38 protein-coding genes and 2 pseudogenes (1 of these 40 cut by a window edge) are annotated in these 54,513 nt (G+C 61.5%); 17 read left to right on the top strand and 23 right to left on the bottom strand.

Annotated features, from left to right (window positions below; translation table 11 throughout):
* Window positions 1–333 precede the first annotated feature (333 nt).
* Window positions 334–1,332 (top strand): annotated as a pseudogene (gene ilvA / locus ACIPQ1_RS07540) (threonine ammonia-lyase, biosynthetic); the annotation flags it as partial.
* Between the two features lie 567 nt (window positions 1,333–1,899).
* A complete protein-coding gene (locus ACIPQ1_RS07535; protein WP_053119524.1) occupies window positions 1,900–2,181 on the top strand; it encodes a DUF1652 domain-containing protein in 282 nt (93 codons plus the stop codon).
* 84 nt (window positions 2,182–2,265) lie between these two features.
* On the opposite strand, the gene ACIPQ1_RS07530 is transcribed toward ACIPQ1_RS07535, so the two are convergent.
* From ACIPQ1_RS07530 to ACIPQ1_RS07485, 10 genes and pseudogenes are all read right to left on the bottom strand, one after another.
* Window positions 2,266–3,204 carry a carbohydrate kinase family protein gene (locus ACIPQ1_RS07530; RefSeq protein WP_250963576.1) on the bottom strand — a complete coding sequence of 313 codons (939 nt, stop codon included), beginning with the start codon at window positions 3,202–3,204 and terminating at the stop codon, window positions 2,266–2,268.
* A 12-nt stretch (window positions 3,205–3,216) separates the two neighbouring features.
* The gene (gene xylB, locus ACIPQ1_RS07525) at window positions 3,217–4,704 is read right to left on the bottom strand and encodes a xylulokinase (RefSeq protein ID WP_411384769.1); all 1,488 of its coding nucleotides are present in this window, start codon (window positions 4,702–4,704) and stop codon (window positions 3,217–3,219) included.
* A 112-nt stretch (window positions 4,705–4,816) separates the two neighbouring features.
* Window positions 4,817–6,298 (bottom strand): mannitol dehydrogenase family protein, encoded by a 1,482-nt coding sequence (locus tag ACIPQ1_RS07520; RefSeq protein WP_446533874.1) that lies wholly within the window; start codon window positions 6,296–6,298, stop codon window positions 4,817–4,819.
* Between the two features lie 15 nt (window positions 6,299–6,313).
* Window positions 6,314–7,417, bottom strand: a complete 1,104-nt coding sequence (locus ACIPQ1_RS07515) for an ABC transporter ATP-binding protein (RefSeq protein ID WP_411384767.1) — start codon at window positions 7,415–7,417, stop codon at window positions 6,314–6,316.
* Window positions 7,418–7,456: 39 nt separating this feature from the next.
* Complete coding sequence (locus ACIPQ1_RS07510; RefSeq protein WP_030142681.1) at window positions 7,457–8,287, bottom strand: carbohydrate ABC transporter permease; 831 nt, start codon at window positions 8,285–8,287, stop codon at window positions 7,457–7,459.
* 10 nt (window positions 8,288–8,297) lie between these two features.
* Window positions 8,298–9,229: pseudogene (locus ACIPQ1_RS07505) on the bottom strand (carbohydrate ABC transporter permease).
* Window positions 9,230–9,384: 155 nt separating this feature from the next.
* The gene (locus ACIPQ1_RS07500; RefSeq protein ID WP_411384765.1) at window positions 9,385–10,695 is read right to left on the bottom strand and encodes an ABC transporter substrate-binding protein; all 1,311 of its coding nucleotides are present in this window, start codon (window positions 10,693–10,695) and stop codon (window positions 9,385–9,387) included.
* A gap of 297 nt (window positions 10,696–10,992) precedes the next feature.
* Window positions 10,993–11,898, bottom strand: coding sequence for an AraC family transcriptional regulator (locus ACIPQ1_RS07495; RefSeq protein WP_186709372.1), 906 nt, complete (start codon window positions 11,896–11,898; stop codon window positions 10,993–10,995).
* A 70-nt stretch (window positions 11,899–11,968) separates the two neighbouring features.
* Window positions 11,969–13,261, bottom strand: a complete 1,293-nt coding sequence (locus tag ACIPQ1_RS07490) for a glycosyltransferase (protein WP_446533873.1) — start codon at window positions 13,259–13,261, stop codon at window positions 11,969–11,971.
* 77 nt (window positions 13,262–13,338) lie between these two features.
* Window positions 13,339–13,710, bottom strand: a complete 372-nt coding sequence (locus ACIPQ1_RS07485; RefSeq protein WP_446533872.1) for a response regulator — start codon at window positions 13,708–13,710, stop codon at window positions 13,339–13,341.
* Window positions 13,711–13,971: 261 nt separating this feature from the next.
* Here ACIPQ1_RS07485 and ACIPQ1_RS07480 point away from each other — a divergent pair, with 261 nt between their 5' ends.
* The 5 genes from ACIPQ1_RS07480 to ACIPQ1_RS07460 are packed head-to-tail and all read left to right on the top strand — an operon-like array spanning window position 13,972 to window position 20,509.
* Entirely contained in the window at window positions 13,972–17,454 is a 3,483-nt protein-coding gene (locus tag ACIPQ1_RS07480) for a response regulator (RefSeq protein ID WP_250963583.1), read from the top strand.
* Window positions 17,454–18,269, top strand: a complete 816-nt coding sequence (locus tag ACIPQ1_RS07475) for a CheR family methyltransferase (RefSeq protein ID WP_186709366.1) — start codon at window positions 17,454–17,456, stop codon at window positions 18,267–18,269. The genes ACIPQ1_RS07480 and ACIPQ1_RS07475 overlap by 1 nt, the downstream gene beginning before the upstream one ends.
* A complete protein-coding gene (locus ACIPQ1_RS07470; protein ID WP_250963584.1) occupies window positions 18,266–18,853 on the top strand; it encodes a chemotaxis protein CheB in 588 nt (195 codons plus the stop codon). Before ACIPQ1_RS07475 ends, ACIPQ1_RS07470 begins: the two co-directional genes overlap by 4 nt.
* 5 nt (window positions 18,854–18,858) lie before the next feature.
* Window positions 18,859–20,139: a hybrid sensor histidine kinase/response regulator gene (locus ACIPQ1_RS07465; RefSeq protein WP_411384762.1), complete on the top strand. Its 1,281-nt coding sequence runs from the start codon at window positions 18,859–18,861 to the stop codon at window positions 20,137–20,139.
* Window positions 20,132–20,509, top strand: a complete 378-nt coding sequence (locus ACIPQ1_RS07460; protein ID WP_250963586.1) for a response regulator — start codon at window positions 20,132–20,134, stop codon at window positions 20,507–20,509. Before ACIPQ1_RS07465 ends, ACIPQ1_RS07460 begins: the two co-directional genes overlap by 8 nt.
* Before the next feature lie 198 nt (window positions 20,510–20,707).
* Here ACIPQ1_RS07460 and ACIPQ1_RS07455 read toward each other — a convergent pair whose 3' ends face one another.
* The 7 genes from ACIPQ1_RS07455 to ACIPQ1_RS07425 all read right to left on the bottom strand — a co-directional run bounded on the left by ACIPQ1_RS07455 (window position 20,708) and on the right by ACIPQ1_RS07425 (window position 32,961).
* Window positions 20,708–22,378 (bottom strand): response regulator, encoded by a 1,671-nt coding sequence (locus ACIPQ1_RS07455; RefSeq protein WP_446533871.1) that lies wholly within the window; start codon window positions 22,376–22,378, stop codon window positions 20,708–20,710.
* On the bottom strand, window positions 22,375–23,877 hold the full coding sequence (locus ACIPQ1_RS07450; RefSeq protein ID WP_411384760.1) for an ATPase domain-containing protein: 1,503 nt from the start codon (window positions 23,875–23,877) through the stop codon (window positions 22,375–22,377). The genes ACIPQ1_RS07455 and ACIPQ1_RS07450 overlap by 4 nt, the downstream gene beginning before the upstream one ends.
* A gap of 334 nt (window positions 23,878–24,211) precedes the next feature.
* Complete coding sequence (locus ACIPQ1_RS07445) at window positions 24,212–25,270, bottom strand: tetratricopeptide repeat protein (RefSeq protein WP_446533870.1); 1,059 nt, start codon at window positions 25,268–25,270, stop codon at window positions 24,212–24,214.
* Between the two features lie 299 nt (window positions 25,271–25,569).
* A complete protein-coding gene (locus tag ACIPQ1_RS07440) occupies window positions 25,570–26,994 on the bottom strand; it encodes an efflux transporter outer membrane subunit (RefSeq protein ID WP_411384759.1) in 1,425 nt (474 codons plus the stop codon).
* Window positions 26,991–30,170, bottom strand: a complete 3,180-nt coding sequence (locus ACIPQ1_RS07435; RefSeq protein ID WP_411384758.1) for an efflux RND transporter permease subunit — start codon at window positions 30,168–30,170, stop codon at window positions 26,991–26,993. The genes ACIPQ1_RS07440 and ACIPQ1_RS07435 overlap by 4 nt, the downstream gene beginning before the upstream one ends.
* Window positions 30,171–30,185: 15 nt before the next feature.
* Window positions 30,186–31,439: a multidrug efflux RND transporter periplasmic adaptor subunit MexE gene (mexE, locus tag ACIPQ1_RS07430; RefSeq protein WP_186709350.1), complete on the bottom strand. Its 1,254-nt coding sequence runs from the start codon at window positions 31,437–31,439 to the stop codon at window positions 30,186–30,188.
* 757 nt (window positions 31,440–32,196) lie between these two features.
* The gene (locus ACIPQ1_RS07425) at window positions 32,197–32,961 is read right to left on the bottom strand and encodes a substrate-binding periplasmic protein (RefSeq protein WP_250966003.1); all 765 of its coding nucleotides are present in this window, start codon (window positions 32,959–32,961) and stop codon (window positions 32,197–32,199) included.
* Window positions 32,962–33,236: 275 nt separating this feature from the next.
* Between ACIPQ1_RS07425 and ACIPQ1_RS07420 the strand changes: the two genes are divergently transcribed.
* The gene (locus tag ACIPQ1_RS07420; RefSeq protein WP_250966002.1) at window positions 33,237–33,857 is read left to right on the top strand and encodes a TetR/AcrR family transcriptional regulator; all 621 of its coding nucleotides are present in this window, start codon (window positions 33,237–33,239) and stop codon (window positions 33,855–33,857) included.
* 115 nt (window positions 33,858–33,972) lie between these two features.
* On the opposite strand, the gene ACIPQ1_RS07415 is transcribed toward ACIPQ1_RS07420, so the two are convergent.
* Complete coding sequence (locus ACIPQ1_RS07415; protein ID WP_446533869.1) at window positions 33,973–35,433, bottom strand: efflux transporter outer membrane subunit; 1,461 nt, start codon at window positions 35,431–35,433, stop codon at window positions 33,973–33,975.
* A 212-nt stretch (window positions 35,434–35,645) separates the two neighbouring features.
* Between ACIPQ1_RS07415 and ACIPQ1_RS07410 the strand changes: the two genes are divergently transcribed.
* From ACIPQ1_RS07410 to ACIPQ1_RS07370, 9 genes are all read left to right on the top strand, one after another.
* A complete protein-coding gene (locus ACIPQ1_RS07410) occupies window positions 35,646–36,755 on the top strand; it encodes an efflux RND transporter periplasmic adaptor subunit (protein ID WP_446533868.1) in 1,110 nt (369 codons plus the stop codon).
* On the top strand, window positions 36,752–39,832 hold the full coding sequence (locus tag ACIPQ1_RS07405; protein WP_446533867.1) for an efflux RND transporter permease subunit: 3,081 nt from the start codon (window positions 36,752–36,754) through the stop codon (window positions 39,830–39,832). The genes ACIPQ1_RS07410 and ACIPQ1_RS07405 overlap by 4 nt, the downstream gene beginning before the upstream one ends.
* A 46-nt stretch (window positions 39,833–39,878) precedes the next feature.
* Complete coding sequence (gene fabF, locus ACIPQ1_RS07400; protein WP_446533866.1) at window positions 39,879–41,165, top strand: beta-ketoacyl-ACP synthase II; 1,287 nt, start codon at window positions 39,879–39,881, stop codon at window positions 41,163–41,165.
* 139 nt (window positions 41,166–41,304) lie between these two features.
* A complete protein-coding gene (locus ACIPQ1_RS07395; protein ID WP_446533920.1) occupies window positions 41,305–41,430 on the top strand; it encodes a hypothetical protein in 126 nt (41 codons plus the stop codon).
* A gap of 523 nt (window positions 41,431–41,953) precedes the next feature.
* Window positions 41,954–43,669, top strand: coding sequence for a type I secretion system permease/ATPase (locus ACIPQ1_RS07390; protein ID WP_446533865.1), 1,716 nt, complete (start codon window positions 41,954–41,956; stop codon window positions 43,667–43,669).
* Between the two features lie 19 nt (window positions 43,670–43,688).
* A complete protein-coding gene (locus ACIPQ1_RS07385; protein WP_446533864.1) occupies window positions 43,689–44,999 on the top strand; it encodes an HlyD family type I secretion periplasmic adaptor subunit in 1,311 nt (436 codons plus the stop codon).
* A gap of 1 nt (window position 45,000) precedes the next feature.
* On the top strand, window positions 45,001–46,308 hold the full coding sequence (locus ACIPQ1_RS07380; protein WP_446533863.1) for a TolC family protein: 1,308 nt from the start codon (window positions 45,001–45,003) through the stop codon (window positions 46,306–46,308).
* A gap of 122 nt (window positions 46,309–46,430) precedes the next feature.
* On the top strand, window positions 46,431–50,183 hold the full coding sequence (locus ACIPQ1_RS07375) for a M10 family metallopeptidase C-terminal domain-containing protein (protein ID WP_446533862.1): 3,753 nt from the start codon (window positions 46,431–46,433) through the stop codon (window positions 50,181–50,183).
* A 216-nt stretch (window positions 50,184–50,399) separates the two neighbouring features.
* On the top strand, window positions 50,400–51,233 hold the full coding sequence (locus tag ACIPQ1_RS07370) for an oxidoreductase (RefSeq protein WP_411387517.1): 834 nt from the start codon (window positions 50,400–50,402) through the stop codon (window positions 51,231–51,233).
* Window positions 51,234–51,252: 19 nt separating this feature from the next.
* Here ACIPQ1_RS07370 and ACIPQ1_RS07365 read toward each other — a convergent pair whose 3' ends face one another.
* The 5 genes from ACIPQ1_RS07365 to ACIPQ1_RS07345 all read right to left on the bottom strand — a co-directional run.
* On the bottom strand, window positions 51,253–52,077 hold the full coding sequence (locus ACIPQ1_RS07365) for a DUF4198 domain-containing protein (protein WP_411384748.1): 825 nt from the start codon (window positions 52,075–52,077) through the stop codon (window positions 51,253–51,255).
* An 8-nt stretch (window positions 52,078–52,085) separates the two neighbouring features.
* Entirely contained in the window at window positions 52,086–52,376 is a 291-nt protein-coding gene (locus ACIPQ1_RS07360) for a hypothetical protein (RefSeq protein WP_446533861.1), read from the bottom strand.
* A 55-nt stretch (window positions 52,377–52,431) separates the two neighbouring features.
* On the bottom strand, window positions 52,432–53,319 hold the full coding sequence (locus tag ACIPQ1_RS07355) for a metal ABC transporter solute-binding protein, Zn/Mn family (RefSeq protein ID WP_446533860.1): 888 nt from the start codon (window positions 53,317–53,319) through the stop codon (window positions 52,432–52,434).
* A gap of 95 nt (window positions 53,320–53,414) precedes the next feature.
* Window positions 53,415–54,320, bottom strand: a complete 906-nt coding sequence (locus tag ACIPQ1_RS07350) for a metal ABC transporter permease (protein ID WP_446533859.1) — start codon at window positions 54,318–54,320, stop codon at window positions 53,415–53,417.
* Window positions 54,317–54,513 carry the 3' portion of a metal ABC transporter ATP-binding protein gene (locus ACIPQ1_RS07345; protein ID WP_411384745.1) on the bottom strand. 484 nt of this gene lie beyond the right edge of the window, so 197 of the gene's 681 nt are visible here — the last part of the coding sequence; its start codon lies off the right edge, out of view — the gene reads right to left on this strand; it ends in the stop codon at window positions 54,317–54,319. The genes ACIPQ1_RS07350 and ACIPQ1_RS07345 overlap by 4 nt, the downstream gene beginning before the upstream one ends.

Below are 54,513 nucleotides of genomic sequence, written 5' to 3'. Positions count from 1 at the left end.
GGGCTGTTGCTTCCTCGCGATTGCTTTGGTTAAGGCGTCTTTGAGCCTGACTGACGCGCCGCTATCGCGAGCAAGCTCGCTCCCACAGTAATGCTGTTCACTTGAGGCCCTCATCACAAGAGCCAATACTGGATAGCATTTGATCTTTGCCATTGACTTGCCGCCAACGCACCGCTAATTTCCAGGCATGAATTCAACCGTACTGCGTAGCCAGCCAAGCATTATTACCGCCATTCCTTATTTGGCGGGCTAGCTGACGGCTACACCGAACCCGCCCTGGAGGCGGGTTTTTTCTTTCTGTCTCCTGGGCTCCGACCGAACCAGGAGATCGCCATGACCACAGTCCACACCGAGCAAGCCCTGCTTGAGCACTACGTCAAGAAAATCCTCGCCGCGCCGGTCTACGAACTGGCGGTGCGCACGCCGCTGCAAGCGGCACCTGCGCTGTCCGAGGCCCTGGGCAACCGGATCCTGCTCAAGCGCGAAGACCTGCAACCGACCTTTTCCTTCAAGATCCGCGGCGCCTATAACAAGCTCGTGCACCTGACCGCGGAGCAGCGGGCCCGTGGCGTCATCACTGCCTCTGCCGGCAATCATGCCCAGGGCGTCGCGCTGGCGGCACGGGAACTGGGTATTTCGGCCAGCATCGTCATGCCCGTGAGCACCCCGCAGTTGAAAGTGCTGGGGGTGCGCAACCGCGGCGCCGAGGCGCTGCTGCACGGTGACAGTTTTCCGTTTGCCTTGGCCCATGCGCTGGACCTGGCCGAGCAGACCGGGCGGGAGTTCGTCTCGCCTTTCGATGACCCGGATGTGATTGCCGGGCAGGGCACCGTCGCCATGGAGATCCTGCGTCAGCATCCGGGCCGGCTGGACGCGATTTTCGTCCCGGTCGGTGGCGGGGGGTTGATCGCGGGCATCGCCGCCTACGTCAAATACCTGCGCCCGGACGTTCGCATCATCGGTGTCGAGTCGCAGCACTCTGCCTGTCTCCAGGCTGCGCTGGCCGCTGGGGAGCGGGTCACCTTGCCCGAGGTGGGAACCTTTGCCGACGGCGTGGCCGTGGCCCAGATCGGCGCCCATGGCCTGGATATCTGCCGATTCTGTGTCGATGAGGTGATGACGGTGACCAACGACCAACTGTGCGCTGCGATCAAGGACATCTATGACGACACCCGTTCCATCACCGAACCCTCAGGCGCGTTGGCGGTGGCCGGGATCAAGCAATACGTGGCGCGCACGGGGGTGCGAGGCGAGACCCTGGTGGCGATCGATTCCGGCGCCAACATCAACTTCGACAGTTTGCGCCATGTAGCGGAGCGGGCCGCGTTAGGCGCAACGGACAGTGCCGCATGACCCACCGCTATCGCGAGCAAGCTCGCTCCCACAAGGATTTGTGGTGGGGTCATAAACTTCAGCTACACCGCCGACCCCTTGTGGGAGCCGAGCTTGCTCGCGATGACGGCAGTCTATTCAACATCAATGTAAGCTGATCCACTGAGAGCACGAGCAAACCCGCTCGCGTCGAACAATTTTTGAACAAGGCGACGGGCGCCCGCCCAGGTGCCTGCAATTGAGGCTACTCTAGCTTTCGACATGCTCGCCACGATTGCACTTTGCATGGAAAACCCGCCGTTTCCTTGCATTTTGCACGAGAGGTCCGATTGGTCTCGACGCTAAGCGATTGATTTATATCAGTGCGCTGTCTCGTCAATAAGGGCATATTTTTTGCGGGATAGTCTTGGAGTTCGATCAGGGAGTTCGCTTTCACGAGCTCAATAATAGAAACGCCAAAAAGAACGAACGGCACGGTATTCATAGTCCCAGTCCGCAGGGAAGTAAACGGACGAACATACCGCCGTCGTGAACATAAATTGGCCGCCTCAACAGGAGAGAGTCGCCATGTTTTTATCTGCCCTCGAAATGCGAAACATCATTGAAAGCAGCTTGCTGCCCAAGCGCTCGCAATGCACGTTGTCACCTGAGCTGACGATGACGATCAAGATCTTCGATGACCACAAGACCGATCACGTGGCCTTGGTCAAAACCGACATCGATGCCAGGAAACTCACCGGCTGCCGGGCCATCAACGACCTGATCGCCGAGTTGCGTACCGAGCTTGACCACAACCCTGCCGCTGGCAATCATTTTCATCAGCAACACCAGCGAATGACCGGGCGCTGAGTACGGCCTTGTCCTTGTCAGTCTGACGCTCGGGTCCGGCGATGTCCGAACCCGGCGTACAGTTCTCCAGCGGTCCTGCGCACCTCAGCCCAGTTGCTGTCGGTAAGGCAGGTCCGGACCGGTTTTGCCGCACGTCAGGGCGGCGGCTCGAATAGCGAACTCCAGCATTGCGCTGATCTGCTCCCGGGTCAGGGTGCGCACGCCTTCGACCGAATCCAATTGCTGTTCGGTCAGCCACGCAATCAGCGCGGCCTGGAAGGTGTCGCCCGCACCCACGGTGTCGGCTATTTTCACCGGGCACGCCGGCAGCGACCATGTACCGTGTTGGCGACTGAAGACCGTAGCCCCCTGGCCGCCACGGGTCAGGAAGACCATTTGGCAACGGTGCCCCAGCCAACCTTTGATGATCGCCTGGGGCTCGATGCCTGGATAGAGCAGGTCCAGATCTTCGTCACTGACCTTGATCAGGTCGGCGTATTGCACCAGTGTCGCGATTCGCGAGCGCCACAGCTCAATGTCTGGCTGCGGGTTGAGCCGCACGTTCGGGTCGAGGCTGATCAGGCGTTGGCCACTTTCCCGTTGCACCAAGGCCAGGAGCGTGTCCGCAATGGGCTGCACCACCAGCGAGAACGAGCCGACATGCAAGCCACGCACCTCAGGGCCGAGGTCCGGTAGATCGGCCAGGCTCAGTTGTCGGTCGGCACAGCCTTCGCCACGAAAGCTGTAGTGGGGCGAGCCGTTGGCGCCTACGGCGACCATCGCCAGGGTGGTCGGGGCGTCGAAGTCCATCAGGTATCGAGCGCTGACACCTTCGTTGAGCAGCACCTGCTGCAGGCGCCGTCCCAGGTAATCGGTGGACAGGCCGGCAAAGAGTGCCGATTCAATGCCCAGGCGGCGCAATCCCACCGCCACGTTGAACGGCGAGCCGCCGGCAATCGCCTTGTAGTTCACCTGCGAGGCAGGGCCGTCCGCCTCGGTCCCACTGAAAAAATCAAACAGCGCTTCACCACACACCAGATACATAGTTGCCCGCTCTCAAAGGGTTGCGACGTGTTGTCGATAACGTTCATAAGCCTGCTGGGACGCCGCGACATGGGCGGCGACTGGCCGGGTTTCGCTGGCCGGGTCGAGCTTGACGCAGCGCTCGCACAGTTCAGCCAGGCCGTCTGGTTGGCCTGAATGGCACCACGCTGCCTGGATCGCCGCACCCAACGCCGCTGCTTCGCTTTGTTCGGTACAAATGACGGTGGTGTCCATGATGTCGGCGACGACCTGCCGCCACACTGGGCTCTTCGAACCGCCGCCGATCAGCCGAATGCTCTGGGCCTTAAGCCCGTTGGCCCGCAACAGGTCCAAGCCATAGCGCAAACCGAAGGTCGTGCCTTCGACCACGGCGCGGCACAGGTTGGCCCGGGTCAGGTTGGTGGTGGTCAGGCCCAGCAGGCTACCCGTGGCATGGGGCAGGGCAGGCACCCGCTCGCCGTTGAGGAACGGCAGCATCGACACACCTTCTGCGCCAATCGGGGCCTGGACCACCAAGGCGTTGAAGGCGTCGATGTCCAGGTCCAGCAGCTCGCGGATCGCTCCGGTGGCGTTGGTCAGGTTCATGGTGCAGATCAGCGGCAGCCAGCCACCACTGGAAGAACAGAACGTCGCCACTGACGGTTGCGGGCTGACCGTGGGCTCTGCGGCATAGGCGTAGACCGTGCCGGAGGAACCGAGGCTCATGGTGATCACGCCGGGCTGGATATTGCCGGTGCCGATGGCGCCCATCATGTTGTCGCCACCGCCACTGGCCACCACTGCGTCGGGGTTGATGCCCAGGTGCTGGGCAATGGCCGGCAGGATGCGTCCCACCGGCTGATGGGCCTCGATCAGCTCCGGCAGCGCCGCTTGCAAGCGTCCGCTGGGGTCGATGTGTTGCAGCAACGGCACGTCCCATTGGCGGGTGCGCACGTTGAAGTAGCCGGTCCCCGAGGCATCGCCGTATTCGCTGCAATGGCGACCGGTGAGCCAGAAATTGAGGAAGTCGTGGGGCAGCAGGACGCTGGCGATGCGTTCGAACAACTGGGGATGTTGCTCCCGGGTCCAGAGCAGTTTGGAAACCGTGTAGCCCGGCGCGATCACCACGCCGAGGCGTTCGAGGCTGCCGTCTTCGCCGCCCAGGTGGGTCAGGAGCCGATCGTTTTCCGGCGTCGTCTCGGTGTCGCACCACAGCTTGGCCGGGCGCAGGACCTGGCCCTGGTCGTCAAGCAGCACCAGACCGTGTTGCTGGCCGGACACGCCGATGCCGAGGATCGCCTGGCCATCGACCCCGGCGGCGGCCAAGGCCTGGTGCGTCGCCTGGGTGAATGCATCGAGCCATTGCTGGGTGTCTTGTTCGCGGCGACCGTTGGCCCCGCTGATCATGCTGTGGGCAGCGGCGCCCTGGCCGAGCACCTGGCCGCTGAGCGCATCCAGGATCAGCGCCTTGGTGCCTTGGGTGCCGCAGTCGATGCCCAGGAACAGTTGTTGGTTTGCCATGGAAATCCTCGGTCGTCAGAACCAGCAGGTAATAGCAGTTTGGTCAGCAACCACACGATCTGTGGCGAGGGAGCTTGCTCCCTCGCCACAAAAAGCGGTTCGCGGTCGAGGGCTAGTTCGCCTCGGCCAGCACCCGCTCAAGTGTTCGTGTGACCCCGTGCTCGCGCAAGCTGTTGCAGCACCATTGGAATGCTGCCACGAATTCCGGAGAGCGGGGGATCGCGGTGCCAAAGATTTCCTCCACCTCCAGCACCCGCTGGGTCACCAGCGCATCGTCGGCCACCAAGGCCTGGCAGAACGCCGCCCGTGGGTCCGGGATCGAGTACGTCACGCCGTTCTCGTCCACACCCTTCAGGTACACCGCCCAGGCCGCGACGACCAGCGCCGCACGGCGAGTTTCGCCGCCGTCGGCGATCAAGCGGTTGATGGTCGGGACGGTGAATTTTGGAAACTTCGACGAGCCGTCCGAACAGACCCGTTCCAACTGGTCGGCAATCGCCTGGTTGGAAAAACGCTCCACCAGGGTGTTCTTGTAGTCGTTCAGGTCGATGCCCGGTACTGGCGCCAGTTGCGGCGTCACGTCCAGGTCCATGTAGGCGCGCATGTAACGCACGAACAGCGGATCGTTCATGGTTTCGTGGACGAAGCGATAGCCCTTGAGAAAGCCCAGGTAGGTCAGCGCCAGGTGACTGCCGTTGAGCAGCTTGATTTTCATCTCTTCATAGGGGGAAACGTCATCGGTGAACTGCACGCCGACCTTTTCCCAGGCCGGACGGCCGCTCACGAATTTGTCTTCCAGCACCCATTGCACAAACGGTTCGCAGACCACCGGCCAGGCGTCGTCGATGCCGTGTTCGTCATGCAGCTGCAAGCGATGGGCGCCGCTGGTCATCGGGGTAATACGATCGACCATGGCGTTGGGAAAGCTCACGTTCCCGTCGATCCATTGGCCCAGTTCCGGGTCGCGCAGCGCGGCAAACGCCAGCAGCGCCTTGCGCGTGACGGCACCGTTGTGGGGCAGGTTATCGCAGGACATCAGCGTGAACGCTGGCGTCCCCGCGGCGCGGCGCTTGGCCAGGGCGGCACAGAGGAAGCCGAAGACAGTCTTCGGTGCCTCGGGGTGGGCGAGGTCGTGCTGGATCTGCGGCAGGTGGGCCATGAACTCGCCATTGCTGTCGTCGATGCAATAGCCACCTTCGGTGATGGTCAGCGAGACGATGCGGATCTGCGGCTCGGCCAGTTTGTCGATCAGCGCCTGGGCGCCGTCTTCGGCCAGCAACATGTCATTGATCGCGCCGATCACGCGGACTTCGGTGTCATCGGTGTCGCCCAGTTCGTACAGGGTGAACAGGTAGTCCTGGCTGGCCAGGTCATCCCGGGCACGCCGATCCTCGGCCCGCAGGCCCACGCCACAGATGGCCCAGTCCAGGTCAGCGCCGGTGTTCATCAGCGCATCGGTGTAGTACGCCTGGTGCGCTCGGTGGAAACCACCGACGCCGATGTGGGCGATGCCCTGGCGGATATCGCTCAAGGGGTAGGCCGGCAGGGCGACTTCGGGGTTGAGGTTGTGCAGGTTTTGTCGGTTGAGTTTCATCGCAAGTCTCGGCAATCAGGCGGCGGCGCGCAGCGCGCGGTTCACCGCGACGCCCTCGGCATCGAATAAATGGCAGTGTTCAGCGTCCAGGTGCAGGCTCAACTGCTCGCCGAAACGGCTCGCCAGGTCGCCGCGGACGCGCATGGTCAAGGCTTCGCCGGAGGCCGTGACGACGTGGCAGAAGGTGTCGCTGCCCAGCCGCTCGCTGACGTCTGCGGTGACTTGCAACGTGCAATCGCCCGGTTGCGCCAGGTTCAGGTGTTCCGGGCGAATCCCGAGGGTTACCGCAGCGCCGACGCTCAGGTTGGCGCCACTGCGCGGCAGATTGATGCGTGTACCGGCGTCCAGCAGTACTTCACAACCCTGGCCGTCCAGGGCGGTAACCTTGCCTTTGAGGAAGCCCATTTTCGGGGTGCCGAGGAACCCGGCGACAAACAGGTTGGCCGGCTGGTGATACAGCTCCAGCGGCGAGCCGACCTGCTCGATGCGCCCGCCGTTGAGCACCACCACCTTGTCAGCCAGGGTCATGGCTTCGACCTGGTCGTGGGTCACGTAGATCATGGTCGCCTGCAACTCTTTGTGCAGGCGCGCCAGTTCCAGGCGCATCTGCACCCGCAGGGCCGCGTCGAGGTTGGACAGCGGTTCGTCGAACAGGAAGATTTTCGGGTTGCGCACGATGGCCCGGCCGATCGCCACGCGCTGGCGCTGGCCGCCGGACAATTGCTTGGGCTTGCGCTCGAGCATCGGCCCCAATTCCAGGATTCGCGCCGCTTCATTGACCTTCTTTTCGACGTCGGCTTTGGGCACGCCGGCCAGGTCGAGGGCGAAGGACATGTTTTTGCGCACGCTCATGTGGGGGTACAGGGCGTAGGTCTGGAACACCATCGCCAGGTCGCGCTTGGCCGGGCTGACTTCAGTAATATCCCGGCCATCCAGTTCGATGGTGCCGTCGCTGACCTCTTCCAGGCCGGCGATCAGTCGCAGCAGCGTGGACTTGCCGCAGCCCGACGGGCCGACGAAAACCACGAACTCGCGGTCGTTCACCTCAAGGTCGATGCCCTTGATGATGGAGAAGCCTTCGAAACCCTTTTGCAGATTCTTGATTTTCAGGTTGGCCATGATGATGGGCCTCCACTTCTGATTATTGTGTAGGGCGCGTTACTTCACCGCGCCGAAGGACAAACCACGCACCAGCTGTTTCTGGCTGATCCAGCCAAAAATCAGGATCGGCGCGCAGGCCAGGGTCGAGACGGCCGACAATTTGGCCCAGAACAAACCTTCCGGGCTGGAATAGGAGGCGATCAGCGCTGTCAGCGGGGCGGCCTTGGAGGAGGTGAGGTTCAGCGACCAGAACGCCTCGTTCCAGCACAGGATCAGCGACAGCAACACGGTGGACGCCAGGCCGCCCTTGGCGATCGGCAGCAGCACGCGGACCATTTCCTGCCAGAGCGTGGCGCCATCCAAACGTGCCGCTTCGAGGATGTCGCGAGGGATGTCCTTGAAGTAGGTGTAAATCATCCAGACCACGATAGGCAGGTTGATCAAGGTGTAGATAATGATCAGCGCGATCCGCGTATCCAGAAGGCCAAATTGCTTGGCCAGCAGGTAGATCGGCATCAGCACACCCACCGGTGGCAGCATTTTGGTGGAGAGCATCCACAGCAGCGTGCCTTTGGTGCGCTGGGTTTCATAGAACGCCATGGAGTAGGCCGCCGGCACCGCGATCAGCAGGCACAGGGCGGTGGCGCTGAAGGAAATCACCACCGAGTTCCAGGCGAAGCTGAAGTAATTGCTGCGCTCGTTGATGTGCAGGTAATTCTCCAGGGTCGGCGCGAAGATGAACTGCGGCGGCGTGGCGAACGCGTCGATTTCGGTCTTGAAGCTGGTCAGCACCATCCAGAAGATCGGAAAGAAGATCACGATCGCGATGGCCCAGGCCAGCGTGCCCAGCAACAGACTCTGCAGGCGACGGGATTGTTGAAGAGTCATGGCGACGGCCTCAATGCTTGTCGGTGAGGTTTTTGCCGATCATCCGAACCAGGATGATGGCGGCGATGTTGGCAATGACCACGGCAATCAGGCCACCGGCCGACGCCATGCCGACGTCGAACTGCACCAGCGCCTGGTTGTAGATCAGGTACGCCAGGTTGGTGGAGGCGTAGCCGGGGCCACCGTTGGTGGTGGTGAAGATCTCGGCGAACACCGACAACAGGAAAATTGTCTCGATCATCAGCACCACGGCAATCGGCCGGGCCAGGTGCGGCAGGGTCAGGTGCCAGAAAATCGCGATGGGGCCGGCACCGTCCAGGCGGGCAGCTTCTTTCTGTTCCTGGTCCAGCGACTGCATGGCCGTCATCAGGATCAGGATCGCGAAGGGCAGCCATTGCCAGCTGACGATGATAATGATCGACAACAGCGGGTAATGGGCCAGCCAATCCACCGGCTGGGCGCCGAACAGCTTCCAGACCGAGGCGAGGATGCCCGACACGGGGTGGAAGATCAGGTTTTTCCAGATCAGCGCACCGACCGTGGGCATGATGAAGAACGGCGAGATCAGCAGCACACGGACGATGCCGCGACCGAAAAACTCACTGGCCTCCAGCAGCGCGCTGATCAATACCCCGAGGACAATGCTGATCAACAGCACGCTGCCCACCAGCAGCAGGGTATTGGTGGCGCCGGGCATGAACCCCGAGTCGGTCAGGAAATAGGTGAAGTTCTCCAGCCCGACGAATTCGTTTTCGCCGGGGTAGAGCAGGTTGTAGCGGATCATCGAGAAGTAGACGGTCATGCCCAGCGGCACGATCATCCACAGCAGCAACAAGGCCACCGAAGGGCTGACCAGGAACCAGCCGGGGTTGGCCAGGCGGATCTTGCGCACCGGCGGCGGAGCGATCTCGATGGGGGCTTTGGCGGTTGTAGTTGAGCTATTCATGGCATTGAACCGATTTTTGCGGGGCCTACAGAAATCCCCTATGGGAGCGGGCTTGCTCGCGAATAGGGAGGCACATCCAACATCAATGTGACTGACAGATCGCTTTCGCGAGCAAGCCCGCTCCCACAAAAGGGCAGAGCGGCGACGTGGGTTACTTGGGATACCCAGCGCGTTTCATCTCGCGTTCGGTGGTGGACTGCGCGGCGGTCAACGCCTGGTCCACGGTCTGCTGGCCGGTCAGCGCGCCCGAGAAGAACTTGCCCACCTGGGTGCCGATGGCCTGGAATTCGGGGATGGTCACCAACTGAATGCCGATGTAGGGCACAGGCTTGAGGGTAGGGGCTTTCGGGTCGGCGACTTTCAACGATTCCAGCGTCACTTTGGCAAACGGCGCGGCCTTCATGTATTCGTCGCTGTAGGTCGAAGTGCGGGTGCCCGGTGGTACGTTGGCAATGCCGTCGGTCTTGGCGACCAATTGGTTGTACTCCTTGGACGTTGCCCAAGTGGTAAAGACCTTGGCCGCGTCCTTGGCTTTGGAGCTGGTCGGGATGGCCAGGGACCAGGAGTACATCCACGAGGTGCCTTTGTCGGTTTTTTCGTGGGGGGCGAAGGTGAATCCGACGTGATCGGCCACCTTGCTCTGGGTCTTGTCGGTCACGAACGAGCCGGCGACGCTGGCGTCCACCCAGATGGCGCACTTGCCGCTGTTGAACAGCGCCAGGTTTTCGTTGAAACCGTTACTGGAAGCTCCCGGCGGGCCGGATTTCTTCATGTTGTCGACGTAGAAGTTCAGGGCATCCTTCCACTCCGGCCCGTTGAACTGCGGCTGCCACTTCTCATCGAACCAGCGCGCGCCAAAGCCGTTGGCGAGGGTCGTGACCAGCGCCATGTTCTCGCCCCACCCGGCCTTGCCCCGTAGGCACAGGCCATATTGCTCCTTGGATTTGTCGGTGAGCTTTTGCGCGAACTCACCGATCTGGGTCCAGGTTGGGTGTTCGGGCATGGTCAGCCCTGCGTTCTTGAACAGGTCCGTGCGGTAATAGGTGATCGAGCTTTCGGCGTAGAACGGCAGGGCGTACAGCGAGCCCTTGACCGACAAGCCATCGCGCACGGACGGGAAGACGTCATCGAGATCGTAGGAGGCCGGCAGGTCTTTCATCGGTTCCAGCCAACCCTTGGCACCCCAGAGTGCGGCTTCGTACATGCCAATGGTCAGCACGTCGAACTGTCCGCCTTGGGTGGCGATGTCGGTAGTCAGGCGTTGGCGCAGCACGTTTTCTTCAAGCACCACCCAATTGAGCTTGATGTCCGGATGCTCGGCCTCGAACGTTTTCGAGAGCTTTTGCATGCGGATCATGTCGCTGTTGTTGACGGTGGCAATGGTGAGGGTCTCTGCGCCGAAGCTGACGCTGCTGAGGGTCATGCAGGTGGAGACAAGCAGAACTTTTACCGAAGGTTTCATCGCGCACTCCTTTTCCGCGCCCGAAGGCTGCAGAAGGACAGTTATTGTTTTTGTGTCTTCCGGATGAAGGGAAGAATGTGCGCTGATTACAGCCTTCTATGGACGGCGTGACAAATCATCCGTCGCACTTTGACTGATACTTTTTTGCACTGAAGAGGGAGTGAGGCGAGCAAGGAGCTTGTGGCGAGGGAGCTTGCTCCCGCTGGGGCGCGCAGCGGCCCTGTCTTTTGGGGCTGCTGCGCAGCCCAGCGGGAGCAAGCTCCCTCGCCACAGAGGCGGTGTGTCAGGGCAAAAAGGTCAGCCCTGATTCTGCTCGGTCAACCGCTGCACCGCCAGCCGCCGGTAGTGGGACGGGGTCATGCCCTTGAGCTGCTGGAAGCGCCGGTTGAAGTTGGAGATGTTGTTGAAGCCCGATTCAAAGCACACGTCCGTCACCGGTTTGTCGCCGTCGGCCAGCAGCTCGCAGGATTTGCTGATGCGCAGGCGATTGACGAATTCGATGAAGCAGCGGCCAGTGGCCTGTTTGAACACCCGGCTGAAATAGGTGGGCTTCATGCCCAGGTGCTCGGCGACTTCTTCCAGGGGCAGTTCCCGGGCGTAATGGGCAAAGATGTAGTCCACCGCACGGTTGGTGCGGTCGATGCTGTGCTCGTCCGCCGTTTGCGGGGCGTTCGTGCCGGACAGCAGTTGGTAGTCATCCGTGGCGGCCAGCAGCTCCATCAGGATGAAAAAGTGCCCCAGGCGGCTCATGCCCTGGGAGTCGGCGATGCGCTGCATCAGGGTCATGGCCTGGCGGATGGTGCGCTTGCAACGGAACTCGATGCCGTATTGGGCGCGTTCGAGCAACGGCGCGACCGTCTTGAGCTCGGCGAATACCTGATGGCCGCTTTCGAACAACTCGTCGGTGAAGTTCACCAGCATGTCGCGCTTGGGCACCACTTCGTCCTCGGCCACCTGGCTGATCCAGTTGTGGGGCAGGTTGGGGCCGGTGAGAAACAACGATTGGGGGTAGAAGTTGCCGATGTAGTCGCCAATGAACACCTTGCCGGAACTGGCGACGATCAGGTGCAGCTCGTATTCCTTGTGGAAATGCCAACGCACCAGCGGGCAGGGGAAACCATGCTGGCGGTAGATGATGGACAGCCCGTTATGGTCGTCCATCAACTCGTAGGAGGGGTCGGTGACTCTGGCTGTTCGGGTCATGGGCCTGGCGCTTTTATTATTATCGCCGCTGAATAATGCCCCCTTCGCCAGACAGGTGCCACCCTGGTGTCTAACCGTTGCGGTTTTTTTCTTCGATCCACTGGGACATGTATTGGGTGCTTTTGTGCTGGTGGTGACGCAGCATGCCGCCGGTGAAATTGTCCCGGCGTCGTTGCGCCAGGTTCGCCCGGCAAGCGTTGAGGCTGTCGATCAGCGCTGGCCCATGGACCTGTCGCCGATAGCGGCTCGCCAACAGCGACAGGCCTGCGTCCCGAGCCTGAGCCCAGCGCTCCGGGTCGCTGTACAAGTGCACGGCCTCGCGGGCGATGGCTTCGGCACTCTGGGCAATCGCCCCGGGCCAGGGCAGGTCGCCGTGCATGGCTTCGGCCCCCACGGGCGTGGTGACGTTGGGGGTGCCGCAGAGCATGGCGTCGATCAGCTTGCCTTTGATACCCGCGCCGAAACGTAATGGTGCCAGGCAGATGCGTGCGGCCGACATGACCTGCAAGGCGTCTTCGGCCCAGTTCATGATGTGAAAGCCTTGGGCCGGGTTGTGCAGCGCGGCGGCCTTCGGCGGGGTATAGGCGCCGTACAGGTGCAGTTGCGCGCCGGGGAGGCGTTGGCGGATCAGCGGCCAGATGGCGTTTTTCATCCAGAGCACGGCGTCCCAGTTCGGCGCGTGGCGGAAGTTGCCGATGCTGAGGAAATGCGCCCGCTCCTCGAACGGCACAAACGGTTGGCTGGGCAGTTCCAGCATCAACGGGCACCAATGCAGCAGGTTGCGGGGCAGCTTGAAGTGCTCCACCAACAGTTCGATCTCAACCTCGGACACCATCAGGTTGAGGTCGCAGCGGTACAGGGCGGCGATTTCCCGCTTGGCCAGGTCGGTATCGGCCATTCGTTGGAATTCCTCGTCCAGGGCCGGGGCGAAGAGGTCGCTGAAATTTTCGCTCGCGTCATCGCGCTTCAGGCGCTCCTTCAGGCGCTGATGCCGGGCGTGGCGCAGGCTTTGCAGATCGGAGGTCTCCAGCACCCGCAGGGCACCGGGGCAGTGCTTCTCGACCCGCCAGCCGAACTGTTCTTCCATCATGAACTGGTCGAACAGCACGATGTCGGGCGCAAGTTCCTGAATGAACGCGTCGAAGCTGCTGTTATTGAGTTCGATGGGCACTTCGCGGATGCCCAGCGCGACCAGGTCGGCACGCTGCTCGCCGGGGCCGGCCGGGCTGCTGAAGGTGATGTCCCAGCCTTCGCCAAGGAAGGTGTCGAGGATCTGCATGACGTGCCCACTGGCAGCCGATGAGCGAGGCTCGGGCCAGACATAGCCGATAACCAGGACCTTGGTGGCGGTGGGGTGGTGCATGAGCGGGGAGTTCCTTGGTACAGATCAGGCGCCATCGGCGCGCGGGGCGCCGATAGTGACCAAGAATGCGTTCCGGCTCAAGAAAGAATGCGTTTGACCTTGTCCCGCAGTTGATCGATGGAGAAGGGCTTGCCAATTACCGACATGCCTTCAGGTACATCGATGCTTTCGGCATAGCCGCTGGCGAACAGCACCGGCAGTTGCGGCCGAACGAGTCGAGCCTGCTTGGCCAATTCCCGTCCGTCCATTACCGGCAGGCCGACGTCGGTCATCATCAGGGCGATGTCCTGTTGGTCGTCGTTCAAAAACACCAGCGCCTGCTCGCAACCGTCCGCCTCCAGCACCTGATATTCCAGCTCCTCCAGCACATCGACGATCAACATCCGCACGATGTCGTCATCTTCGACTACCAGGATGGTGGGCTGGGTGGCGGCATTGGCGGTGGACATAGATACATTCTCGAAAGATGGAAACGGGAGGGAGTATGAAAAGAAACGGCCTCATTCATGAGTAAGTGCCAAGGCAGCACAAGTTCCCTGGGTTGTACAAGAAAGGATCTATAGTACAAGAGCTGACAAGGATAGTCGCTTCCTTGCTACAAGGCAGGCCGTCGCGGGATCTGCGCCTTTGACTCGTCAGAAAATGTGGATCCAAGCGCGGTTTTTCGGGCAAACTCCACGGTTTTCAACTGTCCACCAAGGCCCTTTTCCATGACTCCTTCGTCTTCGGTTGACGAACAAAGTTTTCGCAAACTCCTGAGCCGCAATATCAGCCTGCCGCTGGGCATGGGCGCGCTCAGCGCGGTGTTTTTCATCATCCTGATCACGTACCTGCTGTCGGTGATCCAATGGGTCGGCCACACCGACAGGGTGATCAATAACGCCAACGAAGCGCTCAAGCTGAGCGTGGACCTGGAAACCGGCATGCGCGGCTACCTGTTGAGTGGCGACGAGCATTTCCTCGACCCCTACGAAGTGGCCAAGCCACGGATCGCCGTGGCGCTGGACACTTTGCTGGAATTGACAGCCGACAACCCCGTCCAGGTCGACCGCCTGCACAAGATCCAGGCACTCCAGACCGAGTGGTCCAATTACGCCCAGGGCATGATCGACCTGCAGCGCAGCAGCGGCGATTACCGGGGCGCGGTGAAGGCCGGGCGCGGTAAGCGTCTGACTGACGAAATTCGTCAGTCCTTCGAAGAGGTCGTCGAGACCGAGCAGCAGTTGCGTGCGGCGCGTAACCTGGATGTGCGCACCACGACCGTCTGGAGCATTGCCCTTTACCTGTTGTTTGTCGCGGCGGTCAGCGGATTGCTGGCCTACGTCGGTCGCCGGGACCTGTTGAACCTGTCCGAGAGCTACAGCGCCAGCCTGAAAGTCCAGCAGCGCAGCGCTTTACACCTGGAGAAGCAAGCCTGGCTGCGTAATGGCCAGACGCAACTGGCCGAGCAAGTCCTGGGACAACTGTCGCTGAACCTGCTGGGTCGCAACATCCTGCAGTTCTGCGCGAAATACCTGGACGTCGCTGTCGCGGCACTTTATGTGCGGGAAGAGAACGGTGTCCTCCGGCGCGTCGCCGCCTACGGCCTGTCCCGGGAGGATGAAGAACAGCAGCAGGTGATCGTCGCCGGTGAAGGCATCGCGGGCCAGGCCGTGCAGCAGGGGCGCCTCATCCGCCTGGACGACGTGCCGCACGACTACCTGAAAGTCAGCTCCGGCTTGGGACAGGGCCTGCCCAACAGTGTGTTGGTGGTGCCGACAAGTGACGATGACCGGATCAACGGTGTCGTCGAACTGGGGTTCCTGCGGCCGTTGACCGAGCGAGACGTCGAGCTGCTGGAGCTGATCGCCGGCAATATCGGCACCTCCATCGAGGCCGCCCGTTATCGTCAACGCTTGCAGGAAGTGCTGGCCGAAACCCAGCAGTTGAACGAGGAACTGCAAGTCCAGCAGGAAGAACTCAAGACCGCCAATGAAGAGCTGGAAGAACAGTCGCGCATCCTCAAGGAATCCCAGGCCCACCTGGAAGCCCAGCAACAGGAGCTGGAGCAGACCAATGAGCAATTGGCCGAGCAACGCGACGCCATGGACCAGAAGAACAGCGAGCTGAACCTGGCCCAGATCCAATTGCAGGAGCGCGCCGAAGAGCTGCAGCGTTCGAGCAAGTATAAATCCGAATTCCTGGCCAACATGTCCCACGAGCTGCGCACGCCGCTCAACAGCTCGCTGATCCTGTCCAAGCTGCTGGCGGAGAATCCGCAACAAAACCTCAGCGAAGAGCAGGTCAAGTTTGCCGAGTCGATCTACTCCGCCGGCAACGACCTGCTGAACCTGATCAACGACATTCTCGACATCTCCAAGGTCGAGGCCGGAAAACTGGAAGTGCGCCCGGAAAACACCAGCGTGCAGCGTCTGGTGGATGGGTTGCGGGATATGTTCGAGCCGTTGGCGGCTGACAAGGGCCTGAGTTTCGAGGTGCACGTGCAGCCTGATGCGCCGGCGATGCTCTACACCGACCGCCAGCGCTTGGAACAGGTGATCAAGAACCTGCTGTCCAACGCTGTGAAGTTCACCGAGCAAGGCGCTGTCAGCCTGTCCGTGGCCGGTCAGCCGGGCTCGGGCATTGCATTCATGGTGCGCGACTCTGGAATCGGGATCGCCGCCGACCAGCAGCAAAGCATCTTCGAAGCGTTCCGCCAGGCCGATGGCACCACCAATCGTCGCTACGGCGGCACGGGCCTGGGCTTGTCGATTTCCCGGGACCTGGCCACGCTGCTGGGCGGCTCGATCTCGGTTTCCAGCGAGCCGGGGCAGGGCAGCGTCTTTACCCTGGTATTGCCGGAACGTTACGTCGAGCCCGGGGACACGCCGCTGGAGCCGATGACCTTCACCCCGACGGCCACCGCGCCAGCGCCCGTTGCACCCAAGGCCGCACCCGCGCCGCTGATCGCCGAGGTGGACACGCCGATTGCCCGATTCGCCGACGACCGCGACAAGGCACCATTCGAAACCCGCTGCATCCTGGTGATCGAGGACGAGCCCAAGTTTGCCCGGATCCTGTTCGACCTGGCCCATGAACTCGGTTACCAGTGCCTGGTGGCCCACGGTGCCGACGAAGGCTTCGACCTGGCGTTGCAACTGGCCCCCGACGCGATCCTGCTGGACATGCGCCTGCCGGACCATTCCGGGCTGACGGTGCTGCAGCGGCTCAAGGAGCAGGCCCAAACCCGGCACATCCCGGTGCACGTGATTTCCGTCGAAGACCGGGTCGAAGCCGCCATGCACATGGGCGCCATCGGTTATGCCGTCAAGCCGACCACCCGCGAAGAACTCAAGGACGTGTTCGCCCGCCTGGAGGCCAAGCTGACCCAGAAGGTCAAGCGGGTGCTGCTGGTGGAGGACGATGACCTGCAACGCGACAGCATCACTCGCCTGATCGGCGACGATGACATCGAGATCACCGCCGTTGGCCTGGCCCAGCAAGCCCTGGACCTGCTACGGACCAATGTCTACGACTGCATGATCATCGACCTCAAGTTGCCGGACATGCTCGGCAACGACCTGCTCAAGCGCATGTCCAGCGAAGACATCTGTTCGTTCCCGCCGGTGATCGTCTACACCGGGCGCAACCTGACCCGGGACGAAGAAGCCGAACTGCGCAAGTATTCCCGCTCGATCATCATCAAGGGCGCCCGTTCGCCAGAGCGCTTGCTGGACGAAGTGACACTCTTTCTGCACAAAGTCGAATCCCGGTTGTCCCATGAACGGCAGCGGATGCTCAAGACCGCCCGCAGCCGCGACAAGGTGTTCGAAGGCCGCAAGGTGCTGCTGGTGGATGACGATGTGCGCAACATCTTTGCCCTGACCAGCGCGCTGGAGGCGAAAGGAGCGATCGTGGTCATCGGCCGCAATGGTTTGGAGGCGATCGATCGCCTGAATGAGTTCGACGACATCGACCTGGTGCTGATGGATGTGATGATGCCGGAAATGGATGGTTTCGAAGCCACCGCGCTGATCCGCAAGGACCCGCGCTGGCGCAAGCTGCCCATCATCGCCGTGACGGCCAAGGCCATGAAGGATGATCAGGAGCGCTGCCTGGCGGCGGGTTCCAACGACTACCTGGCCAAGCCGATCGATCTGGATCGTCTGTTCTCGCTGATTCGCGTGTGGTTGCCGAATATGGAAAGAATTTAGTGGACCGTGACACTGACATTGAATTGCGTTTGTTGATCGAAGCGATCTACCTCAAGTACAGCTACGATTTTCGCGATTATTCCGGCGCTTCCATCAAGCGCCGGGTCCACCATGCGCTGAGCCAGTTCGAATGCAAGACCATTTCAGCCTTGCAGGAGCGCGTATTGCATGACCCGGGCGCCTTCATGCAGTTGTTGCAACTGCTGACGATCCCTGTCAGCGAGATGTTTCGCGACCCCTCGCATTTCCTGGCGATCCGCGAGGAAATCGTGCCGCTGCTCAGGACCTACCCTTCGATCAAGATCTGGATCGCCGGTTGCAGCACGGGGGAGGAGGTCTACTCCATGGCGATCCTGCTGCGCGAAGAAGGCCTGCTGGACCGCACGTTCATCTACGCCACCGACATCAACCCGCGCTCGCTGGAAAAAGCCAAGCAGGGCATTTTCTCCCTGGACAGCGTGCGCACTTATACCCAGAACTACCAGAACGCCGGAGGACGGCGGTCATTTGCCGATTACTACACCGCCGCCTACGATTATGCGATGTTCGACAAAACCCTGTGCGAGAACGTGACCTTTGCCGATCACAGCCTGGCGACTGACAGCGTTTTCTCAGAAACTCAATTAATTTCATGCCGCAATGTATTGATATATTTCAATAAAAAATTGCAAGATCGTGCGTTTGGACTGTTCCATGAGTCCCTCTGTCACCGTGGTTTCCTGGTGTTGGGCAGTAAGGAAACATTGGATTTTTCGGCTTACGGCCATCGATTCGAGCCGTTGGTCAAACAGGAACGGATCTATCGCAAGTTATGAACCAGACGAAGGACAGATCCAGGCCACCCATCGAAGCCATTGTCGTCGGCGCTTCGGCCGGCGGTGTCGAAGCATTGCTCAGGGTGTTCGGACACCTGCGCAAAGGTTTTGCCGTGCCCGTCCTGGTGGTGTTGCATTTGCCGGATGAGCGTGACAGCCAGTTGGCCTCTGTGTTTGGCCATCGTCTGGCGGTGCCGGTAGAAGAAGCCCGGGACAAGCAGGACATCGCCCCGGGCACCTTGTATGTCGCCACGCCCGGCTATCACTTGTCGGTCGAGGCCGACCGCAGCCTGTCGTTGAGCCTGGAGGCCCCCGTACACCATTCGCGACCGTCCATCGATGTGCTGTTCGAATCGGCCGCCGATGTCTACGGCGAGACGTTGCTGGCCGTGGTGCTGACCGGTGCCAACGACGATGGCGCCCGCGGCCTGGCGAGGGTCAAGGCCCTGGGCGGGATCACGGTGGTCCAGGATCCCGTGGAAGCCCAGGTCTCGACCATGCCTGAAGCGGCGCTGGCCCTGCACGAGCCCGACCATATCCTTACTTTGCAAGGCATCGGCCAGTTGCTGGCCGGGCTGGAATGAACCACATGCCAAGAGATATTCAAGCCAAACTGCTGATCGTCGACGATCTGCCTGAGAATCTGTTGGCCCTGGAAGCGTTGATCAGGGGAGACGACCGCGAGGTCTTCAAGGCCCTGTCGGCGGACGAAGCGCTGTCCCTGCTGCTGCAACACGACTTCGCCCTGGCCATCATCGATGTGCAGATGCCGGAGATGAACGGTTTCGGGCTGGCCGAGCTGATGCGCGGCACGGAAAAAACCCGCAGCATCCCGATCATTTTCGTCAGCGCCGCCGGGCGTGAGCGCAACTATGCCTTCACCGGTTATGAAAACGGCGCGGTGGACTTCCTGCACAAGCCGCTGGACACCCAGGCCGTCAAGAGCAAGGTCAATGTGTTCGTCGAGCTGTATCGCCAACGAAAGGCCATGAAGGAACAAGTCGTGGCCCTGGAACAGAGTCGTCGCGAGCAGGAGATCCTGTTGCAGCAGCTCGAGGCCACCCGTGGCGAGCTGGAACAGGCGGTGCGCATGCGAGACGACTTCATGTCCATCGTCGCCCACGAGGTGCGCACGCCCCTCAATGGCCTCATCCTCGAGACCCAACTGCGCAAGATGCACCTGGCCCGGGACAATGCCGCCGCCTTCAGCCTGGACAAGGTGCGCGCGATGGTCGAGCGCGACGAGCGCCAGATCAAGAGCCTGATCCGGCTGATCGAGGACATGCTGGATGTGTCGCGGATTCGAACCGGCAAGCTGTCGATCCGGCCGACCCGCTTCAATTTGACGGCATTGGTGGAAAACCTGCTGCGCAACTTCCAGCCGCAGATCGCCGTGGCCGAGTGCTCGTTGACGTGCATGGTCGAGCCGGCGGTGGAGGGGCTTTGGGACGAGTTTCGCATCGAGCAGGTGGTCTCGAACCTGTTGACCAATGCGCTGCGCTACGGCGGCAAGGGGCCGATCGAAGTGCGCGTCTACAAGACCTCCGATCACGCCTGCATTGAGGTCCAGGACCACGGCATCGGCATCAGCGAGGAGAACCAGAAACGTATCTTCCAGCAGTTCGAGCGCGTATCGTCCAAGGCCGCCGCCTCGGGGCTCGGGCTGGGGCTGTTCATTTCCGAGCAGATCGTCACGGCCCATGGCGGGACGATCACGGTGGACAGTCGGCTCAATGAGGGGGCGTTGTTTCGTGTTTGCCTGCCCTTGCAGAAAACTGTCTTGGACAAAACCGCCGAACAGACGCAACCTCTGAGAGACCCCAAGGTCGTATCAGCAGCTATTGATCGAACAAAGGCTTCTCATGAGTGAAGATGCGCAAGATGTTGTATTGATCGTCGAGGATGACCCGTCGATCCTGATGGTGCTGTCGGCCTACCTGTCGGGCGAGGGATACCGGGTGCTGCAAGCCGAAAGCGGCGCCCAGGCGTTCGAGATCCTGGCGAGCAAGCCGCATCTGGACATGATGATTACCGACTTCCGCCTGCCGGGCGGTATCTCTGGGGTGCAGATTGCCGAACCCGCAGTCAAGTTGCGCCCCGAGCTGAAGGTGATTTTCATCAGTGGCTACGCGCAGGAAGTGCGCGACACCGAGAGCCCGATTACACGCAAGGCGCCGATCCTGGAAAAGCCGTTCGACCTGGATGAACTGCAACGCATCATGCAGTTGATGTTGTCGTAGGGTTTGTTTGGGCTGGGGCATGCTTTTTGTGGCGAGGGGATTTATCCCCGTTGGACTGCGAAGCAGTCCCAAAACAGCCGACTCAACCAGTCTGGCGCACCGAGTCGTCAAGTTTCAGGGCTGCTTCGCAGCCCAACGGGGATAAATCCCCTCGCCACAGGGTTTCACCGGCCTCGAATCCGACCGAAATGCCCCTTCTCAAACCTGGATCATCTCCCGCACCTTCGCCGTCAACAAGTCAAACGTGAACGGCTTGGTGATCATCTGCATCCCTGGGTCAAGGAAGCCGCCGCGCACCGCCGCATGCTCGGCGTAGCCGGTGATGAACAGCACCCGCAGGTCCGGGCGGACCTGCCGGCCGATCTCCGCCAGTTGCCGACCATTCATGCCGGGCAGGCCAACGTCGCTGATCAGCAGGTCGATGCGCTGGCTTGACTGGAGGATCGGCAACGCGCCGTTGGCGTCGGCCGCTTCCACAAAGGCATAGCCCAATTCGCTTAATACCGCGCTCACCAACACCCGCACCGCCGGATCGTCCTCGACGATCAGCACGGTCTCGCCATCCTGCGCATACGGCGCGTGCTGGGTGGCAACCTGGGGCTCGTGGATTTCTTCACCGACGAAGCGTGGCAGGTAGAGGTTCACGGTGGTGCCTTTGTCGACTTCGCTGTCGATGGTCACGTGGCCACGGGATTGCTTGCTGAAGCCATAGATCATCGACAGGCCCAGCCCGGTGCCCTGGCCGATCGGCTTGGTGGTGAAGAACGGGTCGAAAGCGCGACTGATCACCGCTTCGGGCATGCCGCAACCGGTGTCCTGCACACTCAGCACCACATAGTCGCCGGACGCGAGGTTGGGGTAGGCCTCGGTGAAGTCGGCATCCAAGTGCCGATTGCGAGTCTGCACCACCAGGTTGCCGCCGTTGGGCATGGCATCCCTGGCGTTGAGCACCAGGTTGAGCAGGGCGCTTTCCAGTTGGTTGGGATCGGCTTCGGCGACCCAGAGTTGTTCGTCCAGTTGCATGTCCAGGCGAATGCTTTCGTTGAGGCTGCGCTGCAACAATTCGCCCATGGACAGCACCAGGGTATTCATCTGGACCGCCTTGGAGTCCAGCGATTGCCGCCGGGAGAACGCCAGCAGGCGATGGGTCAGGCCGGCGGCGCGGTTGGCCGAGGTCACGCCCAGGTCGATCAGGCTGTCCAGGTCCTCGGTACGGCCCCGGGCCAGGCGACGGCGCAACAGTTCGAGGCTGCCGATGATCCCGGTGAGCATGTTGTTGAAGTCGTGGGCAATGCCGCCGGTGAGCTGGCCGACCGCTTCCATTTTCTGCGACTGGCGCAGGGCTTCTTCGTTGTGGCGCAACTGGGCGGTACGCTCTTCCACCTGCTGTTCGAGGGTTTCGAGGGTGGTTTGCAGGCGCAGTTCGCTGTTGCTGAGGTCGATCAGGCGATCGCGGGCTTCGTACTGCCTTCGACGCCCGCGCAGGGCGGTGGTGACCAGGCTGATCAGCGTAACGGGGTGGAAAGGGCGCTCGAGGAACGTCACGTTGCCCAACTGCATGCCGATCCGCGCCGCCGGGTTCTGTTCCGGCCCACCGTGATGGGTCAGCAAGACAATGGGCAGGTCGGACCAGGCGGGCTGCTGCTCGATTTGCAGGAACAGCGTTTCCAGGTCAGGCCCGACCAAGGCCTCCGACGAGATCACCAGCAGGCCGGCACCGCTTTCCAGCTCTTCGCATAAATGACCCAGGTGGCGACAGATGAGGCCGGCAAAACCGGCTTCATTGAGGATCATCAGGGCAATCTGGCTGTCCCGTCCCAGCGGCGCGAGAATCAGCGCCCGCTCGGACAGGGGCTCGGCCAGCGTCACCGGTGTTCATCCTTGAGCAGCGGGTTGCTCTCGCCCATGTAGGTGGGAACCCCGCGCAAGACACCCTGGAATGCCTCCAGTGGTTCGCCAATGGTCATGCCTTGGCCGCTGATGCGGTATTCACGGATGGTCGATTCGTGGCTGCCGGTGCGTTTCTTGATGATGGAAATCGCCCGGCGAACCTTGCCCAGTGCTTCGAAATAACGCAACAGAATCACCGTGTCGGCCAGGTAAGTAATGTCCACCGGGGCCTGCATGTCGCCGACCAGGCCATGCTGGGCGACAGTCATGAAGGTTGCCGCGCCCTTGCGGTTGAGATACAGCAACAGCTCATGCATGTGGAGCACCAGGGCGTTCTCTTCCGGCATGGCCGCCTGGTAGCCGTTGATGCTGTCGATGACCACGGTCTTGATGTCGCCTTCATCGACGCAGCGACGCACGCGGTGGGAGAACTCGCCAGGGGACAGCTCGGCGGCGTCCACCTGTTCGATCAGCAGGTTGCCGGTCTCCTGCAGGGCCCGCAGGTCGATGCCGATGTTCTTCATGCGCTCGAACAGCAAGCCCAGCTCCTCGTCGAAGATGAACAGCGCGGCCTTCTCGCCACGGTGCACGGCGGCCGCGGCAAAAATCAGGGAGATCAGCGATTTGCCGGTCCCCGCCGGGCCCAGGATCAACGTACTGGAGCCGGTTTCGATACCGCCGCCCAGCAGCAGGTCCATTTCGCCGATGCCGCTGGAGAGTTGTTGGCGCAGGTACTGGCCGCGGTGTTCGGCGGCCACCAGGCGCGGGAACACATGCACGCCGTCGCCCATGATGGTGAAGTCATGGAAACCGCCGCGGTATTTCTGCCCGCGATACTTGACCACCCGGACCCGCCGCCGTTCGGCGCCATAGTTGGGGGTCAGTTCTTCCAGGCGCACCACGCCGTGGGCAACGCTGTGCACGGTCTTGTCCAGGGATTCGGTGGTCAGGTCGTCGAGCAACAGGACGGTGGCGTCATAGCGCACGAAGTAATGCTTGATCGCCAGGATCTGGCGGCGGTAGCGCAGGGAGCTTTGCGCCAGCAGGCGGATCTCCGACAGGCTGTCGAGCACGACCCGGGTCGGCTTGACCCGTTCGACCACTTCGAAAATCTGCCGGGTCGCTTCGCCCAGCTCCAGGTCCGAGGAGTACAGCAAGCTCTGCTGGTGCTCGGCATTGAGCAGGCTTTCGGGCGGGGTCAGCTCGAAAATATGAATGTTCTCATCCAAGGTCCAGCCGTGGGAGGCCGCGCCCTGACGCAGTTCACGCTCGGTTTCCGAGAGCGTGATGTACAACGAGCGCTCGCCAGCCTTGGCGCCGGCCAACAGAAAATGCAGCGCGACCGTGGTCTTACCGGTCCCCGGTTCCCCTTCGAGCAGGAACACATGGCCGCGGGACAAACCACCGGAGAGGATATCGTCCAGTCCTTCGATGCCGGTGGCGGCTTTTGCACTGATCAACTCGTTAGATGTAGACAAAAATAGCCCTCTCATGACTAGGGAAGTAGGCAGCAGGCGGGGTAACGCCTGAAATCGACTGCCTGAATACTTGACCTTTGGCAGTGATGGCGGTTCCGCTTATCTCGACAAAACGCGGGGTACTGCACAACTTTCGGCATGCTACGAGGGCCTACAGACCCATGCCAGTCAGCTAAGCGAAATCAAGCCGAGCAGTCATCCTGTGGCGAGGGAGCTTGCTCCCGCTGGGTCGCGAAGCGGCCCTGTTTTGGGGCTGCTGCGCAGCCCAGCGGGAGCACGCTCCCTCGCCACGGATTGTGTGTCTGCCCAAGGTTCCACTTAACGGCTAGTCCGCCTACAGACCCTGTTGCAGGGCCGGGTCATCGGGGTTCAGTTGTTCCAGTTGCGCCAACAGGATCTGAACGTTCTGCAACTGGCCGGTCTCCTTCCAATAGTTGATCAGCAACACCCGGGCCTTGCGGTCGGCGGGGTAGCGCTGGACGATTTCCTGCAGCTGTTTCTGCGCGGCTTCCACTTCCTGTTCGGCATGCAGGGTGGTTGCCAGGTCATAGCGGTAATGGCGGTTCTCGGGTTCCAGTTCCACGGCTTTTGCCAGGCCGAGCACGGCATACTCGCTCTGGCCGTGTTGCAGCAGCCACATGCCCAGCGCATGTTGCAGATAAGCCGACGCTGGCTGGGTTTGCAACTGTCGGGCGAGTAATTGTCGTGCGGCTTCGCCCTGGCCCTGTTTGTCCAGCACTTCGATCTGCATGACCAGCGCTGGCAGGTTGTCCGGTTGCAGGCGCAAGGCCTGCTCAAGGGCCAATTGGGCTTTCTTCAATTCGGCGTTGTGCAGGTGCAGCCGGGCGAGTTGGTAGTGGGAGTCAGCGGTTTTCGGGCCGTCTTCGAGCACCTGCTCCCAAGTGTCGATGGCGATCTGCATCGCGCCGAAATACAAGCCGAGGTCATCTGGCGACAGGCCCAGCAGCGCGTTCACGGCGGCGAACCGGACGTTCGGATCGTCATCGTCCAGAAGCGGGCCGAGCAACAGGCTGCGCTGGCCCGTCGGCACCAGCCCGACGATGCTGCCAATGGCCGCCCGGCGCACGTCCGGCGACTCGCTGTGCAGGTCGGCGTCCGCCAGTTTCAGGGCTTGGGGGCTGGGGTAGTTGGGCAGTTCAGCGTGCAGCCACACACGGCGCTTGGGCGAGAGATCCGGACGTCCCAGTTGCTGGTAAAGCATCCGCGCCGCCCCCGGCTGTCCGTTGCGGGCGCTTTCCAAGGCCTCGCTGTAGCCACGCTTGATCGCCTCAGGGATCTGCGGCGTGGTGCTGCGTAGCCACACCGCGACAAGACCGATCAACAACAGGACACAGAGGCTGAGGAGCAGATAGCGGCGGCGAGGCGAGGGCATGCAGGGAATCCATTACCAGAAGCGTGAAATGCCGCAAGCTTCGGTCAGGTGGCGGCTTGAGTCAAACCTTCTAACGGCAGTGATGAATCTGTGGGAGCGAGCTTGCTCGCGATGGCATCGGATCAGTGAGGTAGATATTGACTGACACACTGCTATCGCGAGCAAGCTCGCTCCCACAAAGGGCCTTCCCACAGTGGACCCTGGGCGATAAATAAAAAAAGCCCCGCGTCCGAATGAGAAGCGGGGCAAAAATTTGGCTGGTTGCGGCCAACCAAAGGAGCTCGGTTGAGCCGGGCGGGTCAGTTGCTGGCGACGGTTTCCGGTTGCCAGCCGCCACCCAGGGCCTTGTAGATTGCGACGATGCCGCGGTACAGGTCCACTTCGGCCTGGGCCTGGGTGTCTTCGGCCGCCAGGCGTTCACGTTGGGCGTCGAGCAGCACGAGGAAATCCACGGTGCCTTCGCGGTAGCGAATCTCTGCCAGGTCGGCGGCGGCGCGGCTCGATTCGCTCTGGCGGATCAGCGAGATCAACCGCTGCTGACGCTTGCCATAGTCACTGAAGGCATTTTCCGACTCTTCCAGGGCCAACAGCACTTGCTGTTCGTAGTTCGCCAGGGCGCCGTCCGCCTCGGCATCGGCGCCGCGCAAGCGCGCCCGCACGCTGCCCAGGTCGAAAGCGGCCCAGGTAATGCTCGGGCCCAGCGCCCAGGCATTGGCGGCCGAGGAACCGATCTGCGAACCGCGTCCGGCGGTGAAACCGAGGAAACCGCTCAAGCTGACCCGTGGGAACAAGTCGGCCTTGGCCACGCCGATGCGCGCCGTGGCGGCGGCCAGTTGGCGTTCGGCACTGAGGATGTCCGGGCGCCGTTGCAGCAGTTCACCCGGGTCGCCGATGGGCAGGGCCTTGGCGATGGCTGGCAACTGTTTCGGGCTCAGGTCCACGCTGAGTTTGTCCGGGCGTTCGCCCAACAGCGTGGCGATGCGATTGCGTTGGCGCGCCTGCTCGGCCTGCAGCTGCGGCACGCTGGCTTCCACCGAGGCCAGGCGCGCATCGGCACGGACCACGTCGAGCTGATCGCCGACGCCGGCATCACGCAGGCTTTCGGTGATCTTGCGCGAATCCTGTTGGTTCTTCAGGTTCGCCAGGGCGATCTTTTCCCGCAGTTGTGCGCCGCGCAGTTGGCCGTAGGCATCCACCAGCTCGGCGATCATCGTCACCTGCAACTGATAGAGATCGGCTTCGATCGCCTGTTGATCGGCATCGGTGGCTTCCAGGTTGCGCTGGATGCGCCCGAACAAATCCAGTTCCCAGGCCATGTCCAGGCCCAGGTCGTAACGCTCGGAGTTGACTCGCTCGTCAGTCTGCCCCATCGGGTTCTGGCCTTTGCCCAGTTCGCTGCTGGCACGGCTGGTAATGGTCGGCATGGCGTCATTGCTGGCGTCATCGCGAATCGCCCGGGCGGCCCGCAAGCGGGCGAAGGCCACGCGCAACTCGCGGTTGCCGTCCAGGGAACGGGTCACCAACGCGTTGAGGGTCGGGTCGTCGAACTGCTGCCACCAGACGCCTTCGAAACGGGCGCGGTCGAAGTTCTTCTGGCCGGCGGCGCCGTCGGTGGCGGTGGTGATATTCGCCGCCTCCGTTTGCGGTGCCTTGTAGTCCGGGCCTACGGCACAGGCACTCAATGCCAGGACCAGCAAGCTCGGCACGAACACTTTCAAACTCATTGTTGCGCCTCCAGTTTCAAAGCCCGGGCCGCCTTGCGGGCCTCGCTGCGTTCGACGAAGTTGCGGATCAGTACATAGAAGACGGGGGTGAGCAGCAGGCCGAAGAAGGTCACGCCGAGCATCCCGGAGAACACCGCCACACCCATGGCATGGCGCATTTCCGCACCGGCGCCGCTGGAGAACACCAGGGGCACCACGCCCATGATGAAGGCGAAGGAGGTCATCAGGATCGGCCGCAGACGCAGGCGGCACGCTTCGAGGACTGCCGCCAGCGGGCTCATGCCTTCGAGCTGTTTATCCTTGGCGAACTCGACGATCAGAATCGCGTTCTTGCAGGCAAGCCCCACCAGTACGATCAAACCGATCTGGGTAAAGATGTTGTTGTCGCCACCGGAGAGGATCACCCCGGTAATCGCCGACAGCAGGGTCATCGGTACGATCAGGATCACCGCCAATGGCAGGCTCCAGCTTTCGTACTGTGCCGCGAGCACCAGGAACGCCAGCAGTACGCAGAGCGGGAACACGAACAGCGCGGTGTTGCCCGAGAGGATCTGCTGGTACGTCAGGTCGGTCCACTCGTACGTCATGCCGTTGGGCAGTTCGTCCTTGAGCAGTTTCTCGATGGCTTTCTCGGCCTGGCCGGAGCTGTAGCCCGGGGCGGCAGCACCGTTGATTTCAGCGGTGATGAAGCCGTTGTAGTGCATCACGCGGTCTGGGCCCGAGGTGTCGCTGACCTTGATGAAGGTCGCCAGCGGGATCATCTCGCCACGGTTGTTGCGCACCTTGAGCTGGCCGATCTGGTCCGACTCGAGACGGAACTGCTGCTCGGCCTGGACGTTGACCTGGTAAGTACGGCCGAAGCGGTTGAAGTCGTTGGCATACAGCGAACCCAGGTAAATCTGCAGGGTGTCGAAGATGTCGCTGACGGCCACGCCGTGGGTCTTGGCTTTTTCACGGTCGATGGCGGCATCGACCTGGGGTACGTTCACGGTGTAGCTGGTGAACAACCCGGCCAGTTCCGGCACGCTGCGGCTCTTGGTGATGATGTTCATGGTTTCTTTGTACAGCTCGTCGTAGCCCAGGTTGCCCCGGTCTTCGATCTGCAGGCGGAAACCACCGATCGTGCCCAGGCCCTGTACCGGCGGCGGCGGGAAGATCGCCATGTAGGCTTCCTGGATCTCCGAGTACTTGCCGTTCAAGGCACCGGCGATGGCGCCGGCCGACATGCTCGGGTCCTTGCGCTCGTCGAAGGGCTTGAGGGTCACGAACACGATGCCGGCGTTCGGGCTGTTGGTGAAACCGTTGATCGACAGGCCCGGGAAGGCCACGGCGCTTTGAACGCCCGGTTGCTTGAGCGCCAGGTCGGACATGCGCTTGATCACATCTTCGGTGCGATCCAGGCTCGCGGCGTCCGGCAGTTGGGCGAAGGCCACCAGGTATTGCTTGTCCTGGCCGGGCACGAAGCCGGTCGGGGTAGTGGAAAAACCGAAGAACGTCAGCACCATCAGGCCTGCATAAAGCACCAGGGCGATGCCGCTGCTGCGGATGACCCGCGCGACGGTGCCCACGTAGCCATGGCTGGCGCGCTCGAAGAAGCGGTTGAATGGACGGAACAACCAGCCACCGAAGAGCTTGTCGAGGAACTTGGAGAAACGGTCCTTGGGCGCGTCATGGCCTTTGAGCAATACGGCAGCCAGGGCAGGGGACAGGGTCAGGGAATTGATCGCCGAGATCACCGTGGAAATGGCGATGGTGAGGGCGAACTGCTTATAGAACTGACCGGTCAAGCCACTGATGAACGCCGCCGGAACGAAGACCGCGCACAGCACCAGGGCGGTGGCGATGATCGGGCCGGTCACTTCGCCCATGGCGCGCTTCGTCGCCTCCACGGGGGTGAGGCCCAGTTCGATGTTTCGCTCGACGTTTTCCACCACCACGATGGCGTCATCCACCACGATACCGATCGCCAGTACCAGGCCGAACAGTGACAAGGCATTCAACGAGAAGCCGAACAGGTGCATCACCGCGAACGTACCGATCAGCGAAACCGGCACCGCCACCAACGGAATGATCGAGGCGCGCCAGGTCTGCAGGAACAGGATCACCACCAGCACCACGAGGATCAGGGCTTCGAACAGGGTGTGGACCACCGCTTCGATGGAGCCGCGGACGAAGATCGTCGGGTCATAGACGATGCTGTAGTCCATCCCTGCCGGGAAGCCTTTCTTCAGCTCATCCATCTTCTCGCGAACGTCGTTGGAGATCTGGATGGCGTTGGAGCCCGGACGTTGGAAGATCGGGATCGCCACCGCCGGCTGGTTGTCCAGCAGCGAACGCAAGGCGTACTGGCTGGAGCCCAGTTCCACCCGGGCGATGTCCTTCAGGCGAGTGATTTCACCGTTGGCGCCGGAACGAATGATGATGTTCTCGAACTCTTCCTCATTGACCAGGCGCCCCTGGGTGTTGATCGACAGCTGGAAAGCCTGGGCATTCGGCGCCGGCGGCGCACCCAGGGCACCGGCGGCCACTTGACGGTTCTGCTCACGGATCGCGGTGACCACGTCGGTGGCGGTCAGGTTGCGCGAGGCGGTCTTGTTCGGATCCAGCCAGACGCGCAGGGAATAGTCGCCCATGCCGAACAGTTGCACATCACCCACGCCGCCCAGGCGCGCCAGCTCATCCTTGATGTTGAGCAGGGCATAGTTGGACAGGTAGAGCATGTCGTAGCGTTGGTCCGGCGAGGTCAAGTGCACGACCATGGTCAGGTCGGGCGATGCCTTGTCCACCGTGATGCCGATTCGGGTCACTTCTTCCGGCAGCTTGGGCTCGGTCCGGGTGACGCGGTTCTGCACCTGCACCTGGGCATTGTCCAGGTCGGTGCCGAGGGCGAAGGTGATGGTCAGGGTGATCTTGCCGTCAGCGGTGGACTGCGAGGACATGTACAACATGTTCTCGACACCGGTGATGGCCTGCTCCAGGGGCGCGGCCACGGTTTCGCCGATGACCTTGGGGTTGGCGCCCGGGAAGTTGGCGCGTACGACCACGGTCGGCGGCACGACTTCCGGGTATTCGCTGATCGGTAGCTGGAACAGCGAGATGGCGCCGGCGATCAGGATCAACAGCGAAAGCACCGCTGCGAAGATCGGCCGCGAAATGAAGAACTGGGAAAATTTCATCTTGGATTCAGTCCCTTAGTCGCGTGGGGTCGCAGCGGCCAGTTTGCCTGCCGAGCCTGACGCAGCCTTGGAGGGCGCGACTTGGGGCAGGTTGCTGGCTTCGAGCGCTTTACGTTGTTGTGCCAGGGCGGCAATGGTTTCTTCGCTGGCCATCGGCACGGTTTCAGGCGTAACCGGTGCACCCGGACGAGCCCGTTGCAGCCCCTTGACGATGATGGTGTCGTCCTTGTTCAGGCCGCTGCGCACGATGCGCAGGCCTTCGATCTTCGGCCCCAGCTCGACGGCGCGGTAGGCCGGCTTGTTTTCGGCGTCCATCACCAAGACGAATTTCTTGCCCAGGTCGGTGCCCACCGCTTCGTCGTTGATCAGCACGGCGGCGTAGGTGCCGCTGCCCACCAGCTTCAAGCGGGCGTACAGGCCTGGGGTGTAGGTGCCATCCTTGTTGTCGAACACCGCGCGGCCACGGATGGTGCCGGTCTGTGGGTTGACCTGGTTGTCGACGAAGTTCATCTGGCCCTGGTGCGGGTTGCCGTCCTCGTTGGACAGGCCCATGTAGACCGGCGTGGCCTGGCCGCGCTGGCCCTGGCGGGCGAGTTGGGTGTACTTGAGGAAGACCCGCTCATCGGCGTCGAAGTAGGCGTAGACCTTGTCGGTGGACACGACGCTGGTCAGCGGCGTGACATCGGCGGTCACCAGGTTGCCGGCGGTGATTTCCGCGCGGCTGACGCGACCGCTGATGGGCGAGGTAACGCGGGTGAAGCTCAGGTTCAGTTTCGCCAGGTCCAGCTGCGCCTGGATGGCTGCGGCGGCGGCGCGGGCTTCCTGGGCGGCGCTGGTGCGCGAATCCGCCAGCTCGGCGGAAATGGCATTGCTCAAGCGCAGGCGTTCGCCACGTTGGGCTTCATTCTCGCTGCGGGTGGCGGTGGCGCGGGCCTGGGCCAGTTGCGCTTCGAGACGACGGACTTCAGCCTGGAAGGGGCGTGGGTCGATCTGGAACAACAGGTCGCCCTTCTTGACCAGCGCGCCTTCGGTGAAGGCCACTTCGTCGATCTGCCCGGAAACCCGCGGGCGGATCTCAACGGTTTCTGGCGCTTCGAGGCGACCGGTGAATTCATCCCATTCGTTGACAGGCTGCTCCAACACCTTGGCCACACTGACTTTGGCCGGCGGCATGGACGCTGCCGTGTCGGGAGTCTTGCCGCAGGCGCTCATCACCAGCACCGCCAGCAGCGCGAGGGGAAAACGCAGTTTTGAAAGTGAATGTTCCATGGATAGCATCCGCCAATGTATTGAGAATGGGCGGATGATGCGTGGCGCAAGACACCGGAACGAATCGAATGAAGCAAAGGTAACTATCATTCAGAATGATATAAGCCATCAATGAGACCTCTAGTCCGGGCAATGCACCGTATTTTTGGAAACCGATGGGCTCGTGGCGAGGGAGCTTGCCCGGCATCAGGTCTGGAAACACCCGAGTCCCCTGTGGGAGCCGAGCTTGCTCGCGATGACGGTTGCCTAGCCGACATCACCGCTAACGGACCCACCGCCATCGCGAGCAAGCTCGCTCCCACACGGAAATTGGCGGTGGACACAAACCTTGTGGCCACTCGAGAACCCAGTGGTAGGGCCATAGGGTTTTGTAGCCTCAACCAAACTGCCTTTGTGGCGAGGGAGCTTGCTCCCGCTGGGCTGCGCAGCAGCCCCAAAACCAAGCACCGCGTGGCGCCAGGCAGATCGCATGCAGCTTATTGGGGCCGCTTTGCGCCCCAGCGGGAGCAAGCTCCCTCGCCACGGGGTTGAGTGCCCGGCATCAGGTCTGGAAACACCCGAGTCCCCTGTGGGAGCCGAGCTTGCTCGCGATGACGGTGCCCAGCCGACATCACCGCTAACGGACCCACCGCCATCGCGAGCAAGCACGCTCCCACATCGGCTTCGGCAAGTCTTGAGTGAGTGGGTTGCCCAAGAGCGGGCTTTGCTTTCTTGTTATCAAGCTTATTGATGGTCGCCGGGTGAGCTTGACCCAAGCCTAATGCGGCAGATACAGGTCATGGACACGCTTGATGGTCCCATCCGCGCGAAGCGCTTCAACCGCTTCGCGCAAACGCTCGACCATTTCTGGCGAACATTGCTTCGAACAGGCCAGGTAAAGGTCGGCGCTGCTGCCGACCTTGCTCATGAGCAGTTTGCGCTTGGACACCTTCGGCCAGATGTATCGACTCTCCGGCACGCCGTTGAACCAGGCATCGATACGCCCCATCAACAGCATCTGGGCGGGATTGTCGCCAATGGCCAGCGGGTAGATCTGTTCATCGCTGAAGCCTTCGGTGCGCAGGATATCTTCCTGTGCACTGCCCAGGCCGACGCCGATCTTGCGGTAGGTTTCCTTGGCCTGGGCGAAGCTGCTCACCCGTCGTTCAAGACTGAAAAAAGCTCGCTCCATGGGCATGATCGAGGCGATCCAGGTGAAACGATCCTCTCGGGTGGGGATGCGCGAAAGAGGCGTGATCAAGTGGTCATGCTCTTCACTGACATGTTTCTGTGCCCGGGCCCAGGGAAGCACATGGATCTTTACCGTATAGCCAGCCTTGGTCATGGCTGCCGCGGCGACATCGCCCACGATGCCGTAGCCCCTGGGATCGTTGACGAACGTCAGGGGCGGAGCCTCGAGAATGTGCAATTCAATTTCCAAGGCTTCAGCGCCGGCGTTGTGCACCACCAGCAACGGTATCAATAGACAAAGCCTGGATAGCGCCTTGGTGGGAACATTCAAAACGCGTTTGCTCAGGCTCATGGTCGATACTTCAGGCATTGGAAAGTGGGCGCCATTCTACGGGGCGGCGCCGGAAACAGCGTGCTGCAGGCCGTTTTATGTGATGCGGCGCACCCCGAGTGGGTTCGCCACAGTCGTTTTATCAGGACACGCCAGTCTGTTGCGTTGGCCTGGCTGCGTGTATCTGAAGGTATAGATCATTGCATCGACAAAAGCGTTTAATCTGGCGCTTTGTGACGATACCTAGTAATGGTCACAAAGTTGTCAACGATCTTCAGGATGCGTAAGCTGCCCCCATGAACCAGCCATCCCTACCTTCGCCCAGTACCCGCGGCCCAGCCGATCATGAGATTCGCCACCAGATTGTCGCGGCGGCCAATGAGCATTTCAGTCAATACGGGTATGGCAAGACCACGGTGTCCGACCTGGCCAAGGCCATCGGTTTCTCCAAGGCCTACATCTACAAGTTCTTCGACTCCAAGCAAGCGATTGGCGAGGCCATCTGTAGCCAGTGCCTGGCCGAAATCGTCGCGGCGGTGGAGCAGGCCATCAGTGAAGATGGGCTTTCGGCGACGGAGCGTTTTCGCCGCTTGGTCAAGGCCTTGATCACTACGGGTGTTAACCTGTTTTTCAATGATCGCAAGCTCTATGACATTGCGGCGTTTTCCGCGTCGGAGCGCTGGCCCAGTTCGCAAGTCTATAACGCACGGATCAAGAACTTCGTGCTGCAGATCGTGCGTGAGGGGCGGGAGCTTGGAGAGTTCGAGCGCAAGACGCCATTGGATGAGACGGTCGACGCGATCCATCTGGCGCTGCGGCCGTTCGTCAATCCTTTGCTGTTGCAACACAACCTCGATTACGTCGACGACGCCCCCACGCTTACCTGCAATCTCATCTTGCGTAGCCTCATGCCGTGAGCTTTGATTGACGGTAACCGCGCATCAGTACCGGCTGTTACGGCTGTGCCGTTCTCTTGAGTGGATCCGCCATTTTTGTGACCAATCACATAGTTGGTCAGGAGGGCGAATTCAGTCAGCGAGCCGCCATCGGCTGGCCTTCAGCAGGCTGCCAGCCACCACCCAGCGCCCTGAATGCCGCCACCGCGGCCCGTGCCGATTCTGTACGTGCTTGCGCCCGTGCGTCGGAGACCTGCAGCAGCGTCGCGTCGGCATTGAGGACGTCGATCAGGCTGGCGGTGCCTTTTTGATAGGCAATGAACGACGATTGGCGGGCTTGCGTCAGCGAGGTTTCGCCCTGGGTGAGGGTGTTCGCCTGGGATTCTCGATTCACCAGCGCGGAAAAAGCGTTCTCGACGTCCTCGGTGGCGCGCAGTGCGGATTGGCGATAAGCCGCCAGCGCTTCGGCTTCCTGCCCCTTGGCCTGGTCGATTTGCGCGTTGATGCGGCCAAAGTCAAAGAGCCTCCAGCGCAGCCCCAGCGCGCCCGCCGCCTGGCTGGCATCACCGCTGAAAAGGTTGCCGGCGGAAACTGCCGTGGCACTGCCCAGTAACGCGCTGAGGGAAAATTTCGGGTAGTACTCGGCGACGGCCTCGCCGATACGCGCATTGGAGGCGGCCAAACGACGCTCGGCCACGATCAGGTCTGGCCGGCGGCGCAATAGATCGGCAGGGGCCCCCATGGTCGTTATCTGTGGCGCCAAAGGGATGGTCCGTCCATTTGCCAACTGCCCGCGATAGGTGCCGGGCGGGGTGCCGAGCATGACATCCAGGGCGTTCATGGCCGCGTCCAGGCCCGTTTGCAGCACGGGCCTCGTCGCCTGGACCTGCGAGAGGGTGCCCTCGACCTGATGAACCTGATAGCTGGCCGCAAGGCCCTTGCTGTAGAGCAGTTGGACTTTCTCCAACAGGTCCTGCTGTGTCTTGACTTGTCGGTTGGCAATGTCCAGCCGCGCCTGCAGTCCCCGAGCTGTGATGTAGAGGTCGGCAGTCTGTGCGGCGACAGCCAGGCGTGTGGCCGCGACACCTGCCTCGCTGGCCTGGTACTCGGCCAGCGCCGCTTCGCGTCCACGGCGCAGGCCGCCAAAGAGGTCCATTTCCCAACTGGCGCCCAGGTTGAGTTCGTAGGCGCTGCCGTAGCGATCGTAGCCAGGTGTCGAGTCCAGCACTTGGCCCAGTGGCGTTTCCACGGATTGATACGCGCGCGCAGCCTGGCCGTTGATGTTTCCAGAGGGCAATAACGCCGCATTGGCAGCCCCCAGGCCGGCCCGCGCCTGGGTGACACGGGCCGATGCCTGCGCCAGGTCCAGGTTCTGCTCGAGCGTCTTGGCAATCAGGTCGCTGAGCACTGGATCGGCAAAACCTTCCCACCATGTAGCCAGGCTGGCCGGCGTCGCTGCGGCCCTTTGCTCGACAGAGGCCTGGCCCAGGTAACGATGGGCGAGCGCAGTGTCTGGACGTTGATAATCCGGACCGACAGTGCAGCCTGCCATCATGCTGAGGCTCACCAACCAAGCAGCGGGGCGTAGGGGCGACATTGGGATTCCTGGAGTCGTGGATGATTGGTGACCATATTATAGTGTGGTCACTTTCTGTCAATGAGCACTCATGGGGCAAACATTTGTAATGTGACTGAATAAAGGTTATGCGGGAGATTGATCAGGATGTGGATCGGATTGTGACCATTGACAGTAATGGTCACGAGATTGAGAATACGGTCTCTCTGTCCACATTTGCCAAAAGGGAACCTATGCGCCGGCTCCGACCTGTCACCTTTGCCGCTTGCTTGTTGCCGCTCGTCCTGACGGCGTGTGGCGATTCCTCCGCCACCAAAGACCCGCGCACCCTTGCCCCGTTGGTGCGGGTCGCCCAAGTTCAGGGATCGTCCGACGCCACGCGCTCTTTTACTGGCGTGGTGGCCGCTCGTGTCCAAAGTGACCTGGGCTTCCGGGTGTCAGGCAAGGTGCTCGAACGTTTGGTCGATACCGGCCAGTCGGTAAAACGCGGTCAGCCGCTCATGCGCCTCGACCCCATCGACCTGGGGTTGCAAGCCCGAGCCCAGCAAGACGCAGTCGCTGCCGCCAGGGCCCGGGCCAAGCAGACCGCCGATGACGAAGCGCGCTATCGCGATCTGGTCGCCGCAGGCGCTATTTCCGCATCGGGTTACGACCAGATCAAAGCCGCCGCCGACACCGCCAAGGCCCAACTCAGCGCCGCGCAGGCCCAGGCTGACGTCGCCCGGAACGCATCGGGTTATGCCGTGCTGCTTGCCGATGCCGACGGTGTCGTGATGGACACCCTGGCCGAACCCGGGCAAGTCGTCAGCCCCGGGCAAACCGTGGTTCGACTGGCGCGGGCCGGGCAGCGTGAAGCGGTTGTGCAGTTGCCTGAGACCCTGCGACCTGCCGCAGGCGCCACCGCCCAGGCGACGCTTTATGGCGCTAGCGCGGACGCTGTCACCGCGAAGCTGAGACTGCTGTCGGATTCGGCCGACCGCGTGACGCGCACCTTCGAGGCCCGTTACGTGCTGGAAGGGGTGTTGGCCAATGCACCGCTGGGGGCGACCGTTACGCTGCGCATCGCCGAAGGTTCCGCGCAACGGCAGGCGCTGCAAGTGCCGATAGCGGCCATTTATGATTCGGGAAAAGGTACCGGCGTATGGAGCATTGACGGCGAACCGGCGAAAGTCATCTGGCGACCTGTGCAAGTCCTGGGGCTGAGCGACGACGCCGCGCGCGTCTCCGGTGATCTCAACGTGGGCGAGCGCATTGTCGGGCTCGGCGCCCATCTGCTGCGCGAGGGTGAAGAAGTGCGGCTGGCGCAACCGGGTGACGTGAAGGTTGCCGGGGGCCGTCCATGAGCCTCAACCTGTCGGCACTCGCCGTTCGCGAGCGATCCATTACCGTGTTTCTGATTTTCCTGATCGCCGTCGCGGGGACCTTGGCGTTCTTCCAGTTGGGGCGCGCCGAGGACCCACCGTTTACGGTCAAGCAGTTGACCGTCATCACCGCATGGCCGGGCGCAACCGCCCAGGAAATGCAGGACCAGGTCGCCGAACCGCTTGAAAAACGCTTGCAGGAATTGAAGTGGTACGACCGCACGGAAACCTACACCCGTCCCGGCCTGGCCTTCACCATGGTGTCGCTGGTCGATCGAACGCCACCTTCGCAGGTGCAGGAGGAGTTCTATCAGGCGCGCAAAAAACTCCAGGACGAAGCGCTCAAGTTGCCCGCGGGTGTCATCGGGCCCATGGTCAATGACGAGTTTTCCGATGTGACGTTCGCGCTGTTCGCCCTGAAAGCCAAGGGCGAGCCGCAGCGATTGCTGGTGCGTGATGCCGAAGCGTTGCGCCAGCGACTGCTGCACGTGGCGGGGGTGAAAAAAGTCAACATCATCGGCGAGCGGGCCGAGCGTATTTTCATTTCCTTCTCCCACGATCGGCTGGCCACCCTGGGCGTCTCGCCCCAGGATATCTTCGCGGCGCTGAACAGCCAGAATGCGCTCACGCCAGCCGGTTCGATCGAAACCAATGGACCGCAGGTCTTCCTTCGGGTCGACGGCGCGTTCGATAAGTTGGCGAAAATTCGCGACACGCCCCTGGCGATTCAAGGGCGCACGCTCAAGCTCTCGGACGTGGCGACCGTCGAGCGTGGCTACGAGGATCCAGCCACGTTCCTGGTGCGCAATAACGGTGAAGACGCGCTGTTGCTGGGCGTCGTGATGCGTGAAGGCTGGAACGGCCTGGACCTGGGCAAGGCCCTGGATGCGGAGACGACCAGGATCAACCAAGACATGCCCTTGGGCATGACCCTCACCAAAGTCACCGACCAGTCGGTGAACATCGACTCGGCCGTCGGCGAGTTCATGGTCAAGTTCTTCGTCGCGTTGTTGGTGGTGATGATCGTCTGCTTTCTCAGCATGGGTTGGCGTGTGGGGGTGGTGGTCGCGGCGGCGGTGCCATTGACGTTGGCCGTGGTGTTCGTGGTCATGGCGGCTACCGGCAAGAATTTTGACCGCATCACCCTGGGATCACTGATCCTGGCGCTCGGGTTGTTGGTGGACGATGCCATCATCGCTATCGAAATGATGGTGGTGAAGATGGAGGAGGGCTACGACCGGATCAAGGCCTCCGCCTATGCCTGGAGCCATACGGCCGCGCCGATGTTGTCCGGTACGCTGGTGACAGCGATCGGATTCATGCCCAACGGTTTCGCCCAGTCGACCGCCGGCGAGTACACCAGCAACATGTTCTGGATCGTCGGTATCGCCCTGATCGCGTCCTGGGTGGTGGCGGTAGCGTTCACCCCTTACCTGGGGGTGAAGATGTTGCCGGACAGCAAGCAGGTCGAGGGTGGCCACGCAGCCATTTATAACACTCGCCACTACAATCGTTTTCGCCAGGTCCTGACCCGGGTCATCGCGCGCAAATGGTGGGTGGCCGGCACAGTGGTCACGACATTTATCGTGGCGATCCTCGGCATGGGCCTGGTGAAGAAACAGTTCTTCCCGACCTCCGATCGCCCCGAGGTGCTGATCGAAGTGCAAATGCCTTATGGCACTTCCATCGAGCAGACCGGCGCCACCACCGCCAAGGTCGAGGCCTGGTTGCAGAAACAGGACGAGGCGAAAATCGTCACGGCCTACATCGGCCAGGGGGCGCCACGTTTCTACCTGGCGATGGCGCCGGAACTGCCCGATCCGTCGTTCGCCAAGATCGTCGTGTTGACCGACAGCCAGGAAGCGCGCGAGACCCTCAAGTTCCGTCTTCGCGAGGCGGCAGCCGAGGGCCTCGCTCCGGAGGCCCGTATTCGGGTGACGCAACTGGTGTTCGGCCCGTATTCACCGTATCCGGTTGCCTACCGGGTGATGGGGCCGGATCCATCGAAGTTGCGCGAGATCGCGGCGCAGGTCCAGGGCGTCATGCAGGCCAGCCCGTTGATGCGGACCGTCAATACCGACTGGGGGCCACTGGCGCCGACGTTGCATTTCACCTTGGACCAGGACCGTTTGCAGGCGGTAGGCCTGACGTCCAATGCGGTCGCGCAGCAATTGCAGTTCCTGCTGGCGGGAGTACCGATCACGGCGGTTCGCGAGGACATCCGCTCGGTGCAGGTGGTCGGTCGTGCGGCCGGTGACATTCGCCTCGACCCGGCGAGGATCGAGGGCTTTACCCTGGTGGGTGCGGCGGGCCAGCGTATTCCGCTGTCCCAGGTGGGCGAGGTCGATGTGCGCATGGAGGATCCGATTCTTCGTCGACGTGACCGCACCCCGACCATGACCGTGCGCGGCGACATTGCCGAAGGCTTGCAGCCACCGGACGTATCGAGCGCGATCATCAAGGCCCTGCAACCGATCATCGACACCCTGCCGAGCGGCTATCGGATCGAGCAGGCAGGCGCCATCGAGGAGTCGGGCAAGGCCGGCAAGGCGATCGTGCCGCTGGTGCCGATCATGGTGGCCCTGACCCTGCTGATCATCATCGTGCAGGTGCGTTCGATCTCGGCCATGATCATGGTGTTCCTCACCGCGCCCCTGGGGTTGATTGGGGTGGTGCCGACGTTGCTGATCTTCGAGCAACCGTTCGGGATCAACGCCCTGGTGGGCCTGATCGCGCTCTCGGGCATCCTGATGCGCAACACGCTGATCCTGATCGGGCAGATCCATCACAACAAGCAAGAGGGGTTGGAACCCTTCCATGCGGTCATCGAAGCCACGGTGCAACGGGCGCGTCCGGTCCTGCTGACGGCGTTGGCGGCCATCCTGGCCTTTATCCCGCTAACGCACTCGGTGTTCTGGGGCACGCTGGCCTACACGCTGATCGGCGGCACGTTCGTCGGCACCATCATGACGTTGGTGTTCCTGCCTGCGATGTACGCCATCTGGTTCAAGATCCGTCCTGACGCGCCAGCGCACACCCCGGCAGTACCGTTGGCGTGAGCCAGCCATTCAATGAACGTCGACTGAGCAAATGAAGAGGTTTCAAATGATGACTTCCCAAGGGCAAAAACGCATCGTCGTCACTGGCGTGGGCATTGTCGGCCCGCTGGGTTGTGGCGTGGAAGAAGTCTGGTCGCGCTTGCTGGCTGGGCGCTCCGGCATTCGTCTCTTGTCTGACGATATCACCGAGGGGACGGGCGTGGCCGTGGGCGGGCAGGTGCCGTCGTTGGAAGAAGACCCCATCGCCGGTTACGACCCCGAGCGCATCATCCCCGCCAAGGATCGCAAGAAAATGGATCGCTTCATCGAGTTCGCCCTGGTGGCGGCCGAAGAAGCGTTGCAACAGGCGGGCTGGAAACCGACCGATGCCCACGACCAGGAGCGGACGGCGACGATCATCGCCTCGGGCGTGGGTGGCTTTGGCGCGATTGCCGGTGCGGTCCGCACCACTGATGAGCGAGGTCCGCGCCGATTGTCACCGTTCACGGCACCGGCCTTTCTTGCCAACATGGCGGCCGGGCACGTGTCCATCCGCCACGGTTTCAAAGGTCCGCTCGGTGCGCCGGTCACTGCCTGTGCGGCGGGGGTGCAGGCCATTGGCGATGCGGCCAGGCTCATCCGCAGCGGCGAGGCGGATATCGCCGTATGCGGCGGGACGGAAGCCGCGATAGATCGCGTAACCCTGGGTTGTTTTGCCGCCGCTCGTGCGCTATCCACCGGTTTTGCCGAGCGCCCGCAAGAGGCCTCGCGGCCTTTCGATCGAGATCGCGACGGCTTTGTCATGGCCGAGGGGGCAGGGGTGCTGGTGATCGAGTCGCTGGAGCACGCCCTTGCCCGCGGCGCCCAGCCGTTGGCGGAGTTGGTCGGTTACGGCACCAGCGCCGATGCCTACCACCTGACCGCCGGCCCGGAAGATGGCAACGGCGCCCGGCGCGCGATGGAGCAGGCGTTGCGCCAGGCTGCGGTCAGCCCTTCAGACGTGCAGCATATCAATGCCCATGCGACGTCCACCCAGGTTGGCGACAATGGTGAGCTGGCGGCGATTCGCTCGGTGTTCGGGCGCGGCTCCGATGTGGCGATTACCTCCACCAAGTCGGCCACTGGGCATCTGTTGGGGGCGGCGGGGGGGATCGAGGCTATTTTTACGGTGTTGGCGCTTCGGGACCGGATTGTTCCGCCGACCTTGAACCTGGTTCATCCTGACGAGGGGGCTGTGGGGCTTGATCTGGTTGGTCTTTGTGCCAGGGAGATGCCGATTACCCATGCGCTTTCCAATGGGTTTGGGTTTGGTGGGGTTAATGCCAGTGTGTTGTTTCGTCGTTGGGAGGGATGAGGTTTAGAGGCGGTGTGTATATCCGTTGCTGCGGTAACGGCTGCTGGCGGTTCCGCTCTTACAGCGGGTCACTTTTGAAGAGCGCAAAAGTAACCAAAACGCTCTTGCCCCACCACTCGGTGCCTCGCTAGGGCTCGGCATGCCCTCACTCCGGCATTGCTCCGTGGGCCGCCGCGAAGGGCCATCCATGGCCCAGCGCGGCTATCCCGGCATCCATGCCGGGATGCCCACTGCGCAATACCTGCGTTCGGCCAGCGTGGTTTAACGGGGCGCCCAGATCAAGATCAAGATCAAAGTCCAAAGCAAGAGCAAGAGCAAGAGCAAGAGCAAGAGCGGGGCACAGGCCGACATCTATGTGGCTGAGCCACCGCTATCGCGAGCAGGCTCGCTCCCACAATGGATCTGCGGTGAACACAAGACCCATGGACACCCAAGATCCCCTGTGGGAGCGAGCCTGCTCGCGATGAGGCCGGCTCATCCAACATCACTGCAAACTGACACACCACCTTCTCGTGCAGGCTCGCTCCCACAGGACAAACGCGGTCCCATCAAGAACCAGGTGGGCTATCAGGCCGCCTCGGGGAGGACATTTATCTTGGGCGCCCACGCCGCACGGTCTACTCGCCAATTTTCCCTTAAGAACCCCGCAAGCATGCCGATACAACGCGGTAGATCCGATTGCGCCGGCGCCCTAGCGGGATCCCGCCGAAAGATATCCCAGGCGTTCACACGCCTGTGCCCATGTGATTTTTCAGGTTTGACCAGAATCGGACCTCAGGTGATAAACCATGTCAGCCCACGCCAGGACCGAACTGGAAGGCGCCCTTGCCGTCTGCAAGGGTAGTTTTCTGTCCGTTGGTTTTTTCAGTTTTTTCGTCAACTTGCTGATGCTCGTTCCTTCGTTCTACATGCTGCAGGTGTATGACCGCGCGGTAGGCAGCGCCAGCGTGTCGACGCTGTTGATGCTGACGCTGATCATGTTGCTGTTGATGATCACCATGGGCGGCCTGGAGTGGGTCCGTTCGCGGATCATGGTGCGGATCAGTACGCGTCTGGATACGCTGCTGAGCCAGCGTCTGTTCGACGCCAGTTTCAAGCAGGCGCTCAATACCAGTGGCCTGAATGCCACGGCCCAGCCTTTGAGCGACCTGAACGGCTTGCGCCAGTTCCTGACGGGCAACGGCCTGTTCGCGTTTTTCGACGTGCCGTGGATTCCGATCTACCTCGCGGTCATGTTCATGTTCCATCCCTGGTACGGCTGGATGGGAATCGTCAGTGCCGTGTTGCTGGGGGCGCTGGCCTTCGCCAATGAAAAGCTCACCCATGCGCCGCTGCAGGCGGCCAACCGTGAACAGATGGCAGCCACTGCGCTCACCCACAAAAGCTTGCGCAATGCCGAAGTGGTGGAATCCATGGGCATGCTTGCCAGCCTGCGCCAGCACTGGAGCGGGCGAACCCATAAGATTCTTGCCCTGCAAAGCCTGGCCAGCGACCGCGCCGCGACCATGACCTCGGTGTCCAGGACGTTCCGGCAAATCGTTCAGTCGCTGGTGCTGGGCCTGGGCGCCTATTTGGCGATCAATCACGAGATTTCGTCCGGGCTGATGATTGCCGGCTCGATTTTGCTAGGGCGTGCGTTGGCGCCCATCGATCAGTTGATCGGTGTATGGAAAGGCTTCCTGGGCGCCCGTTCGCAATACGCCCGGTTGCACGAGTTGCTGCTCAAGGTGGCCGCCGAGCCTGAGCGCATGCCGCTGCCGGCCCCTGAAGGGGCGATTCGCGTCGAGGGCCTATCGGCGGGGGCCCCGGACGCGCGCAAACCGATTATTCGCGGCGTGAATTTCCAGGTGAGCGCAGGCGAGGTGGTGGGCATCATTGGTCCCAGCGGTGCGGGGAAGTCGACCCTCGCCAGGGCATTGCTGGGCGTTTGGCCAAGCCTGGCCGGCACCGTGCGCCTGGACGGTGCGGACATCAGCCAATGGCGTCGGGAGGAGTTGGGCCAGTACATCGGTTATCTGCCCCAGGACATCGAACTCTTCGAAGGCTCGATCAGCCAGAACATTTCCCGCTTTGGCACGGTGAACGCACCGGCCGTGGTTGCCGCCGCGCGCATGGCGGGGGTCCATGAGTTGATTCTGCAACTGCCCGATGGCTACGACACCTTGATCGGTGCCAATGGCGGTGGATTGTCCGGCGGCCAGCGACAACGTATCGGCCTGGCCCGCGCCTTGTACGGCGAACCGCGCCTGGTGGTGCTCGATGAGCCGAACTCCAACCTGGATGATGCCGGCGAAAAAATGCTCGCCGAGGCGCTGCAAAAGCTCAGGCAGAGCAGGGCCACGGTGTTTGTCATTACCCATCGATCCGGGGTGCTGGCGCAGGTGGACAAACTGCTGGTGCTCAATCATGGCGAACTGAGTCTGTTCGGGCCGCGGGACCAGGTCCTGGCACGCCTGCGAGACGCAACACCCGCGGCCCGCCAGGCTGCCGCGATTCAATCGTAAGAAACGGATGAGCCATTTCATGCAAAACACTAAGCACTCATCCGCCGCCTTGCCCATCGATGACAGGCCGATACGCCGCGTCGGCTACGTCATGCTGCTGGTCACGTTTGGCCTGTTCGGTGGCTGGGCGGCATTGGCCCCGCTCGACAGCTCGGCACTCGCGCCGGGCGTGGTCACGGTCAAGAGTTACCGCAAGACGGTGCAGCATCTGGAAGGTGGCATTGTGCGCGAACTGCGAGTGCATGACGGGGATCTGGTGAAAAGCGGTGATGTGTTGTTGGTGCTCGACAATACCCAGGCACGTTCGGACATGGAAACGACGCGCAGCCAGTTGATCGCCGCGCTCCAATTGCAGGCCCGGTTGGAGGCTGAACGTGACGCGCTGCCCGAACCAGTCGCGGTGCCGACCCTGGACCTCGCGGACCTGCGGGTACAAGAAGCCCGCGACAGTGAAGCGCGAATTTTCCAGACTCGACGGACCTCGTTGCTGGGCGAAATCGGCTTGCAAGAGACGACCATCGGACAAATCGAGGAACAGGTTCGCGGATTCAAGGCCATCATCGCCAGCAAACAGATGCTGGCCGCCTCCTATCAAGAAGAAATCGTCGACTTGCGGGCACTGCTTGCCGAAGGCTACGTGGACAAACAGCGCCTGCGCGAGCAGGAGCGCAGCCTTGCTCGCCTGCAAACCGAAATCGCTGAAAGCCAGTCCGAGATCGCGCAAGCGCGAGTCCATGTCGACGAGGCGAAGTTGAAGATCCTGCAGTTGAAGAAGGCCTTCGCCAGCGAGGTCGCCGGCCTGCTGGGCGATGCGCGGACCAAGGTGTACGAATTGCGCGAGCGATTGGCAACCCTGCAGGACCGCGATCAGCGTACCGATATTCTCGCGCCGGAGTCCGGAATGGTCATGGGCATGACCGTCCACACCCTGGGTGCCGTGGTCAGCCCGGGCACTGCGCTGCTGGACATCGTTCCGGCCAACGAGGAGCTGATCGTCGAGGCCCAAGTGTCGCCGATGGACATCGACCGCATTGCCTTGGGCAAGTTGGCGGACATTCGCTTCAGCGCATTCAAGAGCAGCACCACGCCCGTCATCGAGGGGCGGTTGGTGCAGATCTCCGCTGACCGCCTGATCAACAAGGACACTGGCGCAGCCTATTATCTGGCACGCGTGGCCCTGACGGACAAAGGGCGCCAGACGCTGGGCAACCTTACCCTGGTGCCGGGCATGCCGGTCGAAGTGCTGGTCAATACGGGCGCGCGGACCCTGTTGCAATACTTGATACAGCCGGCGAGCAACGTGTTCGCTCGCTCGTTGATCGAGGACTGAGATGAAGTGCTTGATCATGATGTGCCTGGCCCTCATGCCGTTGGGAGCCCTCGCTGACGACACTTATGTCGACCTGTGGCAATTGCACCAGGAAGCGCAGGGGGCTGATCCGCGCATCCTGCGGGCACAAGCCCTGACCCGCAGCGGCGAGGGCAAGGAGCGCGCCGCCTTTGGCCAATTGCTGCCGCAACTCAATGCCAGCAGCAGCCTCAACCGCAGCCGGCGCGACGATGACCTGAACCGTATCCAGTACAACGGCAAGCGTATGGCCGTGGTGCTTAATCAGGTGATCTACGATCCGCAAGTTTGGCGCAGTTATCAGAAGTACATCGAGTTGACCCGGCAGAGTGGCTATGAGTCCGACGATACCCGGGTGCAGGCCAGCATTGATCTGTCCGAGCGCTACTTCGCCGTGCTTGCGGCGGAAGACGAACTGTCGCTGGTGCGCAGCGAACTGGAGGCGACCGAGCGTAACCTCAAGCGCGTCAAGGCCTTGTACGCGCGGCAGATGGCGATGGTCACCGACGCACTGGATCTTGAGGCGCGGGTGGATGCGCTCAAGGCTGACGAGATCGAAGCCAGCAACAAAGTCCTGGTCAGTCGTGAAGCCATCTCTGAACTGGTGGGGCGCGATGTCAGCGAGCGATTCAAGCGCATTGGCGACAATCCAGCCTTCAGTCTGCCGGCGCAAGCACAAGACGATTGGGTGCAGGCGGCGCTGGACAGCAACCCGGCGCTGCACGCCCGCGAGCACAGTGTCCGAGCCGCCGAGGCGGCCATCGCTGAAAACAAGGCGGGGCATCTGCCTCGGCTGGGGCTGAACTTGACGGCGCAACGCAGTGACATCGGCTATGAAGGCGCCGTGACGCCGCGCTCGGACAACCTCGTTGCTTCCCTGGACTTGCAAATGCCGCTCTACAGCGGCGGTTCTACCCGTGCACGGGTATCGAGTTCCGAAAGTGACAAGGAAGTCGCCCAGCAAGAACTGGAAGCCTTGCGACGCCAGGTCATCAAGGAAACCCGCACGGCTTATCTTGGCATGACGGCCGAACTCAGTCGGATCAAGGCAACGCGTCGCGCGCTGGAATCGGCTGGAAAGTCACGGGTAGCCACGGAAAAAGCCTTCGGCTACGGCGTCAAGAATGCGGTCGATGTGCTCGATAGCATCAAGGAAGAGTTTCGTGCACGGCGTGATTTCTATCAGTCCCAATACAAATTCGTGACCAGTTTGCTGGTGTTGCATCGCTGGAGCGGGCGATTGGGAGATGGCGACATTCGCAAGGCCAATGAATGGCTGGTTGCGCCATAGTTCGTGGATTCAAGCCTGGAAAAGTGGCCAAGTGATATCACTTTTTCTGTTTCTAATGCAAAATAACCCCTTTGTAGCGGCCGCATTCTGGAAGGCCGCAGATTGCTTACAGGAAGCTTCGCATGCCCAGCCCACTTGGTTACTCTTCTACTTGGTCCGCCATGCTGACCGGCAACGCGCAGGTTGACAGCTTGCTGGTCGGTACCTATTGGATGGGCACAGCAGGGGCCACGTCCCTGACCCTGTCGTACAGCTTCATGACGACCAGTTCATTTTTCGCCGCCGACTACAGCATTGATAATGAATATGAGGCCGGCTACATCCTGACGTCAGCCCAGCAGAATAGTATCGTCAGCGCGCTCGGCATGTGGAGTTCGGTCGCCAATATCAAGTTCACCCAGGTCGGCGAATCCTCTATCAATGTGGGGGACCTGCGCTTCGGCGGCTATCAGGGCATGGACAACGACACCGCTGCCTGGGCTTATTTTCCTGATGAAACCCCCAGTGCCGGTGATGTCTGGATCGGGCCAGTCACGAACAGTCCGACCCCCGTCAAGGGCACTTATGACTATCTGGTCTTTGTTCATGAGATCGGCCATGCGCTGGGCCTCAAACATCCATTCTCCCAGAGCCTGTCGAACCCGACGGTGCTTGCCCCACAGTTCGATGATGTCCGCTACACGGTCATGAGCTATGACGCCGCGTATTCCTACCAGCCAACCACGCCCATGTTGCTGGATATCGCTGCAATCCAGAGCCTCTACGGTGCAAACACTCAGTGGCAAGCGGGGAACAACTCGTATAGCTGGGCGGCGGGACAGTCAGTTTTCGAGACTATTTGGGACGCTGGTGGTACCGACTCAATCGATGCCTTCAATCAGCAGGAAGCAGTCCGTATCAACTTGAACGAAGGCCAGTTCAGCAAAATCGGCCAAGCATTCACGGACCTCTCTACCCAGGCGGCTTTCAATGAAGGGTTGGCGATCGCTTACGGCGCCAAGATCGAAAACGCATTCGGCTCGGCCAATGGCGACACGCTGATTGGCAATGCACTGGCCAACGTCCTGAACGGTCGCGCCGGCAAAGATACGATGATCGGGGGGGCAGGCAACGACACTTACGTCGTCGATGAGTCCGGTGACGTGGTCCAGGAAAGCAGCACCCTGGTCAGCGAAACCGACACTGTCATCTCGGCAGTCAATTACACCCTAGGGGCTAACATCGAGGTCCTGACGCTGAGCGCAAGCGCCAATCTCAACGGCACGGGTAACACGTTGAACAACCGCATCAACGGCAATGCCGGTGCCAATACCCTGGATGGTGGCAGCGGTATCGACACCCTTGCAGGCGGTGTCGGCAATGACACCTACGTGGTCGACAATCTCAAGGATGTCGTCACCGAAACCACCACCCTGGCCAGTGAAATCGATACCGTGCGCTCTTCGGTGAACTGGACGCTGGGCGCCAACCTGGAAAACCTCACCCTGACCGGTGCTGCCCAGATCAGTGGCACCGGCAACGCCCTGAACAATGTGCTGACCGGCAACACCGGCAACAACGTGTTGAACGGTGGCGCCGGGCGGGACACGCTGATCGGTGGCGCGGGTAATGACGCCTATACGCTTGACCAGGTCGCTGAGCTGGCCCTGGTCCAGGAGGCCGTCGATCAGGGCCGCGACAGTCTGACCCTCACTTATGCGGCGAATGCATCGAGCAGCGTCGTTGACTTGAATCTCAGCAATTTGCGCAACGTGGAAAGCGTCATTCTGAGCGGTGCCGGGGCGTTCACCGTGATCGGTAACGGCCTGAGCAACAGCCTGATTGGCAATGCCTCGGCGAACAACCTTCAGGGCGGGGCGGGCAACGATAACCTCGATGGCGGCGCGGGTGCCGATACCTTGAGTGGCGGCACCGGAAACGACATCTATACGGTCGATGACATCAAGGATGTCATCAGCGAAACCAGTACCCTGGCCGGTGAAGTCGATACCGTGCGTACGTCGGTCAACTGGAGCCTGGGCGCCAATCTGGAAAACCTCACGCTGACCGGCAGCGCCAACCTCAATGGCAGTGGCAGCGCCCTGGGCAACGTGATGACCGGCAATGCTGGCAACAACGCGCTGAGCGGTGGCTCTGGCAACGACACCCTGGACGGCGGCAGCGGTATTGATACGCTTATTGGCGGCGTCGGCAACGATACCTATGTAATCGACAACCTCAAGGACGTCATTAACGAAACCACTCTCCTGAGCAGTGAAATCGACACCGTACGTTCCTCGGTCAACTGGAGCCTGGGCGCTAACCTGGAAAATCTCACGCTGACGGGTACTGCCCATCTCAACGGCACCGGCAATGCCTTGGGCAACGTGCTGATCGGCAACGCCGGTAACAATGTGTTGAGCGGCGGCGCGGGCAACGACACATTGGATGGTGGCAGCGGTATCGACACCCTTGCAGGCGGTGTCGGCAATGACACCTACGTGGTCGACAATCTCAAGGATGTCGTCACCGAAACCACCATCCTGGCCAGTGAAATCGATACCGTGCGCTCTTCGGTGAACTGGACGCTGGGCGCCAACCTGGAAAACCTCACCCTGACCGGTGCTGCCCAGATCAGTGGCACCGGCAACGCCCTGAACAATGTGCTGACCGGCAACGCCGGCAACAACGTGTTGAACGGTGGCGCCGGGCGGGACACGCTGATCGGTGGCGCGGGGAATGACGCCTATACGCTTGATCAGGTCGCTGAGCTGGCCTTGGTCCAGGAGGCTGTCGATCAGGGCCGCGACAGTCTGACCCTCACTTATGCGGCGAATGCATCGAGCAGCGTCGTTGACCTGGATCTCAGCAATTTGCGCAACGTGGAAAGCGTCATTCTGAGCGGTGCCGGGGCGTTCACCGTGATCGGTAATGGCCTGAGCAACAGCCTGATTGGCAATGCCTCGGCGAACAACCTTCAGGGCGGGGCGGGCAACGATAACCTCGATGGCGGCGCGGGTGCCGATACCTTGAGTGGCGGCACCGGAAACGACATCTATACGGTCGACGACATCAAGGATGTCATCAGCGAAACCAGCACCCTGGCCGGTGAAATCGATACCGTGCGTACGTCGGTCAACTGGAGCCTGGGCGCCAATCTGGAAAACCTCACGCTGACCGGCAGCGCCAACCTCAATGGCAGTGGCAATGCCTCGGACAACGTGATGACCGGCAATGCTGGCAACAACGCGCTGAGCGGTGGCTCTGGCAACGACACACTGGATGGCGGCAGCGGTATCGATACGCTTATTGGCGGTGTCGGCAATGACATCTATGTGATTGACAGCGCTTGGGATGTCGTCAGGGAAACCTCCACGCTGGTCAACGAAATCGATACGGTGGTCTCGTCTGTGACCTGGTTCCTGGATGACAATCTGGAAAACCTCACGCTGACAGGTACTGCCTTCATAGGTCTTGGAAACAACCTGGACAACGTGCTGATCGGCAACGCCAGAGATAACTCGCTGAGCGGTGGTGAGGGCAATGACACACTGATCGGCGGTCTGGGCGGTGACGACCTCAGCGGCGGAGCCGGAGCCGATCGATTTGTCTTTAACACGCTGAGTGACCTGGGCATGGATTTTGACCGTGACTCCATTTCCGACTTCAGCAGCTTGCAGGGCGACAAGCTGGATCTGTCGAAACTCGATGCCAATCTCCTGACTGCCTTTGCCGATACCTTCAGCTTTATCGATTCGAATGATTTTACCGCAGCAGGACAACTGCGCTTCGTCGACCAGGTGCTGTACGGCAACGTCAATGGTGATTTGGGGGCGGATTTTGAGATCCAGCTGACGGGCGTCAGCACGCTTAATGCCAACGATCTGATCGCTTGATGAAGCGGTTTCGGGCCCTGTGAAAAAGAGGGCCCTTGATCGCTGAGTGCGGCGCCTGATCTTATTAATGTCGATCAACATCAAAATCATTGACTGTTACGATTATGATCATCATCATAAGCCTGCCAGTCGATGAAGCGCGCTAATGTCGGATCCTTGGACACCACAGTTGCGATCTTCTGACCGGATACCTCGATAACCGGAAGGAAACTCATGATGATCAACAAACCCGTGGCGTTGGTGACTGGTGCTTCATCCGGCATCGGAGAAGCCATCGCCCATAAGCTCGTTGCGGCAGGCTACAACGTCTATGGCACCAGCCGGCGAGGCGCGCGCGCCGGCCAGCAGGGCTTTCCACTGCTAATGCTGGACGTCACCGACGATGCCAGCGTCGAAGCGGCCATCCAGGAGCTGTTTCGATTGGAGGGGCGGATCGATCTGCTGGTCAATAACGCCGGCTTCGGCATTGCGCCCGCAGCGGCGGAAGAGAGCTCAATCGAGCAGGCCAAGGCCCTTTTCGATACCAACTTTCTCGGCATCGTACGCACGACTCGCGCGGTGGTGCCGCATATGCGACGCCAGGGTGTCGGACGTATCATCAACATTGGCTCCATCCTCGGCGTCGTGCCTGTTCCTTATGCCGCGCTCTATTCGGCCAGCAAGCATGCAGTGGAAGGTTATTCCCAGGCGCTGGATCACGAGTTGCGTACACACGGCATCAGGGTCACGGTGGTCGAGCCCGGCTATACCAAGACCCAATTCGAGAACAACAACCTCCAGCCCGACGCCAAGCTCGACGTGTACGAGGACATTCGGATAAAAGTGACCAAAGTGGTGAACCAGGCCATGGCGACCGCCGACGGTCCCGACGTGGTGGCCAATGTGGTGCTCCAGGCCGCGCGCGCCGCACGGCCGAAGTTGCGCTATACCGCTGGCAAGGCGGCTGGTCAGTTGCAGTTCCTGCGCAGCTTTGCTCCGGCGCGCTTGCTGGACTCGGGTATCCGCAAGGCGCTGCAGCTCGAAACCAAATGGCCGTCCCAGGCACACTGAGGCCCCTGAGCGGGCCTGGTCACTTCATGTCCCTGGCTTGCACCCACAGCACTGCGTCTTGCGACAGGGGTTTGCCCTTGTGGGTTTTCGTCGCGCCGATGTCGAGCGCCGCAATGCCCCACCAGCCGGCCCGGGGCAGGCCAATGGTCACGATGCCTTGGGCGTCCGAGTATGTGCTCAGGGCTTTGAATGAAGCCTGGGGCGCCATGACATAGTCTTGCTGGCCAAAGGCGTTTTTCTCGAGATCAACGGAATGGTTGACGTACTCGATTTCGACTTCGGCGAACGGCACAGGCTTGCCGTCGGCGAGCACCACGGCGCGGAACACACCGCCCGTCCAGTTGGCGTAAGGCTTGTTCAATGGCTGGATCTCAACCGGCAGCCCTTGTGGTTCTGCCCAGTTACTGGGGACGCCGCCGACGTTCACGATCAATTTGGTGAACTGTTGGATGTACACGTCTTCCTCGGTTTCCAGGTAGGGCTCGGGTTCGAGTACGAAGATATGGTCACCCAGTGAACGCACCACCTCTCGCGGAATCGAGGCACGATAGGCCGTCGTTCGGTTGTCGCGACTCTGCCACTCGACGGGGCGCAAGTACTGGCGCAGGTCGATTTTTTCCGCGCCGTGGGCGCTGGTGTGGCTAAAGGACCGAGGTGCACCCATGTCCATGGTGGGGCCGCCCGAGAACGGATGAGTGAACACCAGCGCGAACTCGAGTTTTTCCGCGCGCTGCAGTGCCGTTTCTTCGAGGTAGAGCATCTGGAAATGGGCCTGGGCAGCGCCCGTCAAGCCAGTGAATGTCGTAGCGGCCAGGGCTTGGAGCAGTTTTCGTTTGAACGTCATGGTCGTTTTTACCTTGAAATGTCGGAAGACTGAATCGTGATTTCATGGCCGGTTCCGCCGAAGAACACCACGGAGTAATTCCCGGCGGGGGGCTGGAAGGTATAGGTGTTGCCTTTGTCGATCTCACCTTGGAGCAACACCTTGTTGCTCGGGTCCTGGACATGGATCTGTCTTCCGACGGCCGAGCTGCCATCGGTGAAGCCGGCCTCGCACGCCACCCGGCCATCGCCCTCGATATAGCAATCGAAGACGGGGCCGTGGGCGAAGGCTGCGTGGCAGACCAGTAGAGCGCCTGCCATCGGTATCCGCAGTGCTGAATTCATGAGTTTCATAACGTCTCGCCGTCAAGATCGATCAATGGGGAGGCGACTGACCTTCGCCCTTCGTGTTGTCGTTGCCAGTCGCGGCGAAGGCCGCCAGCAAGGCTTCCAGGTTCGAGCCCAGGAGTGCTTCGTATCCGTTGGCCGTGTCGGCGAGCATTCCCGGGTTGCCCGTATCGAGTATCAGCAGCCGTGCGCCGCCGTCCTCGATGGCCTTGGCAATCCTGGCTTCCGGTGCCCATTTGTGGACCACCACGTGGATGTCACGCTCACGCAGGTATTGGGTCAGTGCGGCGCGGTCGGCGTCGCTCCAGTCGATGTCCTGCCGAACGAACCAACCATCGACAAAGACCCCGAATTCGCCGAACAGGTAGATGAACTCATTGGCCAGCGACAGTACGCGCAGATCCGGTACCGCCGTCAGCCGGGCACCGTAGTCGGCCTTGAGCCGGCGCAAACGGCTTTCGAGCGCGGCGAGGTTGTGCTCTATGCGCGGCGCATCGGCAGGGGCCAGTCGTGCCAGATCGGCGGCGATCAACGCCGACATGCGCATGGCATTGACGGGGCCGAGCCAGGCGTACGGCGATGGGCCCTGATCCACATCGCTCGCGGCGGCCCAGGGCACGTCGTTCGCTGGTGCTCGGGTCGCAGCCACGCCGGGCTTGATGCTGTCCCATGAGCGCGAGGCATCTATCTCGACGATCCGCAGGTTGTGGCGGCGTGCTGTCGCGTACAGCGGGTCCGCGCGCCAGAGACTGCTGAGGGTGACCACGGCTTCGGCCTGTTGGAACATCGCAGCGTCGATGCGCGATAACGCGTTGGCCTGGCTTTCCATGGGCACGGCCACGTCCACCGGAACGCGGACGACTTCCAGGGTCGTGCCGGCGCTGAGTGCGGATGTGAGCGCATAGACGGCAGGCAATGCGACCAGCACTTGCTGCCTGCCGGTATCGGCAAAGGCCGAACACGAGAGGCCCAGCAGCAGCGCCAACCAGGACCCGTATAACCCCTTCCTGTTCATACGCTGGCCCCCCTGAACCGGGACGCAGTGGCGCGCATGACGGTGGTGACGACGAACACCAGGGCGGCAACGATCACGATGGCGCCGCCCGTCGGTACGGGAATGTGGAATTGCATCGGCGCCAGGATGCCCACCACGCAGGAGAAGGTCGCAATCAGAATGGCGCGCGCGACCAGACCCGGCAGCGAACGGCTGATGTTGCGTGCTGCCGCGGCCGGTATGAGCAGCAGGGCTTCGACGAGTACGGCACCAATGATTTTCAGGCAAGCGACCGTCACCAGGGTGACCAGCACGACAAACACATACTCGACGCTTCGCACCGGCACGCCGCGGGCGTGGGCCAGGCTTGGGTTGAGGCTGGCCAACAGCATGCCGTTGTACAGCGGCAACCCCAGCAGCGCACACAGTGCCGTGACGCCAAGCAGCACATTCATGTCGATGTGGTCCACCGCGAGGATGGAACCGAACAGCACGCTTTCCATCACGTGGGTGTTGATCTTGGCCGAGACGAACAGCAGCAGTGAGGCCCCGACCGCCAGGGAGATGGACAGGAACACGCCGATCAGCGTGTCATTGGCCAGCGTGGTGCGATGCTGCGTGTACTTCAACGTCAGGGCAAACAGCAAGCAGAAGCCGAACATCGAGAAGTAGGGGGATGTATAGGATTCGCCGATCAGCACGCCAATGGCGACACCGGTCATCGCCGCATTGCCGACGGACTGACTGAAGAACGCCATGCGCTTGATCATCACCATCGAACCCAGCACGCCCAGCAGCGGGCCGATCAGCACGGCACAGAGCAGTGCATTGATCACGAACTCGTACTCGAACGGCTGCGGCAGCAGGCCACTGGCGGCGAGCGCCTGCAGGTGGTTGCGAATGAAGTCGTACAGGGCGTTCATTGGCTCCCCTCCAGCGAATACGCGATCTGGTCGGGTGCACCATGGAACAGCACTCGCCGGTTGATGACGGTCACCGATTGGGCGATGCGCCGGACCTGTTCCAGGTCATGGTTGATCCACAGGATGGTGACGCCTCGACCGTGCAACTCGGCCACCAGCGCCTCCACCAGCTGCACGCCGGGTTCGTCGATGC

It is taken from the genome of Pseudomonas sp. LARHCG127, assembly GCF_052871455.1.
Note: the sequence above shows the minus strand (reverse complement) of the source record. Positions and strands in the feature narration are given on the sequence as shown.

What these genes read in the sequence shown, in the direction of transcription:
- ACIPQ1_RS07535 (WP_053119524.1), top strand. Translation starts at nt 1,900, where the DNA reads ATGTTTTTATCTGCCCTCGAAATGCGAAACATCATTGAAAGCAGCTTG.
- ACIPQ1_RS07530 (WP_250963576.1), bottom strand. Translation starts at nt 3,204, where the DNA reads ATGTATCTGGTGTGTGGTGAAGCGCTGTTTGATTTTTTCAGTGGGACC.
- xylB (WP_411384769.1), bottom strand. Translation starts at nt 4,704, where the DNA reads ATGGCAAACCAACAACTGTTCCTGGGCATCGACTGCGGCACCCAAGGC.
- ACIPQ1_RS07520 (WP_446533874.1), bottom strand. Translation starts at nt 6,298, where the DNA reads ATGAAACTCAACCGACAAAACCTGCACAACCTCAACCCCGAAGTCGCC.
- ACIPQ1_RS07515 (WP_411384767.1), bottom strand. Translation starts at nt 7,417, where the DNA reads ATGGCCAACCTGAAAATCAAGAATCTGCAAAAGGGTTTCGAAGGCTTC.
- ACIPQ1_RS07510 (WP_030142681.1), bottom strand. Translation starts at nt 8,287, where the DNA reads ATGACTCTTCAACAATCCCGTCGCCTGCAGAGTCTGTTGCTGGGCACG.
- ACIPQ1_RS07500 (WP_411384765.1), bottom strand. Translation starts at nt 10,695, where the DNA reads ATGAAACCTTCGGTAAAAGTTCTGCTTGTCTCCACCTGCATGACCCTC.
- ACIPQ1_RS07495 (WP_186709372.1), bottom strand. Translation starts at nt 11,898, where the DNA reads ATGACCCGAACAGCCAGAGTCACCGACCCCTCCTACGAGTTGATGGAC.
- ACIPQ1_RS07490 (WP_446533873.1), bottom strand. Translation starts at nt 13,261, where the DNA reads ATGCACCACCCCACCGCCACCAAGGTCCTGGTTATCGGCTATGTCTGG.
- ACIPQ1_RS07485 (WP_446533872.1), bottom strand. Translation starts at nt 13,710, where the DNA reads ATGTCCACCGCCAATGCCGCCACCCAGCCCACCATCCTGGTAGTCGAA.
- ACIPQ1_RS07480 (WP_250963583.1), top strand. Translation starts at nt 13,972, where the DNA reads ATGACTCCTTCGTCTTCGGTTGACGAACAAAGTTTTCGCAAACTCCTG.
- ACIPQ1_RS07470 (WP_250963584.1), top strand. Translation starts at nt 18,266, where the DNA reads ATGAACCAGACGAAGGACAGATCCAGGCCACCCATCGAAGCCATTGTC.
- ACIPQ1_RS07465 (WP_411384762.1), top strand. Translation starts at nt 18,859, where the DNA reads ATGCCAAGAGATATTCAAGCCAAACTGCTGATCGTCGACGATCTGCCT.
- ACIPQ1_RS07460 (WP_250963586.1), top strand. Translation starts at nt 20,132, where the DNA reads ATGAGTGAAGATGCGCAAGATGTTGTATTGATCGTCGAGGATGACCCG.
- ACIPQ1_RS07445 (WP_446533870.1), bottom strand. Translation starts at nt 25,270, where the DNA reads ATGCCCTCGCCTCGCCGCCGCTATCTGCTCCTCAGCCTCTGTGTCCTG.
- ACIPQ1_RS07440 (WP_411384759.1), bottom strand. Translation starts at nt 26,994, where the DNA reads ATGAGTTTGAAAGTGTTCGTGCCGAGCTTGCTGGTCCTGGCATTGAGT.
- ACIPQ1_RS07435 (WP_411384758.1), bottom strand. Translation starts at nt 30,170, where the DNA reads ATGAAATTTTCCCAGTTCTTCATTTCGCGGCCGATCTTCGCAGCGGTG.
- mexE (WP_186709350.1), bottom strand. Translation starts at nt 31,439, where the DNA reads ATGGAACATTCACTTTCAAAACTGCGTTTTCCCCTCGCGCTGCTGGCG.
- ACIPQ1_RS07425 (WP_250966003.1), bottom strand. Translation starts at nt 32,961, where the DNA reads ATGAGCCTGAGCAAACGCGTTTTGAATGTTCCCACCAAGGCGCTATCC.
- ACIPQ1_RS07420 (WP_250966002.1), top strand. Translation starts at nt 33,237, where the DNA reads ATGAACCAGCCATCCCTACCTTCGCCCAGTACCCGCGGCCCAGCCGAT.
- ACIPQ1_RS07415 (WP_446533869.1), bottom strand. Translation starts at nt 35,433, where the DNA reads ATGTCGCCCCTACGCCCCGCTGCTTGGTTGGTGAGCCTCAGCATGATG.
- ACIPQ1_RS07410 (WP_446533868.1), top strand. Translation starts at nt 35,646, where the DNA reads ATGCGCCGGCTCCGACCTGTCACCTTTGCCGCTTGCTTGTTGCCGCTC.
- ACIPQ1_RS07405 (WP_446533867.1), top strand. Translation starts at nt 36,752, where the DNA reads ATGAGCCTCAACCTGTCGGCACTCGCCGTTCGCGAGCGATCCATTACC.
- fabF (WP_446533866.1), top strand. Translation starts at nt 39,879, where the DNA reads ATGATGACTTCCCAAGGGCAAAAACGCATCGTCGTCACTGGCGTGGGC.
- ACIPQ1_RS07395 (WP_446533920.1), top strand. Translation starts at nt 41,305, where the DNA reads ATGCCCTCACTCCGGCATTGCTCCGTGGGCCGCCGCGAAGGGCCATCC.
- ACIPQ1_RS07390 (WP_446533865.1), top strand. Translation starts at nt 41,954, where the DNA reads ATGTCAGCCCACGCCAGGACCGAACTGGAAGGCGCCCTTGCCGTCTGC.
- ACIPQ1_RS07385 (WP_446533864.1), top strand. Translation starts at nt 43,689, where the DNA reads ATGCAAAACACTAAGCACTCATCCGCCGCCTTGCCCATCGATGACAGG.
- ACIPQ1_RS07380 (WP_446533863.1), top strand. Translation starts at nt 45,001, where the DNA reads ATGAAGTGCTTGATCATGATGTGCCTGGCCCTCATGCCGTTGGGAGCC.
- ACIPQ1_RS07375 (WP_446533862.1), top strand. Translation starts at nt 46,431, where the DNA reads ATGCCCAGCCCACTTGGTTACTCTTCTACTTGGTCCGCCATGCTGACC.
- ACIPQ1_RS07370 (WP_411387517.1), top strand. Translation starts at nt 50,400, where the DNA reads ATGATCAACAAACCCGTGGCGTTGGTGACTGGTGCTTCATCCGGCATC.
- ACIPQ1_RS07365 (WP_411384748.1), bottom strand. Translation starts at nt 52,077, where the DNA reads ATGACGTTCAAACGAAAACTGCTCCAAGCCCTGGCCGCTACGACATTC.
- ACIPQ1_RS07360 (WP_446533861.1), bottom strand. Translation starts at nt 52,376, where the DNA reads ATGGCAGGCGCTCTACTGGTCTGCCACGCAGCCTTCGCCCACGGCCCC.
- ACIPQ1_RS07350 (WP_446533859.1), bottom strand. Translation starts at nt 54,320, where the DNA reads ATGAACGCCCTGTACGACTTCATTCGCAACCACCTGCAGGCGCTCGCC.